Source organism: Amycolatopsis sp. NPDC059021 (assembly GCF_042739895.1).
Lineage (GTDB): Bacteria > Actinomycetota > Actinomycetes > Mycobacteriales > Pseudonocardiaceae > Amycolatopsis.
Genome location: NZ_JBHYIQ010000024.1, coordinates 57,915 through 111,244, shown reverse-complemented (window position 1 = coordinate 111,244; position 53,330 = coordinate 57,915). Strand labels below are relative to the sequence as shown.

39 protein-coding genes and 1 pseudogene are annotated in these 53,330 nt (G+C 69.3%); 26 read left to right on the top strand and 14 right to left on the bottom strand.

The window, feature by feature from the left end; genetic code table 11:
- The first annotated feature begins 340 nt into the window (after nt 1-340).
- Entirely contained in the window at nt 341-1,060 is a 720-nt protein-coding gene (locus ACFWX1_RS17080; protein ID WP_378388260.1) for an aspartate/glutamate racemase family protein, read from the top strand.
- Here ACFWX1_RS17080 and ACFWX1_RS17075 read toward each other — a convergent pair.
- Nucleotides 1,015-1,887 carry an arylamine N-acetyltransferase gene (locus ACFWX1_RS17075; protein ID WP_378388258.1) on the bottom strand — a complete coding sequence of 291 codons (873 nt, stop codon included), beginning with the start codon at nt 1,885-1,887 and terminating at the stop codon, nt 1,015-1,017. The two genes, ACFWX1_RS17080 and ACFWX1_RS17075, sit on opposite strands and share 46 nt — an antisense overlap.
- A 117-nt stretch (nt 1,888-2,004) precedes the next feature.
- Here ACFWX1_RS17075 and ACFWX1_RS17070 point away from each other — a divergent pair, with 117 nt between their 5' ends.
- From ACFWX1_RS17070 to rdgB, 6 genes are read left to right on the top strand one after another with little or no spacing between them, the layout of a single operon-like run.
- The gene (locus ACFWX1_RS17070; protein WP_378388256.1) at nt 2,005-2,664 is read left to right on the top strand and encodes a rhomboid family intramembrane serine protease; all 660 of its coding nucleotides are present in this window, start codon (nt 2,005-2,007) and stop codon (nt 2,662-2,664) included.
- The gene (gene murI, locus ACFWX1_RS17065; protein WP_378388254.1) at nt 2,661-3,467 is read left to right on the top strand and encodes a glutamate racemase; all 807 of its coding nucleotides are present in this window, start codon (nt 2,661-2,663) and stop codon (nt 3,465-3,467) included. The genes ACFWX1_RS17070 and murI overlap by 4 nt, the downstream gene beginning before the upstream one ends.
- 29 nt (nt 3,468-3,496) lie before the next feature.
- On the top strand, nt 3,497-4,264 hold the full coding sequence (locus ACFWX1_RS17060) for an MBL fold metallo-hydrolase (RefSeq protein ID WP_378388252.1): 768 nt from the start codon (nt 3,497-3,499) through the stop codon (nt 4,262-4,264).
- Complete coding sequence (locus tag ACFWX1_RS17055) at nt 4,254-4,739, top strand: PaaI family thioesterase (RefSeq protein WP_378388250.1); 486 nt, start codon at nt 4,254-4,256, stop codon at nt 4,737-4,739. The genes ACFWX1_RS17060 and ACFWX1_RS17055 overlap by 11 nt, the downstream gene beginning before the upstream one ends.
- 10 nt (nt 4,740-4,749) lie before the next feature.
- Entirely contained in the window at nt 4,750-5,526 is a 777-nt protein-coding gene (gene rph / locus ACFWX1_RS17050) for a ribonuclease PH (RefSeq protein WP_378388248.1), read from the top strand.
- Nucleotides 5,523-6,128, top strand: coding sequence for an RdgB/HAM1 family non-canonical purine NTP pyrophosphatase (rdgB, locus tag ACFWX1_RS17045; protein WP_378388246.1), 606 nt, complete (start codon nt 5,523-5,525; stop codon nt 6,126-6,128). The genes rph and rdgB overlap by 4 nt, the downstream gene beginning before the upstream one ends.
- A gap of 126 nt (nt 6,129-6,254) precedes the next feature.
- Here rdgB and ACFWX1_RS17040 read toward each other — a convergent pair whose 3' ends face one another.
- From ACFWX1_RS17040 to ACFWX1_RS17025, 4 genes and pseudogenes are all read right to left on the bottom strand, one after another.
- On the bottom strand, nt 6,255-6,746 hold the full coding sequence (locus ACFWX1_RS17040; RefSeq protein WP_378388244.1) for an SRPBCC family protein: 492 nt from the start codon (nt 6,744-6,746) through the stop codon (nt 6,255-6,257).
- Nucleotides 6,746-7,393, bottom strand: a complete 648-nt coding sequence (locus ACFWX1_RS17035; protein WP_378388242.1) for an SRPBCC family protein — start codon at nt 7,391-7,393, stop codon at nt 6,746-6,748. The genes ACFWX1_RS17040 and ACFWX1_RS17035 overlap by 1 nt, the downstream gene beginning before the upstream one ends.
- A 1-nt stretch (nt 7,394) precedes the next feature.
- Nucleotides 7,395-7,740: pseudogene (locus tag ACFWX1_RS17030) on the bottom strand (ArsR/SmtB family transcription factor).
- 150 nt (nt 7,741-7,890) lie between these two features.
- Entirely contained in the window at nt 7,891-8,553 is a 663-nt protein-coding gene (locus ACFWX1_RS17025; protein WP_378388240.1) for a hypothetical protein, read from the bottom strand.
- Between the two features lie 156 nt (nt 8,554-8,709).
- On the opposite strand from ACFWX1_RS17025, the gene ACFWX1_RS17020 reads away from it, so the two are divergent.
- Together ACFWX1_RS17020 and ACFWX1_RS17015 are read left to right on the top strand one after the other, a co-directional pair.
- Complete coding sequence (locus ACFWX1_RS17020) at nt 8,710-9,408, top strand: response regulator transcription factor (RefSeq protein WP_378388238.1); 699 nt, start codon at nt 8,710-8,712, stop codon at nt 9,406-9,408.
- Nucleotides 9,398-11,179, top strand: coding sequence for a sensor histidine kinase (locus ACFWX1_RS17015; protein WP_378388236.1), 1,782 nt, complete (start codon nt 9,398-9,400; stop codon nt 11,177-11,179). Before ACFWX1_RS17020 ends, ACFWX1_RS17015 begins: the two co-directional genes overlap by 11 nt.
- Before the next feature lie 15 nt (nt 11,180-11,194).
- Here ACFWX1_RS17015 and bcp read toward each other — a convergent pair whose 3' ends face one another.
- From bcp to ACFWX1_RS17000, 3 genes are all read right to left on the bottom strand, one after another.
- Nucleotides 11,195-11,668, bottom strand: coding sequence for a thioredoxin-dependent thiol peroxidase (bcp, locus tag ACFWX1_RS17010; protein ID WP_378388234.1), 474 nt, complete (start codon nt 11,666-11,668; stop codon nt 11,195-11,197).
- A gap of 29 nt (nt 11,669-11,697) precedes the next feature.
- Nucleotides 11,698-12,234 carry a hypothetical protein gene (locus tag ACFWX1_RS17005; RefSeq protein WP_378388232.1) on the bottom strand — a complete coding sequence of 179 codons (537 nt, stop codon included), beginning with the start codon at nt 12,232-12,234 and terminating at the stop codon, nt 11,698-11,700.
- Nucleotides 12,235-12,451: 217 nt separating this feature from the next.
- Entirely contained in the window at nt 12,452-12,634 is a 183-nt protein-coding gene (locus tag ACFWX1_RS17000) for a hypothetical protein (protein ID WP_378388231.1), read from the bottom strand.
- A 389-nt stretch (nt 12,635-13,023) separates the two neighbouring features.
- On the opposite strand from ACFWX1_RS17000, the gene ACFWX1_RS16995 reads away from it, so the two are divergent.
- Complete coding sequence (locus tag ACFWX1_RS16995) at nt 13,024-14,136, top strand: DUF3089 domain-containing protein (RefSeq protein ID WP_378388229.1); 1,113 nt, start codon at nt 13,024-13,026, stop codon at nt 14,134-14,136.
- 398 nt (nt 14,137-14,534) lie between these two features.
- Nucleotides 14,535-15,137 carry a response regulator transcription factor gene (locus ACFWX1_RS16990; RefSeq protein ID WP_378388227.1) on the top strand — a complete coding sequence of 201 codons (603 nt, stop codon included), beginning with the start codon at nt 14,535-14,537 and terminating at the stop codon, nt 15,135-15,137.
- Here ACFWX1_RS16990 and ACFWX1_RS16985 read toward each other — a convergent pair whose 3' ends face one another.
- Complete coding sequence (locus ACFWX1_RS16985) at nt 15,138-16,250, bottom strand: sensor histidine kinase (RefSeq protein ID WP_378388225.1); 1,113 nt, start codon at nt 16,248-16,250, stop codon at nt 15,138-15,140.
- A gap of 123 nt (nt 16,251-16,373) precedes the next feature.
- Here ACFWX1_RS16985 and ACFWX1_RS16980 point away from each other — a divergent pair, with 123 nt between their 5' ends.
- Entirely contained in the window at nt 16,374-17,483 is a 1,110-nt protein-coding gene (locus tag ACFWX1_RS16980) for a hypothetical protein (RefSeq protein ID WP_378388223.1), read from the top strand.
- Between the two features lie 3 nt (nt 17,484-17,486).
- Here the strand turns inward: ACFWX1_RS16980 and ACFWX1_RS16975 are convergent, their stop codons facing one another.
- Nucleotides 17,487-18,605 carry a S8 family serine peptidase gene (locus tag ACFWX1_RS16975; RefSeq protein WP_378388221.1) on the bottom strand — a complete coding sequence of 373 codons (1,119 nt, stop codon included), beginning with the start codon at nt 18,603-18,605 and terminating at the stop codon, nt 17,487-17,489.
- 90 nt (nt 18,606-18,695) lie between these two features.
- Complete coding sequence (locus ACFWX1_RS16970) at nt 18,696-21,926, bottom strand: right-handed parallel beta-helix repeat-containing protein (protein WP_378388219.1); 3,231 nt, start codon at nt 21,924-21,926, stop codon at nt 18,696-18,698.
- A gap of 162 nt (nt 21,927-22,088) precedes the next feature.
- On the opposite strand from ACFWX1_RS16970, the gene ACFWX1_RS16965 reads away from it, so the two are divergent.
- On the top strand, nt 22,089-22,868 hold the full coding sequence (locus ACFWX1_RS16965) for a sensor histidine kinase (RefSeq protein ID WP_378388217.1): 780 nt from the start codon (nt 22,089-22,091) through the stop codon (nt 22,866-22,868).
- 167 nt (nt 22,869-23,035) lie between these two features.
- Here ACFWX1_RS16965 and ACFWX1_RS16960 read toward each other — a convergent pair whose 3' ends face one another.
- The gene (locus tag ACFWX1_RS16960; RefSeq protein WP_378388215.1) at nt 23,036-23,755 is read right to left on the bottom strand and encodes a response regulator transcription factor; all 720 of its coding nucleotides are present in this window, start codon (nt 23,753-23,755) and stop codon (nt 23,036-23,038) included.
- A gap of 54 nt (nt 23,756-23,809) precedes the next feature.
- Nucleotides 23,810-27,739: a type VII secretion protein EccCa gene (gene eccCa / locus ACFWX1_RS16955; protein WP_378388213.1), complete on the bottom strand. Its 3,930-nt coding sequence runs from the start codon at nt 27,737-27,739 to the stop codon at nt 23,810-23,812.
- A gap of 147 nt (nt 27,740-27,886) precedes the next feature.
- On the opposite strand from eccCa, the gene eccD reads away from it, so the two are divergent.
- The 10 genes from eccD to ACFWX1_RS16905 all read left to right on the top strand — a co-directional run bounded on the left by eccD (nt 27,887) and on the right by ACFWX1_RS16905 (nt 48,855).
- Entirely contained in the window at nt 27,887-29,257 is a 1,371-nt protein-coding gene (eccD, locus tag ACFWX1_RS16950; RefSeq protein ID WP_378388211.1) for a type VII secretion integral membrane protein EccD, read from the top strand.
- A 27-nt stretch (nt 29,258-29,284) separates the two neighbouring features.
- Nucleotides 29,285-30,727, top strand: coding sequence for a type VII secretion protein EccB (gene eccB / locus ACFWX1_RS16945; protein WP_378388210.1), 1,443 nt, complete (start codon nt 29,285-29,287; stop codon nt 30,725-30,727).
- Nucleotides 30,728-30,821: 94 nt separating this feature from the next.
- Nucleotides 30,822-31,166, top strand: coding sequence for a WXG100 family type VII secretion target (locus tag ACFWX1_RS16940; protein ID WP_378388208.1), 345 nt, complete (start codon nt 30,822-30,824; stop codon nt 31,164-31,166).
- A 15-nt stretch (nt 31,167-31,181) separates the two neighbouring features.
- Entirely contained in the window at nt 31,182-31,469 is a 288-nt protein-coding gene (locus tag ACFWX1_RS16935) for a hypothetical protein (RefSeq protein WP_378388206.1), read from the top strand.
- Nucleotides 31,470-31,486: 17 nt separating this feature from the next.
- Nucleotides 31,487-31,876, top strand: coding sequence for a hypothetical protein (locus ACFWX1_RS16930; protein ID WP_378388205.1), 390 nt, complete (start codon nt 31,487-31,489; stop codon nt 31,874-31,876).
- Nucleotides 31,877-31,942: 66 nt separating this feature from the next.
- A complete protein-coding gene (locus ACFWX1_RS16925) occupies nt 31,943-34,249 on the top strand; it encodes a hypothetical protein (protein WP_378388203.1) in 2,307 nt (768 codons plus the stop codon).
- Between the two features lie 18 nt (nt 34,250-34,267).
- Nucleotides 34,268-34,681, top strand: a complete 414-nt coding sequence (locus ACFWX1_RS16920) for a YbaB/EbfC family nucleoid-associated protein (protein ID WP_378388201.1) — start codon at nt 34,268-34,270, stop codon at nt 34,679-34,681.
- Nucleotides 34,678-35,031 (top strand): hypothetical protein, encoded by a 354-nt coding sequence (locus ACFWX1_RS16915; RefSeq protein ID WP_378328596.1) that lies wholly within the window; start codon nt 34,678-34,680, stop codon nt 35,029-35,031. Before ACFWX1_RS16920 ends, ACFWX1_RS16915 begins: the two co-directional genes overlap by 4 nt.
- A 34-nt stretch (nt 35,032-35,065) precedes the next feature.
- A complete protein-coding gene (locus tag ACFWX1_RS16910) occupies nt 35,066-47,563 on the top strand; it encodes a hypothetical protein (RefSeq protein WP_378388199.1) in 12,498 nt (4,165 codons plus the stop codon).
- Nucleotides 47,564-47,739: 176 nt separating this feature from the next.
- Nucleotides 47,740-48,855 carry a hypothetical protein gene (locus ACFWX1_RS16905; RefSeq protein ID WP_378388197.1) on the top strand — a complete coding sequence of 372 codons (1,116 nt, stop codon included), beginning with the start codon at nt 47,740-47,742 and terminating at the stop codon, nt 48,853-48,855.
- Nucleotides 48,856-49,037: 182 nt separating this feature from the next.
- Here ACFWX1_RS16905 and ACFWX1_RS16900 read toward each other — a convergent pair whose 3' ends face one another.
- Nucleotides 49,038-50,564, bottom strand: a complete 1,527-nt coding sequence (locus ACFWX1_RS16900; protein WP_378388196.1) for an FAD-dependent monooxygenase — start codon at nt 50,562-50,564, stop codon at nt 49,038-49,040.
- A gap of 90 nt (nt 50,565-50,654) precedes the next feature.
- On the opposite strand from ACFWX1_RS16900, the gene ACFWX1_RS16895 reads away from it, so the two are divergent.
- From ACFWX1_RS16895 to ACFWX1_RS16885, 3 genes are all read left to right on the top strand, one after another.
- Nucleotides 50,655-51,293, top strand: coding sequence for a TetR/AcrR family transcriptional regulator (locus tag ACFWX1_RS16895; RefSeq protein ID WP_378388194.1), 639 nt, complete (start codon nt 50,655-50,657; stop codon nt 51,291-51,293).
- 89 nt (nt 51,294-51,382) lie between these two features.
- Nucleotides 51,383-51,787 carry a YciI family protein gene (locus ACFWX1_RS16890; protein WP_378388192.1) on the top strand — a complete coding sequence of 135 codons (405 nt, stop codon included), beginning with the start codon at nt 51,383-51,385 and terminating at the stop codon, nt 51,785-51,787.
- A complete protein-coding gene (locus tag ACFWX1_RS16885; RefSeq protein ID WP_378388191.1) occupies nt 51,784-53,001 on the top strand; it encodes an RNA polymerase sigma factor in 1,218 nt (405 codons plus the stop codon). Before ACFWX1_RS16890 ends, ACFWX1_RS16885 begins: the two co-directional genes overlap by 4 nt.
- Nucleotides 53,002-53,330: the final 329 nt, after the last annotated feature.

Here is a 53,330-nt window from a genome sequence, read left to right as displayed (position 1 = left end):
CGTCAGACGCCCATAAGGTGGCCTTGACGGCGCTGGGCGCCCGCGGCCGCCGTTCGTGGGGCACGGTTTGTCGGGCCCGCGGCCTAGGCTGTATGGCAAGGGGGCCTGGGGGTGTCCTGAATCTTCCGTTCATTCCTTCGCGAGGCTCCGCAGGTGTCGCGAACGCTCCGTTGAGGACGTTGAGCGTCTCGAACGGAGCGTTCGGGGCATGGCTGCCGCGGGCTTGGCTTGCCTTCGGCAGGGGCGCGAATGGCCCATTCGCGACACTCCACTTCCGCCCCGACACCAACCCCTAGGCGGGGCCAGGCCACGGCGAAAACGGGCCGGGCAGACTGGTCGCATGAGGACCATCGGGTTGCTGGGCGGGATGAGCTGGGAGTCGTCGGCGGAGTACTACCGGCTCGTCAACGAGCGGGTCAAGGCCGCGCGAGGTGGCTTCCATTCCGCGCGCACGGTGCTGTACTCGGTCGACTTCGCCGAAATCGAGGCCATGCAGGCCGAGGGGCGCTGGGACGACGCCGGCGCGGAACTCAACCGCGCGGCGCGGGCGCTGGAGGCTGCGGGCGCCGACTTCGTCGTGCTGTGCACCAACACCATGCACAAGGTCGCCGACCGGCTCACCGAAGGCCTCGGCATCCCGCTGCTGCACCTGGCCGACACGACCGCGAAAGCGATCCTCGACGCCGGGCTGAAGCGCGTCGGCCTGCTCGGCACCGGGTTCACCATGACCCAGCCGTTCTATCGCGAACGGCTCGCCGCGCACGGTCTCGACGTCTTGGTGCCCGAACCCGATGACGCCGAACGTGTGCACCGGATCATCTACGACGAACTGGTGCTCGGCGTGGTCACCGAGGAGTCCCGGAACGCCTACCGCGAGGTCATCCGGCGGCTGGCCGAGGCCGGGGCCGAGGGTGTGATCTACGGCTGCACCGAGATCGAGCTGCTGGTCGGCGCGGACGACAGCCCGGTGCCGACCTTCCCCACGACCCGGCTGCACGCCGAGACCGCCGCCGACTACGCGCTGGGCACCACCTCGCTCCCCGCCGCCCCCGCCAGGTGAGCCTCGTGCTGGCCGAGAACCAGGCGCCACAGGCGCTCCCGCTCTTCGCCGGTGAACGCGTCGGCCGGGATGCCGAACACGTCGGCGAGCGCCGCCCACCAGTCCTCGGGTGACTCCAGGACTTGCTTCTTCTCGACGTCGCCGCTGCGGGTGAGGGTGAGCGCCCGCAGCGTGTCGACGCCACGGGAGTCGAGGCTCTGCACGACGCACACCCGGACGAACCCGGACTCCGGCGACGTGGACAGCCAATGATGCCGTTCCGCGAAATCGGGCATCTCGGCCGCGCCGGGGGCGAAGTCCATGCCGGCGAAGCTGCCCGCCGGGTCGTGGTCGAACCGCCAGCCGCCGGGGACGACGTCGGAGGCACGCAGCCGGTAGGTGTGCGGGCCCTGCGAGAACTCGCCGTACCGCAGGGGGACCGGCTCGTACAGCCCGTCGCCGAGCCCGACGTCGGCGAACCACGTCGTCTCCGGATCGTCCGGCAGGCCGGTGACGGTCAGCCCCAGGTGGCTGCGGTTGAGGTTCGGCGCGTCCCCGGCACTGCTCTGCACTCCGGAGAGATGCCGCGTGACCTGGTAGCCGAGTGCGCGCAGCAGCGCGGAGAAGGCGCCGTTGAGGTGATAGCAGTAGCCGCCCCGGCCCCGCAGGAACCGTGCCACCGACGCTTCCGGTGCCAATGGCGTGACGCGTTCGAGCGCGATCTCCAGCGCCTCGTACGGGACGCGTTCGATGTGCGCGCTGTGCAGCCGCCGCAGGGCGTCCGCGCTCGGCGGCTCGGCCGCGCAGCCGAGCCGGTGCAGGTAGGCGGTGACGTCGAGATTCCCCATGTCGCGCAGGCTAGCGGCGGGCACCGACAAACCTGGCGCGGATATCGGGGACGCCGGGGTGCGGATCAGGGATTTCACCCGAGGTGGGCCGCCGATCGCCGACGTAGCCTGGGTGATGTGAGCACTTTGCCCGAGCCGTCGCCCGGTGGCGCGTCCGCCACCGATCCGGCCAAACGTGTCCTGCCGCCGAACCCGAAGGCGGCCGCGATCGTCGCGCTGTCCTTCACCGCGCTGCTCTACCTCGTCGAGCTGGTGGACGCGATCCTCCCGGCGCGGCTGGACCTGGCCGGCATCCACTCACGCGAGCTGTCCGGGCTCGACGGCGTCCTGTGGGCCCCGCTGCTGCACGCGGGGTGGTCGCACCTGTTCTCGAACACCGTCCCGGTGCTGATCTTCAGCTTCCTCGCGATGGCCGCCGGGATCGGCCGCTGGGCGATCGTGACGGCGATCATCTGGGTGGTGTCCGGCCTCGGGGTCTGGCTGGTCGGGCCGTCGGACGCGGTGACGGTCGGCGCGTCCGGGCTCGCCTTCGGCTGGCTCGCGTTCCTGCTGGTCCGGGGCATCTTCAACCGGGCGTTCGGGCAGATACTGGTCGCGGTGGTCCTGCTCGGCGTGTGGAGCGGGATGCTGTGGGGCCTGTTGCCGGGCAATCCCGGCATCTCCTGGCAGGGACACCTGTTCGGGGCCCTGTCCGGGGTGCTCGCGGCGTGGCTGATGGCCCGCGCGGACAAGGCGAAGAAGGTCGCGCCCAGCGGTCCGGGTAACCTCGGGCTGTGAGTTCCGCGCCCGTCGACGCCCCGATCGGTGTCTTCGATTCCGGTGTCGGCGGGCTCACCGTCGCGAGAGCGATCCTCGAACAACTCCCCGGTGAGCAGCTGCGGTACGTCGGCGACACCGCGCGGAATCCCTACGGCCCGCTGCCCATCGCCACCGCGCGCGAGTACGCGCTCGAGCGGTTCGACGAGCTGGTCGAGAGCGGGGTGAAGGCGCTGGTCATCGCGTGCAACACGGCGTCGGCGGCCTGCCTGCGCGACGCCCGCGAGCGCTACGACATCCCGGTCATCGAGGTCGTCCTCCCCGCCGCGCGAAGGGCCGCCAGCGTCACCCACACCGGGCGGGTCGGGGTGATCGGCACCGAGGGCACGGTTCGTTCGCTCGCCTATGACGACGCGTTCGCCGCCGCCCCGGAAATCCGGCTCACCAGCGTCGCCTGCCCCCGGTTCGTGGACTTCGTCGAACGCGGGATCACGACCGGCAGGCAGGTGCTCGGGCTCGCGCAGGGCTACCTGGAGCCGCTGCTCGACGCCGACGTCGACACGCTCGTCATGGGCTGCACGCACTACCCGCTGCTGGCCGGGGTGCTGCAGATCGTGATGGGGCCCGAGGTGACGCTGGTGTCGAGCGCGGAGGAGACCGCGAAGGACCTGGTCCGTGTGCTGACCGAACGCGAGCTGCTGGCGGAGCGGGAGACGCCGCCCCGGCACGAGTTCGTCGCGACCGGGTCGGCCGAGCCGTTCGCGCGGCTCGCCCAGCGTTTCATGGGGTTCGCGCCGGGTGTGCTTGCTCCTACTGGCGGGTAGAAAAGGTTCCGGACGCTTAGGGTGGCGTGGTGCGACTGACGATCCTCGGCTGCTCGGGCAGCATCCCCGGGCCGAACACCGCCGCGTCCGGCTACCTGCTCGAGGCGGAGGGGTTCCTGCTGGGCATCGAGCTCGGCAACGGGACACTCGCGCAGCTCCAGACCGTGGCCGACCCGTTCGACCTCGACGCGCTGGTGCTCAGCCACCTGCACCCGGACCACTGCGCGGACGTCAGCGCGCTGACCGTGTTGCGCCGCTATCACCCGGCGCCGCCCTACCCGGCCAGGCCGCGGCGGCTGCCGGTCCACGCTCCGGCTGACGCGCCCTGGCGGCTCGCGAACGCCTACGCGCCCAACGAGACCGAGCGCGCCGAGACCGATCTTTCGGACGTCTACGAGTTCCACCCGCTGCGGGACGAGCGGACGACGATCGGCCCGTTCGAGGTCACCGCGGTGCCGGTCGATCATCCGACGCCCGCCTTCGGCCTGCGGGTCTCCTACGGGGGCAGAATTCTCGCCTACACCGGGGACACCGGCCCGTGCGCGGCGCTGGGTGAGCTGGCCGACGGCGTCGACGTGCTGTTGTCGGAGGCGTCCTGGACCGACTCCGCGGACCGGCCGGCGGGGGTGCACCTGTCGGGCAAGCATGCCGGCGAACTGGCCAAGGACGCCGGTGCCGGACGGCTGCTGCTCACGCATGTCGCCCCGTGGACCGATCGCGACGCCGTGCTGGCCGAGGCGAAGGCGATCTTCCCGAACGCCGAACTCGTCGAGCAGGGCTCGGTCTATGACGTCTGAGGCGATCGCCGACGGGGAAGGTTTCCTCAATCCCGCCGGGCACGACCAGCTGCTGCGCACGGATCCGGCGGTGTTCGGGGAGTTCCCCGGCACGCTCGGCATCACCACCGTCGAGCTGAGCGACCGGCACGGTTGTTTCGAACTCACCGTGCGGCCGGAGTTCCGGTCGCAGTTCGGGATCCAGCACGGCGGAGTGGTGGCGGCGCTGGTCGACCACAGCCTCGGTTCGGTGCTCCTGCCGCACGTCGAGGCGGGGACCTGGCCGGCGACGCTCGAGTTCAAGATGAACTTCCTCGCGCCCGTGCGCACCGGGGTGGTGCGGGCTACGGCGACGATCCTGGCCCGGCGGCGGTCGGTCGCGATCGTCCGGATCGACGTCGAGAACGACGGCCGTCAGGTCGCCGCGGCGCAGGGCACGGTGTCCTTCCAGACGCCCTCACGGTCCGGGGGCGGGGCCCCGGGGGCGACACCCTAGAGTGCATGGCGTGGCGAGAAAAGATGGCAGGAACGACGACCAGCTGCGCGACGTCAAGATCACCCGGGGTTTCCAGCGGTGGCCCGCGGGTTCGGTGCTGATCGAGTTCGGCGACACGCGCGTGCTGTGCGCGGCGAGCGTCACCGAAGGCGTGCCGCGCTGGCGTGCCGGGTCCGGGCTGGGCTGGGTGACGGCCGAGTACGCGATGCTGCCCTCGGCGACGAACACCCGCGGCGACCGTGAGTCCGTCAAGGGCCGCATCGGCGGGCGTACCCACGAGATTTCCCGGCTGATCGGCCGGTCGCTGCGCGCGTGCATCGATCTGGCCGCGCTCGGCGAGAACACGATCGTCATCGACTGCGACGTCATCCAGGCCGACGGCGGCACCCGCACGGCTGCGGTGACCGGTGGCTATGTCGCGCTCGCGGACGCCGTCACCTGGCTCGCCGCCGCGAACCGGCTGGCCGACCCGCAGCCGCTGTCCTCGTCGGTCGCCGCGGTCAGCGTCGGCGTCGTCGACGGGCGCGTGCGGCTGGACCTGCCGTACGAGGAGGACTCGCGGGCCGAGGTCGACATGAACGTCGTCGCGACCGACGCGGGCACGCTCATCGAGGTGCAGGGCACCGGCGAGGGCGCGACGTTCGCCCGGTCCACTTTGGACACGATGCTGGACATGGCGCAGGCGGGCTGCGCGGAGCTGACGCGGCTGCAGAAGGAGGCGCTGGCGCTGCCCTATCCCGGTGAGCTGCCGGAGCCGCGGCCGGACAAGAAGAAGGGCTCGAAGTGACCCGACTGCTGCTGGCGACCCGGAACGCGAAGAAACTCGGTGAGCTGCGGCGGATCCTGGAGGCCGAGGGCATCCAGGGCATCGAGGTCATCGGGCTCGCCGACGTCGAGGAGTTTCCCGAGGCGCCGGAGACGGCCCCGGACTTCGAAGGCAACGCCGTCGCGAAGGCCCGTGATGCTGTCGCGGCGACCGGCCTGCCCGCCATCGCGGACGACTCGGGCATCTCCGTCGACGCGCTGAACGGGATGCCTGGCGTGCTTTCCGCGCGCTGGTCCGGGAAGCATGGTGACGACGAGGCGAATCTCGACCTCGTCCTGGCGCAGCTTTCGGACACCCCGGACGAGCGGAGGGGTGCCGCGTTCGTGTGCGCGGCGGCTCTTGTCCTGCCGGACGGGACGGAAACCGTGGTGCGCGGCGAATGGCGAGGCTCGCTGGTGCGGGAACGCCGTGGTACCAACGGTTTCGGTTATGACCCGATCTTCGTGCCGGAGGGGGAAAGCCGGACGTCGGCGGAGATGGCTCCGGCGGAGAAGGACGCCGATTCGCACCGGGGCCGGGCACTGCGCGCCTTGCTGCCGGACCTGCGCAAGCTCGCCGATTAGCGGATATTGGCAGCTGGAACTCAAGGGAAAGGCGTCTTCGGAGTACCTTGATAGTGTGACGGGCCACGCTATCTGGCACCTGTGCCGGGCGTTGTCCGTCACGATCGCCAAGCTCGTGATGGACGATCAGTTCGATCCTTGACGGACATCCGTTCCGTGCTCGGCGAACGCCTTGAAGTCTTGCATGTGCTGCCGCGACTGCTTGCGGAATGAGCCACGCATGAGCAGCGCCACCAGCCGCATCATGAGCCCGTCGAATCGGAACTCGCTCTCGCTCTCCCACACTGTCGTGTCCGGACCGGCGTCGATGATCCGGTCGCGTTGGGCCTGCCACATGCCCTTGCCGGCGATCTCGCGGTCGTAGTGGACGGTGACCGAGCTCGGGACCCCGCGCAGGTCCTCAGGATCCACGCGCGTGATGGTCTCGGTCGCCTCCATTCGCTGCTTGCCCGTCTGGAACACGACGTGCGAAGTGGTCCCGAGCCGGCCGTGCACCCCGTTGAGCGGCTCGTGCAGTACCAGGCCGCGCAGCCACTTCGGCATGTGCGCCGGGTCGGAAATCAGCTGAACCACCTCCTCACGCGGCAGGGCGATCTCAATCGAGACGGTGTACTTCATCACTGGCTGCCTCCGGGGACGTAGAACGCGGTGGTGGCCTCCACCGCGGCCGCCACGTGAACCGGATCGCCGCCGCCGGCCAGGTGGGCTTCGCCCCATGCCGCAGCGCTGCGCCGCACGAACTCGCGTCCGGCTACCGAGGCCCGGAACTCGTCGTCGTCAAGGGGCTCGTCGTCGGCGAGGAAGCGAGCCAGAGCGAGAAGATGCAGGTCCCAGCCCACACCGCCGGCACCGGGCCCGTAGGTCGGGAACATCGGCTCCCCGACGGCCGCCGCATGGACCAAGGCAAGTTCGGTGCCCCCGGCGGGTCCCGGCGACAAGAGCACTTCAACCTCGCTCGTGCCCGGCCACTCATCAGCCTCAGGCCCGAAGAGCCAGGACACCCGCAGCCGCTGCGGCGGGTCGCAGGCGAGGATCTCGCCGTGCTCGCCGCCCTCCAGCGCGAACGACCCGCCGAGCCGCAGGTCCCCGGTCACAGGCTTCAACCAGCGCCCCAGCCTCTCGGAGTCGGTAATGGCGTCCCACACCTCGTCGACCGGCGCGTCATACCGACGCCGCAGCTCGATCGTGTAAGCGTCGCCGGCGGGCAGGGCCGCCCTGCCCATCGCCCGTCGCGCAGCGACCAGTTCGTCGAATACGTCTTTCATCTCATGTTCCTTCCGCCGATGAATCGGTCTGGTCGGCGACTCCGGACCGGGACGCACGTCTGCCGCGTGCCAGCTCGGTTCCCAGGGCATCGAGACGCTGACCCCAGAACCCGCTCCGACCACACGCCGACCTCGCGCAGCGGTGAGGGGTCGACGGCGTAGAACCGGCGGGCCCTCTCCGCCCGGACCACCGCGAACCCGTTCTCACGCAGAACGCGCAGATGCTGGGAGACAGCCGGTTGAGACAGCGCGAACTCGGACCGGACCACCTCTGTGATCGCGCCAGAGGTCCGCTCGCCCTCGGCGAGCAACTCCAGGATGCGCCGGCGCACCGGGTCTCCGAGAATGTCGCGTGCACAACGAAGTCATACCACGTGACGCTTATATAAGTCACGGGTGACGCTCTGGACCACGACAGCACCGTCGTCGACGTCCGCGGTGACAGACAGCATGGTCCGTCACGGATAGGCTGAGGGTTTTGAGCTGGGGAAGTCTTTCTAGTATATCAACTGTACTTGTTCTCGAGGGAATAATAAAAGGGTTTGCAGGGTGGAGAGTTTATCCAGGGTGGCGATGCGGGTAAAACTCTTTGCGGAAGACATTGGCAATGTATTAATGTTGTAGTTTTTTGCAAGTGGGTGAAGGTTGACGATTGCATCTTCGTCGAAGTGGGCGCTAATCGTTTTCGGGTATGGTAGGTCGGTCAGCTGGCGTAGTTGTTTGGCGAAAGGGAGTAAGCGTCCTGTAGTGATGGTCTGCTCTTGTACGGCCGGGCGAGGGGCTGGTGCGTATCGCTTTAGCACAGCCAGTGCTTCGGAGCCCCCGGTGAGCGCTGCGGCCCGGACCGTCGCGGCCGCAGCGTGCTCAGTCGAACTATCCAAAGTGGCTGGAAGGTATCGCAGGATCCGCGGGCCGATCGTCGAAAGTGACCGCGCCTCGCGGATGTTTCTCGGTGGCACCAGCTTCTCGCGGATCACGCCCTCCGCCCGATCCGGAATCCCGCTCAGCAGCTCGCCGACCTGATGATGCTTCGCGTGCCCACAGGCCATGAGATCCGCCTCGTTCAGGGCGTCCTCGACGGCGAGGAAGGCGGCATTGACCTCGTTGCCCGGCAGGGTCGCGAACCGGTCGGCCGGCACCGGTTCCAGCTGCTCGGCCACCTGGGTCCCGATCGTCTACGAGGTTCTCCGGTTTCCGCTGCCCCAGCGGCCCTTTGAGTTCCTGCGCGGCCAGTTCCGCCAGGGGGCGTGATCCCGGCGAATGGCGGCCGGGGCAAGCCCGCATCCGGGTGGCCTCGACACTCTATTGTCGGCGTCATGTGTGCCCACATCGTGCTGGCCGAGGACGACGACAAGCAGGCGGAACTCGTCCGCCGCTATCTCGAACGGGAGCAGCACCGGGTCGTCGTGGTCCCGGACGGCCGCGAGGCGCTCGCCCACGTCCGCCGCGAGCCGCCCGATCTGCTGGTACTGGACGTGATGCTGCCGGGCATGGACGGCCTGACGATCTGCCGCACGCTGCGCGCCGAATCGGACATCCCGGTGCTGATGCTCACCGCACGGTCCACAGAGGACGATCTGCTGCGCGGTCTCGACCTCGGCGCGGACGACTACATGACCAAACCGTTCAGTCCCCGCGAACTGGTGGCGAGGGTACGGACGCTGTTGCGGCGCACGAAATCCGCGCACGGGGCGGGTGCCGCGCTGCGCGTCGGCGGGCTCACCGTCGATCCGCTTCGCCACGAGGTCACGGCCGACGGCCGCCCGATCGAGTGCACGCCCGGCGAGTTCCGGTTGCTCGAGGTCATGGCCGCGCAGCCGGACCGGGTGTTCACCCGCGGCCAGCTGCTGGAACGGCTGCACGGGTTCGACCGCTACATCACCCACCGCGCGATCGACGTCCACGTGATGAACCTGCGCAAGAAAATCGAGGCACAGCCCCGGAAACCGACGCGGCTGCTCACCGTCTACGGCGTCGGCTACAAGCTGACCGCGGGGCCGTCGCATGGCGCGTAGCCTCCTGGTCCGGTTGCTCGCGGTGTCGGCGCTGATCGTGCTCTGCTCGATCGCCGCCACCGCCTGGCTCGCCGCCCGCACCACGTCCGGGGCGATCCGGCAGGAACAGGGCCAGGCACTCGCCGAGGACAGCAGGATCTACCAGGACGTGCTGAAGTACGCGGCCACGCATCCGGACTGGCGGGACGTGCCCGCGCTCGTCCAGGCGCTCGGGCGGTCGTCCGGCAGGCGGATCGTGCTGGCGACTTCGTCGGGCGGCACGATCGCGGATTCCGCGCCCCGGCCGGGACCGCTGCCGAAACAACCGTCGGTGGTCGTCGATCCGCTGTCCGTCGACACCGGGCTCGGTGTCTCCACGAGCGCCGACCGTATCGACCCCGACGCCGTCGGCCCGTACTCGCTGGCTCCCGACGAGCGGGAATTCCTGGCACAGGCGGGTGCCCGCGTGCTGAGCTGCGTCCGGAAGATCGGCGGCAGTGGTTCGCTGGTCACCGAGCCGAACGGCCGCACCCGGGTCGAAACCTCCGACCCCTACACACTTCCGTACTGCGCCAAGGCCTTCGTCCCGGCGCCCACCGCCGCCCCGGTGCCGTTCGGCCTCGAAGCACCCACCAAGACCGAACAGCTCGCGCTGGACAAGCTGACCGGCCTGGTCAACGAGTGTCTCGGCCGGGCGGGCAGGCCACCGGTCCGGATGCTGCTCGGCTTCACCTGGGCATGGAAGGAGATCCGGCCCAGCGGGCCGGACCCGGCTGTCGACTCGTGCATTGCCGCGAGCCGCCGCGAACAGCTGACGCCTTACGTCGCGCCCGCCGCGTCGCTCTACCTCATGAGTGCCGGTGACGATCAGCCGAGCGGGTTCACATTGTCGGCGGAGAACAAGGTCCGGCTCGCCGCCGTCGCGGGAGCGGTGCTGGTCATCGCCGTCGCCGTCACCGTGCTGGCCGGGATCCGGCTGATCCGGCCGTTGCGCGCGCTCACCGGGGCCGCGCAGCGGATGGAGGCGGGGGAGACGGGCGCGCGGGTCGAGGTCAAGGGCCGGGACGAGATCGCGCGGCTGGCCACGGCGTTCAACGACATGTCCGCGGCGCGGGAACGGCTGGAGGCGACGCGCCGGGGCATGGTCAGCGACATCGCGCACGAGCTGCGGACGCCGCTGAGCAACATCCGCGGCTGGATCGAGGCCGTGCAGGACGGCGTCGCGCAGCCCGACGAGGAACTCCTGGCGCTGCTGCACGAGCAGGCCGTGCACCTGCAGCACATCGTCGACGATCTCCAGGATCTCGCGCTGGCCGACGCGGGCGAACTCCGGGTGCATCCGGAACCGCTGGACGCGAACACCTTGCTGACCCAGGTGGCGGCCGCGCACGTGCCGCGCGCCGAGGCCGCCGGGGTCGCGCTGTCCGTCTCGCCGCTGGCCGATCCGGACCTGACGGCCGATCCGGTCCGGTTGCGCCAGGCCCTCGACAACCTCGTGTCCAACGCCGTCCGGCACACCCCCGCCGGGGGCACGGTTTCGGTGCGGGGCAAGCGTGCCGGGCAGGACGTCGTGTTCGAGGTGGCCGACACCGGTACCGGGATCGGCGAGGAGGATCTGCCGCACGTGTTCGACCGGTTCTGGCGGGCGGACCGGTCGCGGGCCCGGCAGTCCGGTGGCAGCGGCCTCGGGCTCGCCATCGTCCGCAAACTCGCGGAAGCACACGGCGGGACCGTGACCGCTGCCAGCGTTCCCGGTCAGGGTTCGACGTTCACGCTGCGGCTGCCGGGCTGAGGGCGCTCAGGAGGCTCAGGAGGCGATGCCGAGATCCTTGATCAGCTTGGCGACGTGGCCGGTGGCGCGGACGTTGTAGGCCGCCTTCGCGATCTTGCCGTCGGCGTCCACGATGAACGTCGAGCGGACCACGCCCTGCACGATCCGGCCGTAGTTCTTCTTCTCCCCGAACGCGGACCACTCGGTGAGCACCTTCTTGTCCGGGTCCGAAAGCAGCGGGAAGGTCAGCTTTTCGGCCGCGACGAACTTCGCGAGCTTTTCCGGCTTGTCCGGTGAGATGCCCAGCACCTGGTACCCGGCGTCGTTCAGCTCCGCCAGATTGTCGCGGAAGTCGCAGGCCTGCTTGGTGCAGCCGGGCGTGCCCGCCGCCGGGTAGAAGTACACGACCACCGACTGACCGCGGAAGTCGCTCAGCGAGACGTTCTTGCCCTCGCTGTCGGGCAGGGTGAAGTCCGGCGCGGCGTCGCCGGGGGAAAGTCGCTCGGTCATGGCCGAAGAGTAACGCCTGGCACCGACAATCACGCGGGCCCGCAGTAGGTGGCCGCCGTCGGATCCGTGGCGCTCGGCCGCAACTGCAGGCGCATCTGCACCGGTTGCGTCGGCGCGGCGAACGCCAGGGTGATCCGGGCCGACCGTCCCGGCAGGACGTCCTTGCCCGCGTCGTAGACGCCGGTGAACCCTTGCGTCGCGTCGACGAGCTGCTTCGCGGGCGCGTCTCCGATCGTCGCGGTCACCGAAAGCCCGGAGAGCCGGTAGGTCTCGACGCCGTTGTTGACGACCTCGATGTCGAACGCCGCACCACGCGGGCTCGGCGGGTACGCGGCGCTGCTCGGCTGGAACGACTTCGGTGCCGAGACCGAGAACGACACACCGCTCGCGAACCGGTGATCGGTGCCGAACCGCAGGTCGTGCCCGGCCTGCGCGGCGGGCGAACCCGCCGGGGCCCCGCCGGCGCCGAGTGCCGCCGTCCCCTCCCGAGCGGGAACCCCGCAGGCCACCGCCGTGAACAGCACACAGGCGGCGAGCAGGGCTTTCGGGGTGCGCGGGGGCGCCATCTCGGTTACTCCAGTCGGGGTCAAGGTTCGGCCGTTCGGCCTAGGTGGCGAGCCGAACCCGCTCCACTCTGGCCGCCTTCTCACGCGCGTACGAGCGGAAGCGGGGTGTTGACGCGGACCTGGTGTACACCCGTGGCCGATCCGTGATCGGAACGGCACCCCCGGTGACCGAACTCACACGGTGGCGTGGTCGCGCTTTCTGGAGGCGCTTTCCGGCTCAGATGGCGAAGGCGAAGAGGAAGATGAAAAGCGCGACCCCGGAGACCCAGGCGGCCATCAGCCACCCGAAATCACGGATCGGATCGACCGCGCGGTTTTCCTCGCCCGGCACGTACACGCCGCGCTCCTCGAACCAGTCCGCCCAGCGGGCCAGCCAGCGCAACGGATTCCGTGACGTCACCTCTCACCTCCCGCTCGCCGCGCCACTCTGCCACAGTACGTCCGGGAAATCCCGTACCGGAAGGGAGCGCCATGCGTCGGACTACCAAGAAGACCGGAAGCAGGCCGAACAGAAAGGCTGGCGGATCCGCACGAAACGCCTGCTTCCGGTCGGATTGGTATCTACAGGCGCAGTACGTGCGAGACGGGCGAAAGGTGGCCGTCCTGCTCGTGCTCCTCGCCGGGCTCGGACTTCTCGGTGCGGTACCGGCGAACGCCGGAACCGGGGCTCCGCTCGCTCACCCGGTGTGGTTGTGTCGCCCCGGGTTGGTCGCCAATCCCTGCAATCAGACCCTGACCGGTGAACCGCAAGTCGCCGAACCCGGCGGAAAGTTCACCGCGGGTTACCCAGTGTCCCACGGACGGGTTCCGCTCGACGTCACCCGAGTCGAAGCGGACGGACGCACCGGCGTCGAGCCGTTCGAGCCGGCTTCGGCGCCGCCGGTCGATTGCTTCTTCGTCTATCCCACCGTCAACGTGCTCCCGAATCCGTTGCCGCAGCTCGGTTCGCTGCCGCCCGCGCGTGGCGACGACCAGCAGGCCGTCACGCTCGCCCAGGCCGGTCCGCTGCTCGGCCGGTGCCGGATGTTCGTGCCGTCCTACCGGCAGGCGTCGCTGGCCGCGCACGTCGTCGGCGTCGCCACGCGCACGACACCCGACTACGCGCTGGGCCTGCGCGACGTCGAGCAGGCGTGGGACACCTACTGGCGCGACTACAACGTCGATCCGGTGACGCACCGGCGGCGCGGGGTCGTGCTGCTCGGTCATTCGCAGGGGGCCGCCGACGTCGCGAGCCTGATCCGCGACCGCGTCGACGGGCGTCCCGATGTCCAGCCCTCGCTGGTTTCGGCGCTGGTGCTCGGCGGGAACGTCCCGGTCCCGATCGACCGCCCGGCGGGCGGTGGCGCCGATCCGGACGCGGCCTTCCAGTACGTGCCCGTCTGCGCCCGCGCGTCGGCGGCCCAGCCGGTGCCCACCGGATGCGTCACGGGCTACTCGTCGTACAAACAGCCCGGCGACCGGACGCTCCCGCCGGACTCGGTGTTCGGCGTGCTCGCCAAACCGGGGCATCGCATCCTGTGCGTCAACCCCGCGGCCCTCCTGACCGGCGCTCCCGCCGGCGCGACGGCGGATCTCGACGCGCGCCTGCCGACCCAGCGGCTGGTGGAGGGCAACCCGCTCCTGCCGGGCGGTCATCTGGCGCTCCTGCTCGCCGGGACCACGCTGACGACTCACCCGACCGGCTACGCGCGTTATCCGGGCTTGGTGAGCGGTCAGTGCCTGTTCCGCGAATACCCGGGTGGCAACGCCAGCTGGCTGCAGGTCCGCGGCGGCGACGCGCAGATCGGCGGCCCTGGTACCGGGCAGGGACTCGGGCTGCACGTCAAGGACTTCAACCTGGCGCTCGGGGATTTGACCGCACTCGTCGCCGCCCAGAGCGCCGAATGGCTGCGGACCCACTGACGGGGGCGGAGCGAGGGACGCCCTGGGTGCGTCGGGTGTGACAAGAGCGTCCCTGATCGTTCCTGTCGGATGAACTGTTCAGCGCGGTCGGAAAAAGAATTCCGAGGCGTGACCCGGCGGTGACCTGATAGACATGAGTTGGTCATCGACGCGCCCGTCGTGAGACAATGCCCAGAGGTGTCGCAGTCGATTTCGCCAGGGCAAACGTCCTTTTCGTCCCGGTGTTTTCTTACAGATTATTTCAAGGTCTGACTGACTTTTACAGGTCGGCTCCTGGCCTTCTTCCCTGCCGCTTTCCCCGGCTAACGTCGGGACGTCCTCGTGAAGGGGAAGCCGACACTCCTGTTCCGCGCCGGTCGCGGATAGCCGTACGGAAGTGAGTTGCGTTGCTCGTGAGCATGTCGTCCGAGGTGACCGTGTTTTCCGATCGTCCAGAGGCGCGCGAGGCCATGGTGGCCCTGCTTACCCGCGCACCCGCGTGTGCGGGTGCGGACGTCGCCGTCGTCGCGCACGGCGGCACGTTGCCCGCCACCGCGCTGCGGCACTGTGTCGAGCGGCTCGGCCGGTCCTATCGGGTGCTCGTCGTCCTGCCCGAGGGCGCGGCAGCCCAGGTCCCGGACCTGCTGCGGGCCGGTGCGCTGGGATTCGTCGACGCGCGCTGCGGCGAGCAGGAGTTCTTCGACGCTCTCGCGGTGGTCGCGCGCGGCGCGGTGTACGTGGCTGCGGACGCGCGACAGGCCTTGACCGCCGCGCCTGCGACGACGTCCGCGCCGCCATCGGTGCTGACCCCGCGTGAGCGCGAAGTGCTGTGCTGGATCGCGAACGGCTACACGCATTCCCAGACCGCCCGCCGGATGGGGCTTTCCAGTGCCACTGTCGACACCTACGTCAAACGGATCCGCGCGAAGCTCGAGGTGCGCAACAAGGCCGAGCTGACCCGCAAGGCGTTGGAGCTCGGGCTCGTCGGACAGGAGCCGGTGCCGGCCGCCGTCGCCGCTTGATCAGCGCGCCAGCGGCAGGGAGACGCTGAACCGGCAGCCGCCGGGGATGTTCCGCACCGCGACGGTGCCGTGATGCGCTTCGACGATCCCGCGCACGATCGCCAGGCCCAGTCCGCCCCCTGTGCCGGCCCCGGAGCGAGCCGGGCTGCCCCGCCAGCCCGGCTCGAAGACCTTGTCGAGATCCTCGGCCGGGATACCGCCGCAGGCGTCCGACACCGTGATGACGGCCTGGCCCCCGTCGGCCGCCGCGGCCACCGTGACGGTACCGCCGGGCTGGGTGTGCCGGATCGCGTTGCCGAGCAGGTTTCCCAGCACCCGGGAAAGCTGTCGGACGTCGACGCGGACCTCGACGGCCGCGATGCCGCCGGGCGCAAGGTGAACGCCGCGGCCGCGCGCCTGCGGTTCGCACGCCGAGACGGTGTCGCTGATCAGGTCGAAGAGCGGGAGCGTCCGCAGTGACAGGGTGAGCGACTGCGACTGGATGCGGGAGAGGTCGAACAGATCGGTGACCAGCTGGTCCAGGCGCTGCGTTTCCAGCAGGATCTGCCGGTGGTACCGATCCTGGTCGGGGGCGACGCCGTCCTGCAACGCCTCCGCCATCGCGCGAAGGCTCCCGAGCGGAGTGCGGAGATCGTGCGAGACCCACGCGATGAGCTGGCGCCGCGAACTCTCCAGCAGCCGCTCGTGTTCCCGCGACGCCGCGAGCGCGGTGCTCATCGCCGCGAGTTCCTGGCTCAGCACCTCCCATTCGGCGGCGCTGTCGCCGGCGGGCGCGGCGAACCGGCCCTGGACGCCCATGCTGCGCGCCGCCTGCGCGAGGTCGCGGCTGCCGTGCAGGAACCGGCGGCCGAGCAGCAGGCAGACGACCAGCGACACCCCGGTGCACGGAATACAGGCGAGCAGGATTTCCCGCAGATCCGGATACGCGACACGCTCCATAAAAGCGAGTGCGAACATGCTCGCCGCTATCCCCGCCACCGGAATGACGATGAGTACGACCATCATCACCACGAGCGAGGACCGGCGCAGCAGCCACAGGAAAGCGGAACCGATCAAGGCGACCGCGACCGAGCACCACAACGACACGAGGGCTATTTCGAGCAGAGGGTGCATCCGGGCCGATTTCCCGAGGTCTCGTGAGTTTGCTTACGGGGAAAAACAAGGTGCGACGGCGGCTGTACAATCCGATGCCAGGCGCGGCGAGAAGTATAGGCTACTCGGAGGTATGTGAGACCTGTGGCGTCCGATTCTGAGGGGCAGCGTTCACAGTCCGTAAAGGACGAAGCCGCGGCTGAACCAGCTCGAACCCTGCGCATCTTCCCGCCCGTCGAGCGGGCGGGGGAACCGGCCGATGGCGACCGGGCGCGGCTGAAGCTGGTGGAGGACGTCGCCGCCGACACACCGGAACCCGACTACGAGAAGGTGCCCCTCGAAGTCCTTTCCGGGACCGCTGCCCGCACCACGGCGCCGGAGGACACCGAGCCGGTCAAGGCCAAACGGTGCAGACTGCCCTCGACCCCGGTGCTGATCGCGCTCGCGGGCGCCGCCGTCGTGCTGGTGTCCGTCCCGTTCCTGATCACCGAAATGTGGGACGCCCCGAAGGCGGGCGGTGAAGTCCCGGTCAGGTCGGTGGACGGGGTACCGGCACTCGTCGCCCCGACGCCGGGGCCGGTGCCGGGGCAGCCCGTGCCGGGGGCTTCCTCCGCGCCGGGCGTGCCGGGCGGCGTGCCCGCGTCCGGGCAGCCGGGCCTGACGAACGCGCCGATGACGGCGGCGGGGCAGCCGAACGTCCCGCCGGGGCAGGCCGGCGCGCTGGTCGCGGGTGCCGGGTGCGCCAACACGGCTCGCGCGTCGTATCAGAAGGTCGGCGAGTACGCGAAGGGCCGCGAGGGCTGGAACACCTATCAGGGCGGCTCGGCCGACGCGGGCTGCTCGGGCGTCTTCGACGCGATGCCGATGGCGGGCAACTCCGACGGCTCCCCGGATCCGCAGACCTACACGCGGTGGCTCTTCGACGTTTCCGGCACTGTCACCGCCGGCCGGTGCGCGGTCTCGGTGTACATCCCGAACGACAGCAACATCGAGCACGTCGGCGCCGTGAAGGCGCACTACTCGGTGTTCCGCTCGCAGACCACGTCGGCCGACAACGTTGTCGGCGTGGCCGACATCGACCAGACCGCCCATCTCGGCCAGTGGGTGAGTCTCGGCGGCCCGTTCAAGGTCGACACGGGCAAGCTCGCGGTCAAGCTCAACAACAGTGGCATCGACTGGAACACCAGCGACGGCAAGGCGAACTACCGGCACATCGCTTCGACGCAGCTGAAGGTGAGCTGTTCGCCGAGCTGAGCCTCACCCGGCCCGCCAGCCGCGACGGCGGGCGCGGGGGACGACGACGGCGCCGATCGCCACCAGCGCGATGATCGTGCCCGCCACCGCGGCGACGATCCCGGCGAGCACCTCGGGCCCGTGTTCCGCGGGTGCGGGCATGCGTACGGCCGCGGGTGCCGCCTCGGCCTTGGCGGTGCCGGGAGGCAGTTCCGCGGTGACCGCCGCGGCCGGGTCGACCACGCCGGTGCCGAGCAGCGGATCCGGTACCCCGCCCGCCGGCGGGTAAGCGGTTTCTTTCAGCCGCCGTACGGTTTCCGGGCCGGACAGCGCGGGCCGGTACGACCGGACGAGCGCGGCGGCGCCGGACACCATCGCCGCCGCGACGGCGTCGTCGCTCGCGGTGAAGAGGCCGTTGCCGCCGGGGCCGAGGCCGGTGATGGCGGCGCCCGGCGCGGCGAGGTCGACCCGGATTCCCGGGAGATCCGTGCGCATCGGGGGGCCCTGCGGGGTGATCGCGGCGACCGAGACCACTCCGGGGTAGGCGGCCGGGTACGCGGCGACCGGCTTCTGACCGGCGGCGACCGCGGCCGGTGCGACGACCACGGCTCCGGACGTGACGGCTCCGGCGACCGCGTCGGCGAGTTCCGGTGAGGGCTCGACGACCGCCGCCGACACCTGGACGATCCGCGCGCCCGCCGCGAGTGCCGTGCGGATACCGGTCGCGAGCGAGTGGGCCGTGGTGCCGCCGATCCGGTCGGTCACCGGTACCGAGAGCACGCGCGCGCCGGGCGCGATCCCGCTGAAGCCGCCGCCGGGCCGAGGCGTGGCGGCGACGATCCCGGCCACGAACGTGCCATGTCCGGCACAGTCGGTCCCGGCACCCGCCACTTTGCCGGACAACGCGGGAGACGACGTGTCCACGCCGGTGTCGAGCACCGCGACGGTGACGCCCGAGCCGTCGGCGTGCGCCCACGCCCGCTCCGGCCGTAGCCTCGCCTGCGCCCACGGCAGGTCATTGGTGTCCACTGTAGACGCTGTACGGCAGGCTTGGTTCTCGTTCAGCGACTGGGTGATCGGCGGCATTTCCGGCGCGGCGGGCGCCGGCACCGCGCCAAGCGGCAGTGCCAGTGTCACTGCCACGCAGAGCACGGCCGTCCAACGGGGAGCAGATCGCACATCACGACGGTAGGCGGCCCGTGTCCACTGGGGACAGTCCCGGAAAAGGGGGCTTCAGCCCACCGGGACGGGCAGATCCTCGGCGCGGAGCAGGCGCAGGTCGTCGAGGGTGGGCGAATCCAGCCGGGTGATCCGCCCGGCCTGGCGGGTCATCGCCGATTCGAGGAGCTGACGCGCATAGCGGGCGTTGCCGAACGAACGGTCGTGGGGCACCTGCTCGAAGTGCGTGTGCAGCGCCGCCACCAGTTCGGGGCCACAGTCGTAGCCGTTGGAGGCCGCGTCGCGTGTGACGATGTCGACCAGCTCGGCGGGTTCGTAGTCGGTGAAGACGATGGTGCGGGCGAACCGCGAAGCCAGCCCCGCGTTGGAGGCGAGGAAGTCCCGCATTTCCTCGGTGTATCCCGCGACGATCACGACGACGGCGTCGCGGTGATCCTCCATGAGCTTCACCAGTGTGTCGACCGCTTCCTGGCCGAAGTCGTTGCCGCCGAGGGAAGTCAGCGTGTAGGCCTCGTCGATGAACAGCACCCCGCCCAGCGCCCGCTCGAACGCCTCCTTCGTCAGCCGCGCGGTGTGCCCGACGTACTTGCCGACGATGTCGGCCCTGCCGACCTCGACCAGCTGCCCGGTCGGGAGCACGCCGAGTTCGGCGAGCAGTTCGCCGTAGAGCCGCGCGACGGTCGTCTTGCCGGTGCCCGGGGGGCCGGCGAACACCGCGTGGTTGCCGATCGGTGGCGTCGGCAGGCCCGCGGAGGCACGCTTTCTGTTCGCCTCCAACAGGTTCGCCAGGTCTTCGACGGTGTCCTTCACGGCGCCGAGACCGATCATCCCGCGCAGCCGCGACAGCGCGGACGGCGGTTTCCGGCCGGGCGGCAGCGCGGCGTCGTCGCTGACGTCGGACGGCAGCAGCAGGGAGAGGTCTTCCTGCCCGGCGTCCGGCAGCTCGGCCAGCCGCACCGCCTGGCGGTCGATCATCTCCTCGAACAGCTTGCGCGCGGCGCGGCCGTTGCCGAAGTCCGGGCCGCGGTGCATGCGCCGGAAATGCTCGCCCAGCGCGGCGCGGGTGTCGTCGGCCAGCCGGTAGCTGTGCGCGGCACACATGTGCTCGACGATGGTGACCAGCTCGTCCACCGAGTAGTTGTCGAACTCGATGGTGCGGTTGAACCGGGAAGCGAGGCCAGGGTTGGAGGCGAGGAACCCGCGCATCTGCTCCGAATATCCGGCCGCGATCACGACGATGTCGTCGCGGTGATCCTCCATGAGCTTCACCAGCGTATCCACGGCTTCGCGGCCGAAATCGGGACCATTGCCCGATTCCTGCGCGGTCAGCGTGTACGCCTCGTCGATGAACAGGACGCCGCCGAGCGCCTTGGTGAACGCCTCGGTGGTCTTGATCGCGGTGCCGCCGACGATCTGCGCGACCAGGTCCGCCCGCGAGACCTCGACCAGATGCCCGCTGCGCAGCGCGCCGAGCGAAGCGAGGATCGTGCCGTACAACCGCGCGACGGTCGTCTTGCCGGTGCCCGGCGGACCCGCGAAGATCAGGTGCCTGCTCATCGGCAGGCCGGGCAGGCCGGCCCGCTGACGGCGCTTGGTCATCCGGGTCAGGTTGATCAGGGTCGTGACCTGGTGTTTGACGCCGTCCAGGCCGACGAGCGAGGTCAGCTCCTCGATCGCGCCGAGGCTTTCCGCGTCGTCGTCCCCGGTCGCGCGATTGTCCCGGCTTTCCAGGTTCTCCACGGAAAGCCGTTCGCTCGTGCCGGGATGCCCGACCCCGGAACCGCCGTTGCCCACGGCGACGCAGTCGGTGACCTCGACCGGCTCGTCGGTGTCGACGTGCAGGCCGTCGCGGGCGTTGCCGAGCAGCTCGCAGCCGGTGAGGGTGCTGCGGCCGCCGGGGCCGACGAGCACGCCGTGGCCCTTGTTGTCCCGGACTTTGCTGTTCGACAGGGTCAGCTCGGCGTGCTCGGCGACGCTGATGCCGTCACCGCCGCAGGCCCGGATCTCGCAGTCGCGCAGCAGACCGGTGCCTCCTGGCTCGATCACGACGCCGCCGCCGGGCAGGTCGTGGAGCACCGTGGTGCTCACATACGGGTCGGCGTCGTCGCCGATGCGGATGCCCGGGCCGGTGGTGCCGGTGATGCCGGAGGCCTCCAGCCTGCCGCGCCCGCCGGTGAAGAACGCGACGCCGTCGCCGCGTGTGTCCTCAATGGACACTCGGCGCAGGAGCGGGTTGGCGCCCGCGCGGACGGTGACCGCGGTGCCCTCGACGTCGCGGATCTCCAGCTTGTCGAACTCCGCTACGCATTCGTCGGTGAGTTCGACGCCGTCCTGTGCGCAGTCGTACACGGTGAGGTCGCGGAAAACCGGTCCCGCGAGTTCACCGACGTGGACAGCGGCCTGCCCCGCCGAGAACACCCGCAGGTTCTCGTAGCTGCCCCTGGCCTTGTCCTTGACGAAGATCCCGTGTGCTTTGGCCCGGCCGATCTTGCAGTCGCGCACCACGGGATCCCCGCCGAGCACGACGATCCCGTGTTCGCGTGCGCCCACGAAGGAGCAGTCCCGCAGGACCGGCCGTCCGGTCGTGTTCAGGTACGCGCCGATGGCGACGTCGGTGACGACCGTGCCGGCGACCGTCGTGCCGGTGCTCGCTTCGAGCGCGATGGCGGGCTTGTCGGTGCGGGAGATCTGGCAGTCCTCGATGATGCCGGTGGATTCGGCGTTCGCGCAGACGCCGTTGCCCCGGCTGTCCCGCATGACGCAGCGCCGGATGACCGAGGCGGCACGGTCACTGATCACCACCGCGGAACTGCCGAGATGCTCGAAAAGGCTGTCCTCGACGACACTTCCGGTCTCCGAGGTGTCCACGATGCCCGCACCGGCCGCATTGGACACCCGGCATCCGCGCATCGCGAGCGAGCCTGATTCCCTTGCCAGCACGGCGGTCCACGACGAGCCGACGACCTCGCAGTCGTCCATCGCCGCCTGTCCACGTGGGACGTCCACAGTGGGCAGTTCGGCGTCCTTGCCGCGCAGGACGAGACCGGACAGCTGCACGGCCTCCGACGTCACGCGCACGACGCTGCCGCGGACGGGGGCGAGCTCGACACTGCGTGATCCCTCGGCCGCGGTGATGGTCACCACCTTGGTGATCACCAGGTTCTCCCGGTACCGGCCGGGACGGACCGAGATCACCGAACCGGGGCGGGCCGACTCCAGTGCGGCGGTGATGGTCCGGTAGCCCTCGGGTCCTTCCGGGCTGACCGACAGGACGGGCCGTGCCACGCTCCACTCTCCTCACGAGCTGCCGGGTGCGCTTCCAGTCTGCCCGCCGCACCGGGGGATCGGCAGTCCCACAAAGCAGCGGTGGTGTCCCTTCTTCTGGGACTGGCCGGGTGCGCGGGCGAGGGAGTGGAATGGGCGGGATGACGACCGTCGGGAGAACGGATGGGGTTCGGCGCCTTGCTGTCCACTGTGTCCGGACGCCGCGCGAGGCCGGGGACCCGCCGTGCGTTGCGGGCGGAGATCGACCGGCTGCGGCGGGAAGCGGCGCGGTCGGGACGGCGGCTGGCCGAGGCGGAGCGGGAATGCACGGCGCTGCGCCAGGCACAGCGTGACCTGATCGCCGGGCTCTCCCACGAGCTGCGCACCCCGCTCGCGGCTATCCGCGCCGCCGCCGAGGCGTTGGACGACGGCGTCGCCGCCTCGCCGGAAAAGTACACGGCGAGCGTCGTGCACCAGTCGCGGCGTCTGGACCGGGTGGCGGGCGACCTGTTCGAACTCGCCAAGGCGCAGGCCGGGGCGGGGCGGGTGGACCGGGCCGTCGTGCCGGTCGGTGACCTGCTCGATTCCGCGCTCGCCACAGCGCTTTCCTTCGCGCTGGAACGCGGTGTGCGGCTGCGTCAGACCCGGCCGGAACCCGAACGGACCGTGACCGTCGACGTCGCGGTGACGACCAGGGCGCTCACGAACGTGGTCCTGCACGCGGTCCGGCACACGCCCGCGGGTGGGCAGGTGACCGTGCTGGTGACCGGTACCGCGGACGACGTCGAGATCCTCGTCGGCGACGCCTGCGGCGGACTCCCCAGCGGCGAACCCCTCGGCGCGGCCGAACCCGGCGAGGCCGCGCTTTCGGTGACGCGCGGCCTCGTTCGCCAGCACGGCGGCGATCTGCTGACCACCCACGCCCCCGGCGGCTGCCGCTTCAGCCTCCACCTCCCCACCTGATCACGTGAGTTACGCGCCTGATCACGCGAGATCTCCCTCGGATCACGTGAGTTCGCCGCAACGTACCTGGCGACGTCCCGTGCGCGAACCGAGATCTCCCGTGATTGGCCGGAGATCTCGCGTGACGGGAGACGCAACTCGCGTGATTGGAAGCGTAACTCGGGTGATCAGCCGAAGCGGTAGCCGACGCCCCAGACAGTGGTGAGGATCGTCGGGGCGGCGGGGTCGGTTTCGATCTTTTCGCGCAGCCGCCGGACGTAGACGCTCACCATCGCGGTGTCGCCGACCTGCCACTGCCAGACCTGTTGCATGAGTTCGTCCTTGCGCAGGGTCTGGCCGGCGTGAGTGAAGAAGAACCCCAGCAGGTCGAGTTCGCGGCTGGTGAGGCGCAGTGGGTGCCCGGCCTTGGCCGCGTGCCGGGTCGCCGGGTCGAAGGTGAGGTCTTCGACACGCAGCTCACGCGGGGCGGAGACGACCGGCTGCGCGGCGGAACGCCGGAGCAGTGCCTGGGCGCGCAGGGCCAGTTCACGCGGGCTGAACGGTTTGGTGACGTAGTCGTCCGCGCCCAGCTCGAGGCCGTGGATGCGGTCCTCCTCCTCGCCGAGGGCGGTGACGAGGATGATCGGCACCGAACTCGTCTCCCGCAGTTTCCGGCACACGTGCGTGCCGTCGAGCCGCGGCAGCATCCGGTCCAGGATCACCAGGTCGGGCTTGAACGCGGAAAAGCTGTCCAACGCCATGACGCCGTCGCTGGCCACGGCGACCAGCATCCCGGAATGGCTGAGATAGCCGGCTATCACCTCGGCCATCGTCGGATCGTCCTCGACCACCAGGACCCGATGGTTCCGTGGCGCGGTCTGTGTCAGCTCGTCTGGCCCGCCGGTCACTGCACCTTCCCGTCACTGCCGCCCCGCGGCTTCGAGAGTAACGGGCGGCAGCGGTCAGTGACCGGTGAGGTAGGGCGTCTGCACCTGGACGGTCCGGCGGCGGGTGGCGTACTGCGCGCGGCCGGGCGGCAGCTTCAGCGGCCGGACGTCGTTGAACAGCGGGCCCTCCGACGGCGGGCAGGACAGCAGCGCGACCGGGGTGTTGACCTCCGCCAGCCGCCTGAGCAGCGGGTCCTGCTGGCCCCGGCCGATGTTGGTGGCGCTGCGCGCGACGACGACGTGCAGGCCGATCTCGTGGCCATGGGCGAGGTGGTCGAGCAGGGCGAGGAACGGGGTGTCCATCGGGTCGGTGCCGATCAGGTCGTGGTCATCGACGACGAGGAACAGCTCCGGCCCGGTCCACCAGTCACGCAGTGGCAGCCGCTCCGGGGTGATTTCCGGTCCGGGCACGCGTTTCGCCATCGCCCGCGACGAACCGGCGACCGCCTCGCGCACCAGGTCCTTCGACACCGCGTAGCCCAGCCGGTACTCCTCGGGGACGGCGTCGAACAGCTGCCGCCGGGTGTCGACGAACGTGATCCGCGCCTGCTCCGGCGTGTACCGGGAGACGACGCCGCGGGCGATGTGCCGCAGCAGGTTCGTCTTGCCGGTCGCGTCGTCGCCGACGACCACGAGGTGCGGATGCTCGGTGAAGTCGTGCCACAGCGGCTTCATGTCTTCGCCCGAGAGGCCGAGCGGGACCCGGAGCGTGCCTTCGGCGGGTGGCAGCTCCGACGCGTCGAGCACGGCGGGCAGCGTTCGCACCGGCGGCGCCGACGGGCCGTGCCACGCTTGCGCGATCGCGTGCACGAGCGCCGCCGAGCCCGCCGCGGGGTCTTCGTCGGTGCCGAGCCGCGGCAGGGCGGTGAGGAAGTGCGCCTTGTCCTCGGTGAGCCCGCGGCCGGGGATCTTGGGCACGGTCGCGGCCGCGCGCATGTTGATCATCGACTCGACCGGGTCGCCGAGCCGCAGTTCGAACCGGGTGCCGAGCTGATCGCGCAGCCCGCCGGTGATCTCGCCGGACCGTGTCGCGGTGATGATCAGGTGGACGCCGTAGTTGAGCCCGCGCGTGGCGAGCAGGGCGAACGTCGGCACGAGATCCATGAAGTCCTGACGGATCGTGGCCCAGCCGTCGACGATCAGGAACACGTCGCCGTACTCCTGATCGGGCAGCCGGCCGGCCGCGCGACGGCGGCGGAAGTCGGCGATGGACTCGATGCCGAGTTCGGCGAACCGCTGCTCCCGCTCGGCCAGCAGCGACGTCACCTGTTTGATCGTGCGGTGCAGGCGCTCGGTGTCGAGCCTGCCGGTCACGCCGCCGACGTGTGGCAACCCGGTCAGCGCGGTCAGCAGGCCGCCGCCGAAGTCGAGGCAGTAGAACTGGACCTCGCGCGGGGTCCGGATCAGTGCGAGCGCGGTGACCAGGGTGCGCACCATCGTGCTCTTGCCGCTCTGCGGCCCGCCGATGATCGCGACGTGCCCGCCCGCGCCCTCGAGATCGGCGATCAGCGGTTCCCGCAGCTGCTCGAAGGGGCGGTCGATGATCCCGGCGGGCACGGCCATCCCGCGTTCCTGAGCGTCCACTGTGGTCAGTCCGCGCGCCGGGGACCTGGTCAGCGCGGGCAGCAGCTCGGTCAGTGACGGCGGGACGTCCAGCGGGGGCAGCCACACCATGTGCGCGGGCGGGCCCGAGGCGTCGAGCCGGTCGACCGCGACACCCAGCAGCGTTTCCCCGGTGGCCTCGGGCTCCGGCTCTTCGGCGACGGGCAGTTCACGCGGCGGGACGTACGCGGAGGTGTAGGGCACGATCTGCCTGGCCACGATCGACTGCCGGGTCTCCCGCCGGATGTGGCGGTATTCGCCCGAAACGTAGGCGGCTTTGAATCGTGTGAGCGTGTCCACATCGGTCTTGAGGAAGCCGTTGCCCGGCTGGGGCGGCAGCTGGTAGGCGTCCGGAACCCCCAGCACCCCGCGGCTTTCCATCGCCGAGAACGTGCGCAGGCCGATCCGGTAGGAAAGGTGCGATTCGAGCTGGTGCGTGCGGCCCTCGTCGAGCCGCTGCGAGGCCAGCAGCAGGTGGACGCCCAGGCTGCGGCCGAGCCGTCCGATCATCACGAACAGGTCCATGAACTCCCGGTGCGCGGCGAGCAGCTCGCTGAACTCGTCCACCACGACGAACAACGTCGGCAACGGCGCGAGCAGCGTGCCGGCGGCGCGGGCCGTCTCGTATTCGAGGACCGAGCTGTAGTTTCCCGCCTTGCGCAACAGTTCCTGACGCCGGATCAGCTCGCCGTGCAGCGCGTCCTTCATGCGCTCGACGAGCACGACCTCGTCGGCGAGGTTGGTGATCACCGCCGAAGTGTGCGGCAGCCGGTCGAGGCCGAGGAACGTCGCGCCGCCCTTGAAGTCGACGAGGACGAAGTTGAGCGTCTCCGAGGAATGGGTCAGTGCCAGGGAAAGCACGAGCGTCCGCAGCAGCTCCGACTTCCCGGAACCGGTGGCGCCGATGAGCATCCCGTGCGGGCCCATGCCGCCCTGCGCGGACTCCTTGACGTCCAGTTCTACCGGCGTGCCGTCGGCGCTGATCCCGATCGGCACCCGGAGCCGGGCGGCGCCGACGTGCCGGGCGTGCAGTTTCGCCAGGTCCGCGCCCTTCAGGTCGAGGATGTTGAGCAGGGTGGTCAGCTCGAAGTCGGTGGTCAGCGGCTCGGTGCTGTCGGTGGACACGGCGAGCCGGTACGGCGCGAGCAGCCGCGCGAGCGATTCGGCGCGGACGGTGCTCAGCGTGTCCGGCGTGCCGATCGGGGTCGCGGTCTCCTTGCCGCCGCGTTCCGTGCGCACCAGTTCGGCCTTCTCGGCGTCGACGCGCAACAGCAGCGTGCGCGGGTCGGACTCCCAGTCCAGCGCGCTGCCGAGGTCGAGCACCGTGACGTTGCGGTATCCCGCACCGGCCATGCGGCTGCCGTGTGCGGTGCTGGCGCCGTCGAGGACGACGATCGTGTAGGGCTCGTCCAGGGTGGGCATCGCGTCGCGGTCGAAGAACGGGCGCCCGGCCAGCTCTTCGCCGAGCAGGCCTTCCAGCTCGCCGATCGATTCGGCGACCAGCCGCACCGGGCCCGCGCCGTCGGTGTCGGCCGGATGCAGGTTGTGCGGCAACCACTTCGCCCATGACCACGCGGCGTACTCCTTGCCGACGATCACGATCCGCAGGTCCTGCGGGGCGTGGAAAACCGACAGCTGAGCCAGGATCGCCCGGGCCACGCCGCACGCGACCTCGGCGTCGCCGCGCAGCAGCACCCGCGCGTACGACCGGAGGTACACCGCTATCGGCTGATCCGGCACCGTGGCGTAGGCGCGGATGAACCGGCGCAGCGCGTGCGCGCAGAGCGGTTCGAGGTCTTCGACCGGTTTAGTGGACAGCGGGGACAGCCGGGTCCCCAGCTGCCGGTCCCCGACCGCGATCCGGACCTCGCCGAAATCCGGGTGGTCCGGCCGGGTCTCCCACAGCCGCGAAGTCCGGATCATCGACCACAGCGCGGCCGGGGCGGGATGCCGCCAGCCCTGTGCGCGCTGCTGGTCACCGATCGTCACCCGCACCTTTTTCCGCGCCTGGGCCAGATAGCGCAGGAAGTCGCGGCGCGCACCGGACATCTGGCGCTTGCGCTCGGAGGCGGTACGCAGGAACTGCGCGGCGAGCATGCCGACGGCGGCGAGCACCATCAGGCCGATCGCGAAGTACATCAGCGTGCCGCCCGCGCCGGAACCGGGCCGCAGGAAGATCATCACCATCGCCAGCGAGGACAACGCCATCGGCAGATAGGTGATGACGCCGCTGAAGCCACTTTGCACCTCGGGCAGCTCGGGCGGCTCCTGGAGACTGATCTCGCCGGACGGCATCGGCGGTCCTGGCTGCCGTTCGGAGCGGCGGAACAGCACGACACTCACGGCGATGTCCTTTCCGGTCGGTACTGGCCAGCGAAGAATCGCACGCCCGCCGCGGGGAATCAGGTCCCGTAAATCGGCGACGTTACAAGCACTCGGCGTGCGGATAACGTCACCGGTGGAATCCACAGTGGACAACAGGAGTGTGGAGTGAACAGCACCGTCGCGGGCCTGTGCCGATTGTCGATCCGGGCGCCGGGGAAGAGCTTCGACCTGGCGGTCCCGGCCGACGTGCCGCTGGCCGACCTGTTGCCCACGATCGTCGGCTACGCCGGCGACGACCTCGATGAGGCCGGGCTCGACCACGGCGGCTGGGTCCTGCAGGATCTCGGCGACGCGCCCCTCGACGAGGAGGCGACGCCGGAAGTGCTCGGCCTGCGCGACGGGCAGGTGCTGTACCTGCGCTCGCGCCAGGACAGCCTGCCCGCGGTGCATTTCGACGACATCGTCGACGGGATCGGCACCGGGCTGCGGGATCGGCCGGGAGCATGGCATCCGGCCGCGACGAAGTGGCTGCTGCACGGCATGGCGCTCGTGGCCGCCGCGTTCGCGTGGGCCGGGATTCTCCTGTCAGGGCCCACATTGCCGCGTACGGCCGCGGCGATCGTCGTCGCGTTGCTGCTGCTCGCCGCCGCGGGTTCGGCGTCGCGCGCGGTCGGCGACGCGGTGGCCGGGACGTTGTACGGCGTCGCGGCGGTCCCCTTGTTCGCGCTCGCCGGGCTGCTCGTGCCCGGGCCGTCGGCCACCCCGGCCGCGCTGCTGCTCGCCTCCGCCACCGCCGCCGCGGGCGGGGTGGTGCTCGCGCTCGTCGCTTCCGGCACTCATCCGCAGGTTCACCTCGGCGTGCTCGTGGTGTGCGTGTTCGGGGTGCTGACCGCGGGAATCATGCTTGCCGCGGGCGAACTCGCCTCGGCGTTCGCCGTGACGGCGGTGCTGGCGGTGATCTTCGGCGCGTTCGTCCCCGGCCTCGCGTTCCGGCTGGCGGGACTGAAGATGCCGCCGCTGCCGACCAACGCCGATCAGCTGCAGGAGGGCATCGACCCGCTGCCGAGCAAGACGGTGCTCGACCGCGGCGCCGTCGCCGACCAGTACCTCGTCGCGTTGTTCCTGGCCACCGGTGCCGTGTGTGCCGCGGCGATCACCGGCCTGCTCACAGCTCCCGGCTGGGCGCCGGTGGTGACGGCCGGTGTCCTGAGCGTCCTGCTGCTCCTGCACGGCCGCGAGGTCGGCGGCATCCGGACCCGGCTCGCCGTGGTGCTGCCCGGGGCGTATGGGCTCGCGGCCTTGGCGATCACCCAGGCCGTGCACCTGGCGCTGCCCGGCAGGCTCCTGCTCGTCGTCGGCGTACTGCTCGCCGGGGCGGCGCTGATGGTGGCGGGCTGGACGGTACCGGGACGGCGCATGGTGCCGTACTGGGGCCGCATCGCCGACGTCGTCCACGTCCTGTTCGCGGTCGCGCTGCTTCCGTTGACGCTGCTGGTATTGGGCGTCTTCGGCTTTCTCCGCGCGATCAACGGCTGACACCCCGACTCGAGGAAGGCGCGGCCCGTGCGGTCCCGACGTGACCAGGTTCAGGCGCACATGTTCATCATGGGCAGGCTCAGCGCGGGCATGCTGCGTGCCGACCCCGACATCCCGGACACCCCGCAGCGGCGGACGACGCGCGGTTTCGCGATCGGCATCGCCGTCACCATCCTCCTCGGGCTCGGCACCGTCCTTTTCGGACTCATCAAGCCGGGCGGGGCGACGTCGTGGCAGCAGGCGGGGACGGTCGTGGTCGAGCGGGAGAGCGGCGCGCGGTGGATCTACCTCGGCGGCGTCCTGCATCCGGTGCTGAACCAGGCCTCCGCGAAGCTGCTCGCCGGTCCGTCGCTGTCGGTGCAGGAGGTTTCGGCGAACTCGCTGGCCGGGACGCCGCGCGGGGCGCCGGTCGGCATCCCCGGTGCGCCGGACGGGCTGCCGGCCGCGGCCGCGCTCAGCTCCGCGCCGTGGCTCTCCTGCGCCGCGCCGGGCGGGGACGGGCAGCCACGGAACTACACCCTGCTCGTCGGCGAGGCCGGCGGCCGCCCGCTCACTGCGGCGGACGGGCTGCTCGTGTCCGGTCCGGACGGCGCGGTGTTCCTGGTGTGGTCCGGGCAGAAGCTACGGCTGGACCCGGCCGCGGGCGGCCCCGCCGCACTCGGCTACGGCACCGCCGACCCGGTCAAGGTGCCCGCGGGTTTCCTCAACGCGCTGCCGTCCGGGCCGGATCTGGTCGCCCCCGCCGTTCCGGGCAGGGGAAACGCGGGGCCGGCTCTCGCGGGGCGGCCGAGCCGGGTCGGGCAGTTGTTCAAGGACACCGCCGGGCAGCCGTACCTGCTGCGTGAGGACGGCCTGGTGCCGCTCACCCCGGCGCTGTTCGCCCTGATCGGTGGCGCCCCGGAAACGCAGGGCGGCGCCTACGGCGGGCAGCCGGTCGACGTCCGGCCCATCGGTGCCGGTGATGTGACCGCACATGCGGCGCCGCCCGCGGCGAAGGCCGCTTTGACCCACAACGATGCCTTGCCTGACGCGCCACCGAGGCTGCAGCGCGACGATCACGACTTCGCGTTGTGCGCGGCCACGACGTCCGGGCAAAGCGTGTCCACGAGCACCCTGCTGGTGCCCAGAGCGGTGACCGACGCGGCGAAGCCGCCGATGGCTCAGCCGGGTGTCGCGCTGTCCTGCGCGGGGCCCGACCGGATCGCGATCGCGCCGGGCAGCGGCGTCCTCGTGCGCAGTGTGTCCACAGGGGACGGTGCGAGCGACGCCGTTTCGCTGGTGGCGGACAACGGTGTCGAATACCCCGTTCCGACCGCGGACGCGCTCAAGCAGCTCGGTTACGAAGGCGCAACCGCGGTCCGGATGCCCGCGCTGCTCGCCGGCCAGTTGCCCACCGGGGCCGCGCTGGATCCCGGCGCCGCGGGCAAACCGGCCGGCGGGCAGACGCCGGCATCGGCGAAGCGGTGCTGATTCTCCTTCGACGTCCCTGTTTTGGGGTGTGGAGGGAACTTCGCCCCGGTCGTAGGTTCGTCTCGGCGGTTCCCGGCACAAGCAAGGAGCGAAAGTGGTCCAGCAGAACATCAGCGTCCCGTATTCCGAACTGGCGAAAGGAATCCAGGAAATCCAGAACCACGCCAGCCAGATGAACCAGACCAGCATGTGGGTGAGCGACGTCCGCACCCACCTGCAGCAGATGCACCGCTCGGATTCGGCGCGGCTGTACCAGCAGAAGGTCGACCAGTGGAGCGAGGGCTACCAGAAGGTGAAGACCCAGTTCGACGACATCATCGGCAAGCTCCAGAACACGGTCAACAGCTTCCGGAACACCGACGGCCACAACCAGAACCTGACGGCGAGCTTCCAGACCACGCCGGAATACGGCTCTTCCTACGAGAACGCGCTGAGCTGACCCGAGGAGAAACTCGTGAACGACGAACAGTACATCGAGCCGACCAACGTCCAGGCGGTCGAGCACGACATGACGATGATCTCCAAGAAGATCGACGGTCAGATCCAGGATCTGGAACACCGGATCACCAAGCTGGTGCAGCAGACCGGCGGCCAGTGGAGCGTGGACTGGCAGGCCAAGCAGAAGCTCATCCACACCGCCCAGGCGCAGATGAACACCCAGTTCTCGCACGGTACCCGGATTCTCGGGGCCATGCGCGAGGCGATCCAGCGCACCGACCTCAGCAACGCCAATCAGTTCTAGTTCCGGGGTGACCACGCATGGTTGAGGAAAAGGGACACCACGGTGGCGACACGATCGCCTACTCGGACTCGGCGGTGGCGGACCAGAAGAAGCAGCTGACGGACTTCCGCGCCGAGTTGACGTCTCATCCGGCGATTCTCGCCCTGCAGCGTTTCGGCGTCGGGGGCGGCACCCCGGATTCGACCGTGATGGCCGGGTCGTCGGCCATGGGACAGCAGCTGACCACCCAGTTCGCCGCCTTCGCGAAGTCGGCGTCGGACCAGGTCAAGGATCTGGCCGACAAGACCGTGGTCGGCTGGATCGACGGGCTCGAGAACTGGGGCAAGAACTCCCAGGGCACCGAGCAGGAGAACCTCGGGACGGCCCAGCAGTACCAGACCGACTCGAATACCGGCGGCCACGCCTGAGCCGCGTACGAGCCGATTCCTCGCGGTTGACGGCCGCAAAGTCCTACTTTCCGGAGGGTATTTGCCATGGGTTGGGAGCAGGCGCTGGCCACTCTTGTCCCGAAGGACCAGAAGGTCGTCAACCGCGACGAATTCGCCGGGCCGAAATCGCCGCCGTGGATCGCAGCGGTCGGTGTCACCGACAACGGCGGCCACGGCGGCGGTGGCGTCGACCCGCAGAAGACCTGGGACGTCTATATCCCGTTCGACATCACCGGCTATGTCGGTTCGCTGTTGCAGACCCGTTCCGGCTACGTCTGGGTCAACCTCGACTGGGGCAAGCTCGACGGCACCGACGAGGCATGGACGAAGATCCTCCATATCGGCGAGGAGATCCTCGATCCGCTGGTACACCCGCCCGAGGGAAACACCGTGGTCAGCCGAGCGAGTTTCACCAACGCGGCACAGATGTTGCGCGATATCAACACGTTCCTCGATCAGTGGAGCCGGAAACTCTCGTCGCAGGCCAAGCAGGTCGAGTCCGGTGGGGACCTGCAGGGCCAGGCGGCCAAGACGTACCAGAGCCTGCTGGAGAACGCCGGGAAACGCCTCGGCGAATTCGGCGGACGGCTGGCCGATCCGCTGCTCATCGACGCGCTCGCCCAGAGCCGGGACACGCTCGGCAACGAGGTCGTCGGTCTCCTCAACCAGTTCATCGCCTGGCGGGGCACCCCGCTGCACGATCCGCGGGAGGCGGTGCACACGGCGCTGCTCGGCGCCGGGCTCAAGGCTGAGGTGGATTCGAGCGGAGGAAACAACAACTGGGCCAATGTGACCACCAAGTGGGGTGGCATCTGGGACGAGAGCTTCAAGACCGGACTGGACCGGGAAGCCAAGAACCTGTGGCTCAACAACTACGCGTGGGCGCTTGACCCCTTGGCCGACTTCCTGATGAAGGCGACCGAGAGCGCCTACGGCGTCACGGTGAACCGCATCTCGCCCGTCCAAATGGGGCAGATCGCTCCGACGTACAAGCCCCCGTCGTCCACAGGGGACGGTACGGGTTCCGGCTCCAACCAGAATCCCTTCACGGGAAACGACACCGGTACCGGCGGATCGGGTGGCCAGGGTACGGGAACGGGTGGCACCGGTGATCACGGCGGAAACGGTGACCTTCCACCCGGCACGGGCGGCACCGGGACCGGTGGAGAGCACGGCAAGAACGGCGACGGCACCAACGGCGACGGCAGCGACGGTAGCGACCTCGACACCGGGGACGGCGGCGAAACCGGAACCGGTGGTCACGGCTCCCAAGGTGACCAAAGTGGACAGAACGGGTCCACCGGGCACGGCACGAAAGACCAGACCCCGCCGCCGATCGGGCCGACCACCACCCAGTTCGGCCCCGGCGGCATCGGCAGTGGCTCCGGCGGTGGCAGGTTCGGCTCGAAGAACCCGGATCCGGACGGCGCGGGCACCAGCTCGATCATCGGCCCGGACGGCAATCCGGTCCGCTACTCCGACGGGGAGCCGGTCACCGTCCCGAACGGTTCGCACATCAACCCGGACGGCACCGTGGTCAAACCGGACGGATCGCCGGTGACGGACAAGAACGGGCAGCACCTCACGGTGCCGAAGGACTCGGTCATCCGGCCGAACCAGGCGGGCGGCGGATCGGTCTTCGACCCGACGACCGGCGGCACCAGCTCGGTGTTCACCCCGGACGGCCAGGTCGCGCGGGGCCCGGACGGCAACCCGATCACCGTGCCGGACGGTTCACACATCAACCCGGACGGCACGATCACGCGCCCGGACGGCTCGCGGGTCACCGGGTCCGACGGGAATCCGCTGCACGTCGACCCGCACGCGAAGCTCCAGCACAACACGGCGTTGCAGTGGCCGGACGGGTCGACCTACCACGACGGGAACAACCAGCGGCTGTATCTGCCGCCGGGGTCGGGCATCGGGCCGGGCGGGCAGATCGTGGACCCGAACCATCAGTCGATGTTCGGGCCGAACGGCGCGATGCACGTGCCGGACACGCCGTACACCAAGAACAAGCTGAACAGCATGGCCCCATTCCATTCGGACGCCCCGGGCAGCGCGAAACTGTCATCCGGCGAAATCGGGGACCCTGCGAAGCGCGGCACGACGAACTCTTCGGCGCTCGACGACGCGCTGGAGAAGCAGCAGAAGCTCAAGACCGAGACCGGCCCGCACACGCTGGGTGAATCGGGCAAGAACGGGCAACAGCAGTCGGCGATGCCGCCACCAGGCATGGGCGGAGGCGTCGGCGCCGACGGCAAGGAACGGCAGCGCACCACCTGGCTGGCCGAGGACGAGAGCACCTGGGGCACGGACAGCGGTGGTTTCACCGCGGCAATCGGACGTTGAATCGGACGCTGAGGAGAAATGATGCACACTCGCCTGCAGGATCAGCTCAACCAGGCCATCGCCGAACTGACCGAGCAGCAGAAGGCGATAGACGAGTGTCAGCGGCACCTGACCGGTCAGTCCACTTCGGTGCTTTCCAAGGATCGGATGCTCTCGGCCACTGTGGACGTGCAAGGTGGACTGTCCAAACTGGAGTTCCACGACACGCGTTATCGCTCCATGGCCCCGGCGGAACTCGCCGACGCCATCACCAAGGTGGTCGCCGAGGCGCGCCGGGAGATGCTCGGCCAGGTCACGTCGGCGTTGCGGCCACACCTGCAGGGGCTGGCCGACCTGAGCACATCGACGACCGGATCCCATGAATGGGACACCTTTCTCGAACCGCTGCGCAAGATGATGCCTGCGCCGATGTTCGGTGAGGACCGGCGATGAGCGAACCGATCTCCGTCCCCGCCGACCTGAAACAGAAGTTCTCGAACTTCGGCACGCTCTCGAACCTGGTGAGTGACCAACGCAAGGTACTCGACGACATCCACCGGATGAACCAGGACGCCGCCGGGCACGACGACGAAACCGCCACCAAGTACCAGGAGCAGACCAAGGAAGGCACCGAGAACGTGTCGGGCCTCGTCGAGGAGATCGCCGGATACCTCGGCCTGACCCAGGACAGCGGCCACCTCGCGGCGGACATGTTCGCCGAAGCCGAGGCCGGAAACCAGGACCTGGGCACGACCTGGATGCCGACGGGCACCAGCGTGGGGAGGCCCGGCCACTCGGGTTGACCGGGAACCGGGGGAGGAAAGGGAGCGCGCGGCCGTGTCGTTGATGATCAACGAGCAGGGCATCACCCTGTTCAAGGTGCTGACCGGCACGGAGTGGCCGACGGCGGACGAGGACAAGCTGCGCGAGGTCGCCGCGCTCTACCGCCAGGCGGGAGAGAACTTCCCGCGGATCTCCGAGCAGATCCGGAAGCTCACCGACGCCATCGGCAGCGACTTCAACGGTCAGGCCGGCGCGGCGTTCGCCGATCGCATGCGGCAGCTGATCACCAAGAACGACAAGGGAGTCGTGCCGCTCGAGGCCGCGGAGAAGGCGGTCAAGGCGTACGGTGAATACGCCGAGAAGATCGCGACACAGGTCGAGTACATGAAGTACTCCGCGATCATCCAGCTGGTCCTCATCCCCGCCCAGATCGCGGCCGCGTACGCGATGGCGCCCGTCACCGCCGGGCTGTCCCTGCTGCTCATCCCGACCATCAAGGCGGTCGGCAGCATGATCCTGCGGTTCCTGCTGAACCTGCTGCTCGAAACGATCGTCTCGGTCGCGATGGCGGTGCTCGCCGCGGTGCTGGCGGATGTGATCGCCCAGGAGATCCAGATCGGGCAGGGCCACCGCAACAAGTTCGACTTCGAGAGCCTGGAGAACGCCGTCAAATCGGGCGCGCTGTCCGGGTCGCTCGGCGGTGTCGCGTCCATGGGCGCCAAGGCACTCGGTGACACCCTGGCCAAGCTCGTCACCAAGGACTTCGGCAAGTTCCTCACCGAGAGCATCAAGAATGTCTTCCCGGATTCGCTGAAGGACTTCGGGGAGCAGTTCGCCAAGACACTGACGAAGTACAAGACCAACATCACCCAGAGTTTCGGCGACGAATGGTCTCGCAACCTGCCCAAGAGTGAGGCGAAGTCACTCGCGAACGACCTGACGAAGGTGTTCGACAAGAGCTTCGAGAACACCCTCACCAGTGCCGAGAAGAAGGCGCTGGGCAAGGCCTGGTCGGACACCTTCACGTCGAACGTCGGCCACGTCGGCAAGGCCGGATTGCAGCAGGAACTCAAGACCGCGCTGCAGCACTTCGAGGGCAAGATCGGCTCGGACACCTTCAAGGCGCTGACGCACGACGTACCCGAGGTGATCTACAAGGAGACCTCGGAGCATCTGAAGGGGTCGGTGCCGTACCAGATCCTCAAACCGGTCGCGGGCGCGCCGGTCTACGGCGCCCAGGGCTACCTCGGCGAAGGCCTGAACAACCTGGCCTTCAGCGATGAGCACCAGTTCAAGGCGAACTGGTGGAGCTTCACCGGGGGCGCGGTAAGCGGTGCCGCCGGTGACCTGATGGACAAGTTCATGGGCGAGCCCCTCGCGGACAAGCTCAAGGACGTCGTCGAGAACCTCAAGACGCCGGACATGCCTGACGTACCGAAGGACCCACCAGGCGACACCTCGACGTTCGGCGGCGTCGCCTCGCACGGCTTGGACGACGTACCTCACGGCCGTGACGGGAACGACTTCGATCCGTCCGTTCTGGACCATTTCGAACCGGTGGAGACCGACTTCCCGAGTGGACACGAAAACGTGGCGGGCGAGGGCGGAAACCACCCGGGGAACGAATCCTCCACTCAGGACAAACCGGTCGTCCAGGTCCCGACGTCGGTGAACGCCCCGGCCACCGGTAGTGGCCACAGCACCGGTCCCGGCGCTCCGCGTTCCCCAGAACCTCCGTCGACCACCACGCCGGCCTCCGGACGGCCTCCGGCGGGTGATTCCGGGACGCGGCCGGAGAACCACGGCACCGGCACCGGCGCGCCCACACCGGTGCCGACCAGTTCGGATCATGCGGGCCCCGAGCACCGGCACACCGGCGAAGAGCAGGAGCTTCACCAGCTGAAGAATCTGGAAGACCAGCTCAGCGCCGCGCCACCGGCACCACACACCCCGGTGACCGAGTACGTCGCGCACGTCGAGGATGCCCCCGTGGTGCCCCATGCACTGCCGGATCAGGTTCGGCTGGACCGGCTCCACAACGGTGAGCACGGCACCATGACGCCCGAGGAGAACCGGCAGTGGGCGGACAGGATTGCCGAGGCCGGGAAACACGGACCCCAGCACGTGCTCGACGTCATGACACAGCGGGACGAGCGGTACGCCGAACTCGCCAATGAACACCAGGAACACGAGGCGAACGAACACGCCGAATTCACCGAGGACTTCACAGCGAGGTACGAGAATCTGAAGAACACTCCGCTGGAATTGTCCGAAGAGGACTCGAACGCCCTCGATCTGCTCGCCCAGCTGCCGGACCCGCCGACGCTTCCCGCAGACGACGAGCTCGCCGAGCGGTACCGGAAGGTGTTCGGCGATGGTCCGGGCGACATGTCCTCGCCGCAGAAGGCCTACGAGCACGCGGAGAAGCAAGCGCAGCGCTCGGCCAGGGAGTACGAGCGCAAGCTCGGGATGACCGACGTCGAGAGCGCGAAGTGGCAGAAACAGAAGGAAGCGGCCACCAAGCTCGGCGACGCGACGGAACACCTCAAGCTGCTGGACGACTACGCGAAACGGCTGGAAGAGTTGCGTGCCGCCAAGGACGCGGCGGAGATGTCCGAACTGCAGCACCGGCTCGACGACCTCAAGTCCGTCACCTTCGCCCCCGACGCCGTTCCGACCGAGACAAGCAGCGATCTTCAGCACGGGACACACGTCCTGGACCTGCTGAAGGACAGCGAAAAGGTCAAAGCACCACCCGATCTGCCGCATGCGGACGAGCCACTGCCCAAGCCGCCGTCCCGCAAACCGGGCGGGGGACGTGGGCCGTCCGACGACGATCTCCAAGCGCGGCTGAACCGGCTCAAGTCCGTCACGCCCACGTCGTCTGACGATCACGAGATCGGCACGGAGGCGAAGCCGGGCGGCGTCGACGATCTGCCGCCAGTGCCAGGGCATACCCCCGACAGCAAAGTGGACGAGGAACAATCATCCGTCCACAACGGACAGCAGCCGCCGGACGAGCCGAAGACGCACGAAACCCGCCCAGCGCCGCTCGAACAGATGGTGCAGCGTCCGCCGCTGGAAGAGGACCGGGAGGCAGGGCCGGGAGGTTCCGTCCCGAAGCCGGACGATCTGGACGACCTGTTCGGCAAGACCGACGAGCACGTCTCGACCGAATCGGTCACCTCGAAGAAGACTGTGCTGGACGATTTGAGCTGGCAGCACGCCCCCGCCGACCGGACCGCGGACTGGTTCGCTCCGCGTGATCCGGCCCCGCCGGAGCTGTGGGAACACCTGCGGGAGAGCACGCCGCCGCGCACGGTGACCACCGAGTCGACCGATGTCGCGAGCAGCAGCCGGATCAAGATCGGCGAGAACGGCCGCCCGCACATCGTGCTCGACTCCATCGCCGGGATGATCGGCTACGACCACCGCCGATACACCCTCGCCGACGGCCGTGCCGTCCAGGAGTTCACCGTCCGCGTGCATCTCGACCCCGCGGCGGGGGTCACTGCGGCTCACCTGGCAGGCACGAAACAGAAGGTGCTCGACGGCGTCGGCCGCTTGTACAACCGCGGCTACCGGTTGCCGAGCGGGGATCAGTTCCACGTGCATGTCGAGTTCACCGATCAGCCCGGTGCGGCGCATGCGCGTGTCCGGCTGCGTCATCGGGGAACCACCGATCAGGCACATTGGTCGGTGGGGGACAGCGGCACCGTGCTGGCGCACGAGATCGGTCACTATCTCGGGCTGCCCGACGAGTACGTCGACCCCTCTCAGGTCCTCCAGGGCTCCCGGGTGCACACCGATACCTCACTGATGGGGACCGCCGCCCTCGGTGACCATGCCAAGTTGCTTCCCCGGCACCTGTGGCTGGTCGAGCACGTCGCCAACGCCGCGCTGCCGGTGCATCCCGGACCGTCGCAGGAAGTGTCGGGCAGCCGGGAAGTTCCACAAAGGACGTTCGAGCCGCCCCAGCGTGCGATACTCAAACTACACGGCCTGGACATGGTCGCGGTCGAGGCGGACGGCCCAGAAACGAGCTTCGCCGCCGCGGTGACCAAGACACTGGACCCCGCCTCGTCCGCCCCGGGCCCGGACTTGGCCGGCAAGTCGCTGAAAGAGATCGCCGAGGCCGCGGGCGCGCGTGTCCACGTGCTGGAAGCGGACGGCACCTTCACCGCATACGGCCGGGTCGCCGGGGTTCCAGTGCACGTCGTGCGGGTCGGCGACCGCTACCATGCGACGAAGGAGATAGTCCACATCGGACGCCCTGGCATCTCGTACCCCGGCCCGGCGAAGATGGCAGTCGAGCATGGCAGCCCCACGGTGCACCGCGGGGAGTTCGAGGTGGAGACCATCGCGGGCAAGCACTACGTGCGGATGTACACCGCGGTCGTGCATCCGGAGCTGTTCTCGGGGGACCAGGTCCGGCCGAAGACGGAGCACAAGGACATCCAGCAGGATCCGAAGACCGGCCGGATCAAGGTGTCACCAGGCCGCAATTCGAGGCTGTGGGTGGGTGCGGGACGTCCGCTACGGGCGTTGCAGTGGCTCACCGTGTACCAGCGCGATGAGGGTGGTAAACGGCTGAAGGGTGAATCGTCCGCGGTGGTCACCCCGGTGCTGCGGTCGTTCCTGATTCCGTACAAGAAGACCTATCAGGCGATCACCGATGGGGCTGTGGTCGAAGGCGTCGGGGCGTCGGCCGCTGCGGGCAAGACGTTCAATGTGGACCAAGCGGCTGATCCCAACCAATTCGGCGTCGGAGGCGTCGATCTGGACAAGCTGATCGAGCGGGCGGTACGCGGGTCGCTCATCAGCTACACGGCCACCGGCACCGAGTTCCCGAAGGGCGGTACGTCGGGCCGGGAGCTGCCGATGTCCACATTGCACGAGCGTCTTGGACTGAGCCGGGACTTCCGGTCCGACGTGTTCGGTGAGGACTACGACCCGTGGTTCAAGGGCAGGGACGAGAAGGGAAAGCTGAAGTTCAGCAACGATCCACAGCGGTTGCGCGAGATCGCCGTCGAGTTGCGCGAGCATGTCGTCACGTGGGAGCAGATGAAGCAGGCGGTGGGGGAGCGCCGTCCTAACGCGCGTATCGAGCCGGACGCGGACTCGTTCCCCGGCCAGGAAACCGAGATTCCGCAGACGACGGTGCGTGGATTCGAGGAGCGGGTCAGGCGGCTCAACCAGTTCCTCAACAAGGTCGGCCCCGGTGCCGCGATGGTCGGGAAGGTCAGCGACAAGGTCCTCTTGACCGCGCCGGATGTCCTCCGCGAGTATCTCGCCGATACCGCACCGCCCGATGTGGACGGTGCGGCCTTCCACGAAGTGCTGGGCAAGAAGGTCTTGCCCGACGTTGTGAAGGCGGTGACCAAGGACGTGGACACCGCGATCCGGATCCTGAACAACGGCACGACAGTCAAGGACGAGACCACGCTCGAACGGTTGATCAAGAACGGCGTCAAGGTGAAGTCGGGTGCTGTCCGCACCTTCGACGTACACGTTGTCGATAAACTGACCGACACCTTCGTGAAGAAGGTACGGGCACACCCCGCCTTGGCGCTGTTCGACGACGCCAGCCGCGAGGCCGTCGCGGAGGCGGTCAAGGGAGGCTTTCGGGAGGCGCTGACCGCCGAGTTCGGAAAGCTCCGTGACTTCGCGGATTTCGAGGGCGGCAGCGGGAAGAAGGCCGGGTGGCTCAGCGGTGACCGGCTCGTCCGGTTCGGTGACCAGGTGCGCGAACAACTGGCGCTGCCCGAGGTATCCGGGCTGCATATCGTCGGCGATCGGTTCGCGGACATGGTCAAGGGTCGGGTGCTCGGCTCGGTCGTTACTCACGCGCTGGACGCGTTCACCGGGCGGGACCTCACGCGGGCGGCATCCGGGCAGCTGAAGACCGTCATCAAGGACGAGGTGCTGCCCAAGCTGGCCGCCGACATCGCCGACGCGTTGCGGACCAGCCCCGAGCTGGCGTTGGCGGATAAGGGTTTCCGGGACCTGATGGCGAGGGCTGTCGCCGACGAGGCACGGGCGAGGTCCGAACAGGCGCTGGACGGGTTCGTGTTCGACCCGGTCGACGCCACCGAGGTCGAACAGCTGATGGACAAGGCGCCGGAGATCGCCACGCAGGCCGAGATCGGCTTCCTGATCGCGGCCGACTCCAAGCGGATCGCCATCGACTTCAACACGCGCCTGCAGGTCGAGGGCAACGCTCCGTTTCCGAACGAGTTCGCCGAGTGGAACGCGAAGCGGGATGACGTCGCCAAGGAGCAACGCGCGGCCGGTCGAGATCTCGACCGGCTGATCAACGGCGGGAACCGCGATCCACACGCCATCGTGGACAAGCTGATCGAGTACTTTCCCGAGCTGGGCAGGAAGTTCGACGAGGTCGCCACCAAGCAGCAGCTGCTGCCGGAGCGTACCGAAAAGGGCACCTACACCTTCTACGAGCATGCGCAGATGGTGCTCGGGCAGTACTTCGAGCTCACCGCGCACGAGGACCCCGAGCAGCGTCTGGTGCCCGCGGACGCGCTGGCCAAGGCGATCCTGTTCCACGACATCGAGAAGGTCAACGCCAAGAACCAGTTCGGGAACGGGCAAGGGCAGCACGATCGTGAGCCCGAGCACAAGCTGGCCGTCCAGCTCATGGATCGTTACCGCCACCTGTGGGGCGGCGACGCGGAGTTCCGCGTGGTCCGGGCGATGGTCGACTCGGATCCGTTCGGGTTCTACCTGCGGGGCAAGATCGACGCCGACGAAGTGTTCCGGTTCGTCCACGACCTCGCCGCCACGCTCAGCCCGGCACCGGACGCGGCTCGCAGGCTGTTCGAGGAGTTCCACCAGTACTATCAGGCCGATTTCTCGTCCTATACCGTCCACAGTGGATATGTCGATCGTGACGGGGTCCGGCACGAGGGACCGAACTCCTTCACGACCAAGTTCGCCCGTGACGATGACGGAATCGTGTTCACCGCCGATCACAGGCATTTCGCGTACGCCGAATCCGCCTTGACGGACAAGATCCGCGCCCTCGCCGGAATGTTCGCCACCGGCCGGAAAATCGTCGAGCACCGCGAACGCATCCGGATCGCCGACGAACGGGCACGGAACGAACTACTCGGCCGAGAATCGACGGACCATGAAGACCGCTCCGCGTTCAGGCGTGCCCCGGTGCGGGATGACGGTGGCGCGGATGACGAACAACACGTCGAGCTGACAGCGGCGCGCGAGCGCTGGCGGGCGGAACTCGACGCGGCGAAGGCGGAGTGGCAGGAGAAACTCGACGCGGCGGACCGGGCGTGGCGTCAGGTCACCGACCGAGGTGGTCCGGATCTGCGGACCCTGTACGAGGATGCCGATCGCGTGCGGCGCCGTCAGGTCGAGGGGGCACACCAGGAGTACGAGGCTCGCGCGAAGAAGGCCGACGAGGTATGGAAGCACGAGCTGGACACGCTCGTCGAGCCGGACGAATCGGCGGGCGAGCCCGGACCGGTACCGGCCACGGCGGAAGTCCGTCTGCTCGTGACGGCGAACCTCGCGACAGCCGAGGCGGTCGACGGCGAACAGCTGCGAGCCTCCTTGGGTACCGCCATGGCGGAGGCGGGGATCGACGAGCGTACGGCGACAGCGCTACTGGCGTCCTTCTCGGACCTTGAACTCAAGGAGAATTTCACGGCTTTCGCCAACGAGGGCGTCACCAAGTCCTTTGGCAGCGGCAAGGACGCCGTCGAAGTGACCGTCCAATTGGGCATTTCCGGTGAGGCGAAATCCGCGAAGAGCGGGGAAAGCTCGGAGAAGCACAAGATCGCAAACGTCGAAGGCGACTACGGCAAGAGTGCGACCGAGACCGCTTCAGTGGCACCGCGGGACAAGGGCGTCTCGATGTCGTTGTCGGCCGGCACGGGCACCGCGACACCGGTGCGGACCGCCGAGTTGTCCCATACCAGCAAGGCAGGTGTGTCGACGACGTGGAAGTCGGCGAACACCATGGAGGCCTCGCTGAAGTCGGCCGTGGAGCTGACGTCGGTCACCACGACGACCCGGCACACGCTGGCCTATGGGTACACACTGCACACGTTCCGGCACACGATGGCCGACGGCGGGGTCGTGGAAGACGGTGTGACGGTGACCGCGCCGGCCGTGACCGCGCAGGCCGTGACCGCGCCCCCGGTCGCGGCCGCCGGGGCGGCACACCTGCCAGCGGTCACCAGCCTGCGTTCCGCGTATCTCCGTGGCGACCGAGACCTGCTCAAGGCGGTCATCGACGGGATGCCGGAGAAGTCGTTGGTGCGTAACGCGGTTACCGTGCTGGGATCGGCCGCGCGCGACACACTGATCCAGCAGCTGAGCGGTAAGGGGCTGTCGGCACGCGGCCCGGACGTGCTCGCCGGCCACGCGATCACCAAGACGCTGACCTTCGAACACCGCGGTAGGACGCGCACGGCCACACTGGAGTTCCGGGCCGGTGCCCGGAATCCGGTTCCACTGGCGCACGGGGAAGGGGCGGCGGCGCAGACCTCGGGCAGCAAGAACGAACACGCCGGGACACAGAAGTCCAAACAGACACTCGACGTGAAATGGGGTGGTGGCGTTTCGGCGTCGTGGCCCGGGATCGACGGCACCTACACACTTGGCTCGCGCAAGGACTTCACCCTGTCGCTCTCCGGCAGTGGTGTCGGGAGCGATGAGCTGACGATGGTGCACACCTCGGGCACAAAGGTGCAGCACGAGGCGATCACCAAGGGAAAGCTCACCGCCTACCGGGCGGATCTCGAATACACGGTCCGGCTCACCGTGGACGACGGGCCGACTGAGACCATTGTGGATGGTCATCCGGTCGAGCACGGGGCGACGGTCTGGATGACCAAGGAGGACGCGGTCGCACAGGGCTGGAGCACCGAACAGTCCACACCGGACATCGTGGAGGCCGACCTGGCGGACGGCGCCCTCGCCACCTCCGCACTGCCCATCTCGCCGATGTCGGTGCTGGGGGCGGGTACGGTGTCCTTCCCCGCCACCGCGCTCGCCGGCCGGATCCAGAACCTGCTTTCCGGGACGACGCTGCCGCATCGGAGCCGTCAGCTCTATCAGCCCTCGCACGTCATGGTGAACCAGGAACTGGTCAAGACCGAGGTAACCCCGCAGTACCTCGCCGCGCACGCCGCGGACTTGGCGGGCAACGGCCTTTCCCTGTTGCTGCCCGCCGAAACCCACGCACGCACCTCGACCGGTACCGAGTACGTGCGGGTCGTCATCCGCGCGAAACCGGTGGCTCCGCCGGAGCATGTCCCCGCGACGACCACCGAGCTGAAGACGACGACGCAGGCGGTCACCAGTGGTGAGCACACCTCGGTGATGAAGGGCAACGGGACGGCGGGCGGTGGGCTCGGCGCGGCTCTCCCCACCTTTCCGTGGCTCACCGCGCGCACGGCCCAGTTCTCGGTGAACGGCACCCGCAAGTTCGGTGACACCGAGGTCACCACGACGACGTCCGCCGGGTACGAGCACGAGAAGTCCTGGCAGACGGCCACTGTGCACGGTTACCGGCAGCGGATGCGCTACGACATCGACGTGTACGGCGAGAACGGCAAGGCACTCCACGATTCGCTGACCGTGGACGCGAAGTTCGAAGCAGCCGGTGGCAACCGGCTGCTGGGCGCGACACCTGGCCAGGAACCGCTGGGCGAAGCGAAGCTCGTCGACAGCGGAACCCCGGTGCTGCCCTCGGGGTGGAAGCGGGCGTCGCTTCCCGACGACTACGCGGTGCACAGCATCGAACTTCCACCTGGCCTTGCCGGGTGGCTCGCCAAGGCCGTCACGGGAAAGGACGCGGGGCTGGGGGTGGTAGCCGACCATCTCGTGCACACGTTCGTCAGCCCGAGTACGCTCGCCGCCCACCTCGACAAGGTGGCCACCGGCACCTACCAGACGTCGGTGCACCGGTACGGGCAGGGTGAGCTCTTCACCGGCTATCGTGATCAGCTCGGCACCGGTTCGGTGCGGATGGCGTTCGGCAACGCCAAGGTGATCGACCACGCCGAGAGCCTTGAACTCACCGTGTCCGGCAAGGCCAAGAGCGGCCACGGACATGCCACCGTGGACCGGAGTGTGTGGGACGTCTCGGGCGATCTGCGGACGAATCTCCGGGTCAACAACGAGGCTTCGGTGGTGCCGCAAGGCACCTACACCTGGACCAGCGAGAAGACGCATGGCACCGGGGTGAAGTTCGAGCAGGAGGCGAGCCGTGGCCGGACCTACACCGGCCCGGCCTACCTCGTTTCCCTCGACGCGAGCACTGTGCTCACCGGGCGGAACACCCAGCACACCAACGTGGTTCTCGGCGATCACTTCGGCAAGCAGGCCGAGCGGCACTACGGGATCGACACCCCGGACACGATCCGGTTGTGGATACCCGACGATCAACTCCACCAGCTCGGCGAGGTCCAGTGGCAGATCGCGCCGAGCCACGAGAGCCCTTCGCCACCCTCTTCGTCGCAGGACTTCGTCGCGGTGACACACCCCGGCCTCGGGCATGTCGCCGTGCGGCAGGCAGTGACCACGGACCTGCTCCCCGCGATCCTCAAAGAACTGTCCACAGTGGCTTCACCGGTGTTGCCGGAACCGGCTCGCCAAGGGTTTCTCGCGCAACTGCGGGGCTTGGCGAAGTCGATGCGTTACTGGCTCTTCGAGCCGGGAGCCGCATCGCTCGGCGCCTCGCTGCCCCCGCATCTCGCCGCGCAGCTTTCGCCGTCCGGGCTTTCGGCCCTGTATGGGGATCTGCTCGGTCACGGTGTGCGGTTCGCCTACCACTACGACGGCCCGTTCGGCCGCACCGACATCGCGGTGCGGCTCAAGGCCAAGCAGGGGCCGGGGAAAGTCGCCGGGACCTCGGAACAGTGGAAGCTCAAGGACAAGTACAAGGCAGCGGCCGAACACGCCGGGACGATCACCGCGATGACGACGAACGCACTTGAGGGCAACATGGTGTGGAGCGCCTTCCCGAACGGACAGGTCCAGGCGAATCCGGGCTGGGCGGGCAGCGCCGACGGCAACGTCAAGGCCGAGCAGGCGGCGACCTTCACCGGCAAGGACGAGTCCGAGCACACGATGAACCATGACGGGAAGACCGTCTCGTTCGTCCACGACCTCGAACTCTCTCTCGAGGTCGAGAAGACCGCGAGCTGGAGCAGAGCGCCGAAGACGATTTCGCTGGGCACGATCGACTGGCTGTTCCCACCTGCCTCGACCACCACCAGGGTCTCGCTCGCTCCGATCCGCGACGCCGTTCGCACGACCGTTCCGGAGACGGACGCCTTGCCGGTGCCAGGCGCGTTCGCGGCGGTGAGGACGGGCAACGTGGTGGGTCTGCCGGCCGGTGTGCGGCCGATGTTGCGGACCGACGAGCTCCATGCGGCGCTTGGGGAGGTGCTGGACGGGGTGCTGCCCGGCGAGTCGTCCGGCAGGCCTCCACCGAAGCTGCCGATCGACGCGGGGGGCAGCAGGCAGGTCGTGGAGCGCGCGACCGGGGCCAGCCTGTTGTCCGGCCACGCACCGACCTTGTTCGGTGCCAAGGGGTATCGCATCGGCGGTCTCGACCTCGACCGCGCGTTCGCCGGGTTGCTCAACCACGGTCCGCTGACAGCGATCACCTTGCACGCCGAACTGCTCGACCCGCGGGTGACCCACTACGCGGCGAGCGGTACGTCGACCACGGGCAAGTCCGTCCACAGTGAACTGGTGGAGAGCACGTACACCACGACGTCGGCGGCGGGGTCCGGGGCCAAGGCCAGCGGGAGCGGCCAGCTGTGGAGTGCCGCGGCTGGCAGTACGTCGGTGCCGGGGGAGACCGGCCGCGCGGCGTTCGAACTGACGGTGAAGGGGCCTGCCGCCGAACACAAGGCGGCCGAACCACTCAAGGCCGGCGGCAAGACGGAGGAGACCGAGCACAAGTCGAGTGGCGTGACGTACCTGGTGACCGCGGACGTCCGCTGGCGGGTCACGCCGGAGTATCGCGGCAAGACCGTGCCCGAGCAGTGGACGATCCCGCGTGCGGCCCTCGGCTGGAACGCCGCGGTGTTCCGGACGGACGAGGCGGGACTGCGGGTTCTCGGACTCACCCCGCCGCCGGATCGCTCTGCCGAGTCCGGGGACATCTTCCACGACGCGGCGGACGAGTTCGATACACCACAAGAAGAGTTCCATGACGCGGTGGAGCAGCAGCCCGGAGACGTCGATCGTGACCGCCGCGAAGCCTGGCGGGAGCAGGAAGAGCGGTGGGCGGGATGGCGGGACCGGGGTAAACAGTCCACTGTGGATGAAGTGGCGGCGCGCCGGATCGCCACGGCCGCCGGGTTGCGCTGCGATCCGTCCTCGGCGGCACACCGGCGTGACTTGGCCGTGCTTGCCGGGATCCACCGTGCCGAAGGGGAGCAGGCAGCAGCGGAGTATGCCCGTGGCCTGTGGCAATACAGCGGCCGGTACGCGGCAGGACCCGCGCGGGAGAGCGTCGAGGACATGTTCGACCGCGTCCTTTCCGGCTCCTGAGGACAACCGGTGTCCCCAAAACCGGGACTGGCCTGCGGCGGCCGGTCGTCGAAAGGATGAGCCCGTGAACCGGTGTCGGCGGCACCGGAGGGCAGGATCCGGCGCAGGATGGGAAAACGACGGTGACTTCTGACGGGGCGGCCGTGCCGCGGTCTGCGGGGCGGCTGGAAGAGCGAATGACGGGCAGCGGGACCGCGTACCTGATCTCGGCACAGCAGCAGGAAGCCGAGGCGGATGGCGCCGAGTCCACTGTGGCTTCGGCGAGTCCGGCGGTCTCGGCGCTCACCGACCCCGTCGCGGACGCGGGAGCTTCGGCTCATGCTGTGTCCATAGCGGACAGTGCGGCTGCCGCGGGCAGTATGGCTGCCGCCGAGGTCGCGGTGGAGGCCGAAACCGCTGCTGTCGCGGATACCGAAGCCCGGCAGGTCGACGAGTCGGTCGAATCGGCGAACCGGGTGCCGCGGCCGATCCTCGCCGGCGCGGGCGTCGTCGGGCTCGTGTTGCTGGCGGCTCCGCTCCTGGTGATGGCGCTGGTGAACCATGCGGACCCCACCCCGGCGCCCGTCCTCGATCCGGCCGCTTTCCAGGACAAGGCGGGTCCGCACGGCGGTCTGGTGCCCGGCGCGCAGCCGGACACCGGCGCCGCCGGGGGACTGCCGAACCCGGTCGCGCTCGCGCCGCCGGGCGCCCCGGCCGGCCAGCAGGCAGCACCGGGCGGTCTGCCTGCCGGTCAGGCTCCACCAGCAGCTCCCGGCGGGCCCCCTGCCGCCCCCCAAGCGCCCGCCGGGAGCCCTCCGGCCGCACAGTCGGCGCAGCCGTTCGTCATGGTGGCGGGCCCCGGCTGTTCGGCCGGATCGTTCGGCAAGCCCGGGTACTACACCAAGGGCGAGGAAGGCTGGCTCAGCAGCGGCAGTGGCGGCTACGGGGGTGACGGCTGCAACGGCGGCTTCTACTCCGTGCCGATGTCGGGGGACAACCACGACGGCGACAACTCGGCCGTCTGGAACTTCACCACCGGCCCGGTTTCGCAGGGCAGCTGCCAGGTGCTGGTGTACGTCCCCACTGGCGACGCGACCCGCGTCGGCGGCAATCCGTCCTACTACACCGTGTCCAGTGGAGGCTCCTTCCAGATCAACCAGACCCAGCAGCAGGGCCGCTGGGTCGACGCCGGACGCTTCCCCGTGAGCGGCGGCAAGGTCTCGGTCCAGCTGCACTCCCGTGGCGTGGACTGGAAGAACAGTGGCGGCCTCGCCCACCACGCCGCCGCCCAGATGAAGGTCGCCTGCACCTGATCACGCGAGTTACGTCTCTGATCACGCGAGTTGCGTGCCCGGTCACGTGAGTAGCGTGCTTGGTCACGCGAGGCGCCGCGTCACGCCCGGCGGTCTAACGCGACTGGACGGAGATCTCGCGTGATTGAACGGCGGTCTCGCGTGATTGAACGGAGATCTAGCGTGATTGGAGGCGTAACTCGTCAGGTTCGGAGTGCGGTGAGGTGGTCCGCGATCCGGGGCGCTTCGTTCGTCGCCACGATCGCCGCGACGTAGTTGTCGGGGCGGATCAGGACGAGCGTGTCGCCGGTGATGCCGTAGGCGCGTGCGGCGTGTCCGTCCTTATCGGACAGTCCGGGAGCGCCGGCGTCGATCGCGACCGGGCGGACCAGGTTCCCGTGCGGGGTGGCGAGGCCGGGCAGCGCGGCCGCTGCTCGCTCGCCGAAGCCGAGCAGGGTGAAGTGCGGTCCGGCGAAGGTCTCGAACAGCCGGACCACCGCGCCGGTTTCGACGTCCGCACAAGGTGCGTCCGGCGCGCGGTCACCTGGCTGAAGTGGACTGTCGCTTGTGGACGGTCGAAGCGACAGCGGGCTCCAGCGGTACCCGACGCCGAGGGTGCTGGTCTCCTCGGTCACCACGACATCGAGGCCGCCGCCCGGCTTCCTGATCTCGGCCAGCGCCATGCGAAGCCGTTCCGAGGTGACCTCCAGTGTCCACGCCGCGATCGGCAGCCGCTCGGCCTCGTAGCTGTCCAGCAGCGCGTCCCCCGCCTCGCCCGCCGCGACGAGCGCGAGCTTCCAGCCCAGGTTGTACGCGTCCTGGATGCCGGTGTTCATGCCCATTCCGCCCGCGATCGGATGCACGTGGGCCGCGTCGCCCGCGAGCAGCACCCGCCCGGCGCGGTAGCGCTCGGCCATGCGCACGTTGACCCGGTAGGTCGAGAGCAGTTCGGCCTTGATCAGCCATTCCCCGGGCAGGCGGGCGTGCCGGGCGAACAACCGCCGGAAGCTTTCCAGCGACGGGCCGAGCGGTGCGCCGTCGGGGCCGCGTTCCGGCGCGGCCTGGAACCACCACGTCCGCTCGGTGCCGGGGACCGGGCACAGCAGCACTCCGCCGTCGGTGTCGAGCCACTGGTGCCAGAACCCGCGATCGATGCCCGTCACCTCCACGTCGCCGAGCACCATCCGCTGTTCCTCGGCGGTTTCGCCGACCAGCGGGATGCCGAGGAGCTTGCGGACCGTGCTGTGCCCGCCGTCGCAGCCGATCAGGTAAGCGGCCTCGAACCGGGTCCCGTCCGCGAGCGTGCCGCGCACACCGGTTTCGTCCTGGGTGAAGCTGGTCAGTTCGGCACCCAGTTCGACGTGGGCGCCGTACTCGGCGAGCTTTTCCCGAAGGATCTCCTCGACCCGGTACTGCGCGATGAGCCAGCCTCGTTCGTAGGGCCGGTCGGGCGTCGGGGTGGCGCCCGCCCACGGATCAGTTGCCGAGATCAGCTTGCCGTCCCGGTACTTCCGCATGACCGGCGCCGAACTTCCCGCCGCGAAGATCCGCTTCAGGACGCCGAGGTCCTCGAAGATCTCCAAGCTCCGCTGGTTCGGCCCCTTGGCTCGTGAGCTGCGCGGGAATTCCGGGGACTTCTCGAGGACGCGGACGGGCGTACCGCGCCGGGCCAGTTCGCACGCCAGTGTCAGGCCGGTCGGGCCCGCGCCTGCGATCACCACGGTGTTCATCTGTCTCCTCTCGGTCGGTGCCCAGTAAAACGTAACCGAGTATCAAGTGCAACCGAGTTAAATTAATGACCGAGTGTTAAGCTGGTGTACGTGAGTGAGCCGGTCGGCCTACGGGCCAGGAAGCGGGAGCGCACGCGCAGGGCGATCTCCGAGGCCGCGATCGCGATGTTCCTGGCGGACGGGTTCGACGCGGTGTCGGTGGCCGACGTCGCGGCGGCCGCCGAGGTGTCCAAGCCGACGCTGTTCCGCTACTTCCCGACCAAGGAGGACCTCGTCCTCGACCGCTTCGCCGATCACCGAGGCGAGGCCGCCCGCGTCGTCCGCGGCCGTGAACCCGACGAGAAGCCCCTCGCCGCGCTGAAACGCCACATCCGCAAGGCACTCGACAAGCGCGACCCGGTCACGGGGTTGTGCGACGACCCCGGAGTCCTCGCCTTCAACCGGCTCGTGTTCGGCACGCCCAGCCTGGCCGCGCGGCTGGCGCAGCTCCGCACGTACGACACCGACGAACTGGCCGAGGCCTTCCGGGAGGCGACCGGCGAGGAGAACACCTTCATCTGCAGGCTGGTCGCCGTCCAGGTCGTCGCCGTGACCCACGAACTCGCCCACCGCAACTGGGCGAAGCTCGCGGGCGGGCGTAGCGCCGACGACGTCCACCAGGAGGCCGTCGTGGCGCTGACCAGGGCGTTCGCCCTGCTCGGCAAGGGCGCCGAAAAATTCGGCTACTGATTTCCCCGTGCGTGTAGAGCGGGCGCGGCGTGCCCCGTCCTCTTCGTGAAAGCGTCAAGATGGGCGCACGAAACGATGAGGAGCCGGACATGCCGAAGTACATGCTGCTGCAGAACTACGAAGGCGGCGCGGGCTGCGACGTCCCGATGACCGAGTGGACGCCCGAGGACATCAAGGCCCACATCGAGTTCCAGCACGTGCTGAACCGGGAACTGGTCGCCAACGGCGAGTTCGTCGAGGCGCAGGGGCTGGCCGGGCCGGAGCTGGCCAAGAAGGTGACCTTCGACGGCGTGACCGCGCCGGTCGTGACCGACGGCCCGTTCCCCGAGGTCAAGGAACTGCTTGCCGGGTACCGCGTGGTGGACGTCGAATCGGAGGCCCGCGCGATCGAGATCGCGGCGAAGATCTCGGCGGCGCCGGGGCCCGCGGGGGCGCCGATCCAGCAGCCCATCGAACTCCGCCAGATCATGGACGCCCCGCCGATCCAGCCGTGAACACCGAACCCCGCGTCGAGGACCTGCTGCGCGAACTGGCGCCGCAGGTCCTCGGCGTGCTCGTGCGGCGGTACGGCGATTTCCCGGCCGCCGAGGACGCCGTGCAGGAGGCGCTGCTCGCCGCCGCGTTGCACTGGCCTTCCGACGGGACGCCGGACAATCCGCGCGGCTGGCTGATCCAGGCCGCGGTCCGCAAACTGACCGACCAGTACCGCAGTGAACAGGCCAGGCGGCGCCGGGAGGACGTCGCCGCGTTGCGGGAACTGCCCGCGGTGGACGTCCCCGATCGCGACGACACGCTCATCCTGCTGTTCCTGTGCTGTCATCCCGCGCTGACCCCGGCGTCGGCGGTGGCGCTGACGCTGCGGGCCGTCGGCGGCCTGACCACCGCCGAGATCGCGAACGCCTTCCTGGTGCCGGAGGCGACGATGGCCCAGCGCATCACCCGGGCCAAGCAGAAGATCAAGTCCTCCGGCGAGCCGTTCCGGATGCCGTCCGGCGCCGAGCGCGAGCGGCGGCTCCGGTCGGTCCTGCACGTGCTGTACCTGATCTTCAACGAGGGTTACGCCAGCAGCGTCGGCAGCGACCTGCAGCGCACCGAACTCGCGGTGGAGGCCATCCGGCTGACCCGGCTGGCGTACCGGATGCTGCCCGAGGACGGCGAGGTCGCGGGCCTGCTCGCGCTGATGCTGCTCACCGACGCCCGCCGCGCGGCCCGCGCGGGTGCCGGTGGTGAGCTGATCCCGCTGGCGGACCAGGATCGCGGGCTGTGGGACCGCGAGCAGATCCGGGAGGGCGTCGCGCTGAGCACCGCGGCCCTCGCGCGGGGCCTGCTGGGGGAGTACCGCCTGCAGGCCGCGATCGCCGCCGTGCACGACATCGCCCTGCGCGTCGAGGACACCGACTGGGCGCAGATCCTCGCGCTGTACGGGATGCTCGAACGGCTGACGGACAATCCGATGGTCTCGCTCAACCGCGCAGTCGCGGCGGCCATGGTGCACGGCCCGCGGGCTGGTCTGGACCTGCTCGACGCCGTCGCCGGCCGCCTCGCCGGGCATTACCGCCTCGACGCCGTCCGCGCGCATCTCCTCGAACTGGCAGGCGACCCCGCGTCCGCCGAAAAGCACTACCGCGCCGCGGCGGCCCGCACCACGAACCTGCCGGAACAGCAGTACCTGACCACCCAGGCCGCCCGCCTCCACACCCGCGCCTGACCGTCCATAAAGGACCATTAGGCGGCTCTTCGCGCGCGAGCCCCGGCTTCGCGTGGCCTCACTGCCTGATCTCCGGCATCGCCCGGTGCCGTGAACGCTCCGTTGCCGACGATGAGCGTCCCGAACGGAGCGTTCGCGGCACCCGAGACCGCCGCGCGAATCCTCAGCCGGCACGACAACCCCGCGAACACCACCCACCCCACCGGCCACGCACCCCAGACTCACCGAATGCCGTGAAGGCCTCCTTACCCGCGCGCCAATACCTGGAGGTGGCCGTGACCGCGGACCACGGGGGGGGTGCGCGCCGCGGCCCGGCGTGGGGGGGGGCC

Coding starts and splice junctions, on each gene's coding strand:
- ACFWX1_RS17080 (WP_378388260.1), top strand. CDS start 341: ATGAGGACCATCGGGTTGCTGGGCGGGATGAGCTGGGAGTCGTCGGCG.
- ACFWX1_RS17075 (WP_378388258.1), bottom strand. CDS start 1,887: ATGGGGAATCTCGACGTCACCGCCTACCTGCACCGGCTCGGCTGCGCG.
- ACFWX1_RS17055 (WP_378388250.1), top strand. CDS start 4,254: ATGACGTCTGAGGCGATCGCCGACGGGGAAGGTTTCCTCAATCCCGCC.
- ACFWX1_RS17040 (WP_378388244.1), bottom strand. CDS start 6,746: ATGAAGTACACCGTCTCGATTGAGATCGCCCTGCCGCGTGAGGAGGTG.
- ACFWX1_RS17035 (WP_378388242.1), bottom strand. CDS start 7,393: ATGAAAGACGTATTCGACGAACTGGTCGCTGCGCGACGGGCGATGGGC.
- ACFWX1_RS17020 (WP_378388238.1), top strand. CDS start 8,710: ATGTGTGCCCACATCGTGCTGGCCGAGGACGACGACAAGCAGGCGGAA.
- ACFWX1_RS17015 (WP_378388236.1), top strand. CDS start 9,398: ATGGCGCGTAGCCTCCTGGTCCGGTTGCTCGCGGTGTCGGCGCTGATC.
- bcp (WP_378388234.1), bottom strand. CDS start 11,668: ATGACCGAGCGACTTTCCCCCGGCGACGCCGCGCCGGACTTCACCCTG.
- ACFWX1_RS17005 (WP_378388232.1), bottom strand. CDS start 12,234: ATGGCGCCCCCGCGCACCCCGAAAGCCCTGCTCGCCGCCTGTGTGCTG.
- ACFWX1_RS16990 (WP_378388227.1), top strand. CDS start 14,535: ATGTCGTCCGAGGTGACCGTGTTTTCCGATCGTCCAGAGGCGCGCGAG.
- ACFWX1_RS16985 (WP_378388225.1), bottom strand. CDS start 16,250: ATGCACCCTCTGCTCGAAATAGCCCTCGTGTCGTTGTGGTGCTCGGTC.
- ACFWX1_RS16965 (WP_378388217.1), top strand. CDS start 22,089: ATGGGGTTCGGCGCCTTGCTGTCCACTGTGTCCGGACGCCGCGCGAGG.
- ACFWX1_RS16930 (WP_378388205.1), top strand. CDS start 31,487: ATGGTTGAGGAAAAGGGACACCACGGTGGCGACACGATCGCCTACTCG.
- ACFWX1_RS16925 (WP_378388203.1), top strand. CDS start 31,943: ATGGGTTGGGAGCAGGCGCTGGCCACTCTTGTCCCGAAGGACCAGAAG.
- ACFWX1_RS16920 (WP_378388201.1), top strand. CDS start 34,268: ATGATGCACACTCGCCTGCAGGATCAGCTCAACCAGGCCATCGCCGAA.
- ACFWX1_RS16915 (WP_378328596.1), top strand. CDS start 34,678: ATGAGCGAACCGATCTCCGTCCCCGCCGACCTGAAACAGAAGTTCTCG.
- ACFWX1_RS16905 (WP_378388197.1), top strand. CDS start 47,740: ATGACGGGCAGCGGGACCGCGTACCTGATCTCGGCACAGCAGCAGGAA.
- ACFWX1_RS16900 (WP_378388196.1), bottom strand. CDS start 50,564: ATGAACACCGTGGTGATCGCAGGCGCGGGCCCGACCGGCCTGACACTG.
- ACFWX1_RS16890 (WP_378388192.1), top strand. CDS start 51,383: ATGCCGAAGTACATGCTGCTGCAGAACTACGAAGGCGGCGCGGGCTGC.